At 36.0% G+C, this 57671-nt stretch carries 43 protein-coding genes and 1 tRNA gene (1 of these 44 only partly in view); 15 read left to right on the plus strand and 29 right to left on the minus strand.

Annotation, left to right across the window (positions count from 1 at the left end):
- The first annotated feature begins 303 nt into the window (after positions 1 to 303).
- The 5 genes from GXM16_RS08985 to GXM16_RS09005 all read left to right on the plus strand — a co-directional run bounded on the left by GXM16_RS08985 (position 304) and on the right by GXM16_RS09005 (position 4687).
- Positions 304 to 1362 (plus strand): 3-oxoacyl-ACP synthase III family protein, encoded by a 1059-nt coding sequence (locus GXM16_RS08985; RefSeq protein ID WP_163394033.1) that lies wholly within the window; start codon positions 304 to 306, stop codon positions 1360 to 1362.
- 237 nt (positions 1363 to 1599) lie between these two features.
- Complete coding sequence (locus tag GXM16_RS08990; protein ID WP_163394034.1) at positions 1600 to 2121, plus strand: class I SAM-dependent methyltransferase; 522 nt, start codon at positions 1600 to 1602, stop codon at positions 2119 to 2121.
- Positions 2122 to 2250: 129 nt separating this feature from the next.
- Entirely contained in the window at positions 2251 to 3099 is an 849-nt protein-coding gene (locus tag GXM16_RS08995) for a glycosyltransferase family 2 protein (protein WP_163394035.1), read from the plus strand.
- Positions 3100 to 3179: 80 nt separating this feature from the next.
- Complete coding sequence (locus GXM16_RS09000) at positions 3180 to 3926, plus strand: MlaE family ABC transporter permease (RefSeq protein WP_163394036.1); 747 nt, start codon at positions 3180 to 3182, stop codon at positions 3924 to 3926.
- Complete coding sequence (locus GXM16_RS09005; RefSeq protein ID WP_163394037.1) at positions 3926 to 4687, plus strand: ABC transporter ATP-binding protein; 762 nt, start codon at positions 3926 to 3928, stop codon at positions 4685 to 4687. Before GXM16_RS09000 ends, GXM16_RS09005 begins: the two co-directional genes overlap by 1 nt.
- A 67-nt stretch (positions 4688 to 4754) precedes the next feature.
- Here the strand turns inward: GXM16_RS09005 and GXM16_RS09010 are convergent, their stop codons facing one another.
- The 4 genes from GXM16_RS09010 to GXM16_RS09025 all read right to left on the minus strand — a co-directional run bounded on the left by GXM16_RS09010 (position 4755) and on the right by GXM16_RS09025 (position 8382).
- Positions 4755 to 5357, minus strand: coding sequence for a SprT-like domain-containing protein (locus GXM16_RS09010; RefSeq protein WP_163394038.1), 603 nt, complete (start codon positions 5355 to 5357; stop codon positions 4755 to 4757).
- A gap of 53 nt (positions 5358 to 5410) precedes the next feature.
- Positions 5411 to 6088 (minus strand): SDR family NAD(P)-dependent oxidoreductase, encoded by a 678-nt coding sequence (locus tag GXM16_RS09015; RefSeq protein ID WP_163394039.1) that lies wholly within the window; start codon positions 6086 to 6088, stop codon positions 5411 to 5413.
- A gap of 35 nt (positions 6089 to 6123) precedes the next feature.
- Complete coding sequence (locus GXM16_RS09020) at positions 6124 to 7095, minus strand: M20/M25/M40 family metallo-hydrolase (RefSeq protein ID WP_163394040.1); 972 nt, start codon at positions 7093 to 7095, stop codon at positions 6124 to 6126.
- 144 nt (positions 7096 to 7239) lie between these two features.
- A complete protein-coding gene (locus GXM16_RS09025; protein ID WP_163394041.1) occupies positions 7240 to 8382 on the minus strand; it encodes an acyl-CoA dehydrogenase in 1143 nt (380 codons plus the stop codon).
- Between the two features lie 440 nt (positions 8383 to 8822).
- Between GXM16_RS09025 and GXM16_RS09030 the strand changes: the two genes are divergently transcribed.
- The 3 genes from GXM16_RS09030 to GXM16_RS09040 all read left to right on the plus strand — a co-directional run bounded on the left by GXM16_RS09030 (position 8823) and on the right by GXM16_RS09040 (position 11943).
- The gene (locus GXM16_RS09030; RefSeq protein ID WP_163394042.1) at positions 8823 to 9395 is read left to right on the plus strand and encodes a chalcone isomerase family protein; all 573 of its coding nucleotides are present in this window, start codon (positions 8823 to 8825) and stop codon (positions 9393 to 9395) included.
- Positions 9396 to 9535: 140 nt separating this feature from the next.
- Positions 9536 to 10762, plus strand: a complete 1227-nt coding sequence (locus GXM16_RS09035) for a Glu/Leu/Phe/Val dehydrogenase dimerization domain-containing protein (protein ID WP_163394043.1) — start codon at positions 9536 to 9538, stop codon at positions 10760 to 10762.
- A 242-nt stretch (positions 10763 to 11004) separates the two neighbouring features.
- Positions 11005 to 11943: an energy transducer TonB gene (locus GXM16_RS09040; protein ID WP_229684273.1), complete on the plus strand. Its 939-nt coding sequence runs from the start codon at positions 11005 to 11007 to the stop codon at positions 11941 to 11943.
- Positions 11944 to 12324: 381 nt separating this feature from the next.
- Here the strand turns inward: GXM16_RS09040 and GXM16_RS09045 are convergent, their stop codons facing one another.
- Positions 12325 to 12720: an ExbD/TolR family protein gene (locus GXM16_RS09045; RefSeq protein ID WP_163394044.1), complete on the minus strand. Its 396-nt coding sequence runs from the start codon at positions 12718 to 12720 to the stop codon at positions 12325 to 12327.
- A 3-nt stretch (positions 12721 to 12723) separates the two neighbouring features.
- Complete coding sequence (locus GXM16_RS09050; protein WP_163394045.1) at positions 12724 to 13419, minus strand: MotA/TolQ/ExbB proton channel family protein; 696 nt, start codon at positions 13417 to 13419, stop codon at positions 12724 to 12726.
- Positions 13420 to 13547: 128 nt separating this feature from the next.
- Here GXM16_RS09050 and GXM16_RS09055 point away from each other — a divergent pair, with 128 nt between their 5' ends.
- Together GXM16_RS09055 and GXM16_RS09060 are read left to right on the plus strand one after the other, a co-directional pair.
- Positions 13548 to 14774, plus strand: a complete 1227-nt coding sequence (locus tag GXM16_RS09055) for a bifunctional folylpolyglutamate synthase/dihydrofolate synthase (protein ID WP_163394046.1) — start codon at positions 13548 to 13550, stop codon at positions 14772 to 14774.
- 180 nt (positions 14775 to 14954) lie between these two features.
- Positions 14955 to 15032, plus strand: a tRNA-Val gene (locus GXM16_RS09060).
- A gap of 429 nt (positions 15033 to 15461) precedes the next feature.
- Here the strand turns inward: GXM16_RS09060 and GXM16_RS09065 are convergent.
- The 7 genes from GXM16_RS09065 to GXM16_RS09095 all read right to left on the minus strand — a co-directional run bounded on the left by GXM16_RS09065 (position 15462) and on the right by GXM16_RS09095 (position 24785).
- Entirely contained in the window at positions 15462 to 16757 is a 1296-nt protein-coding gene (locus GXM16_RS09065) for an HlyD family secretion protein (protein WP_163394134.1), read from the minus strand.
- Positions 16758 to 16759: 2 nt separating this feature from the next.
- Positions 16760 to 18952 (minus strand): peptidase domain-containing ABC transporter, encoded by a 2193-nt coding sequence (locus GXM16_RS09070; protein ID WP_163394135.1) that lies wholly within the window; start codon positions 18950 to 18952, stop codon positions 16760 to 16762.
- A gap of 2 nt (positions 18953 to 18954) precedes the next feature.
- Positions 18955 to 19980 carry an alpha/beta hydrolase family protein gene (locus tag GXM16_RS09075; RefSeq protein WP_163394047.1) on the minus strand — a complete coding sequence of 342 codons (1026 nt, stop codon included), beginning with the start codon at positions 19978 to 19980 and terminating at the stop codon, positions 18955 to 18957.
- Entirely contained in the window at positions 19970 to 21157 is a 1188-nt protein-coding gene (locus tag GXM16_RS09080; RefSeq protein WP_163394048.1) for a radical SAM protein, read from the minus strand. The genes GXM16_RS09075 and GXM16_RS09080 overlap by 11 nt, the downstream gene beginning before the upstream one ends.
- Positions 21158 to 21214: 57 nt before the next feature.
- Positions 21215 to 21427, minus strand: a complete 213-nt coding sequence (locus tag GXM16_RS09085; protein ID WP_163394049.1) for a hypothetical protein — start codon at positions 21425 to 21427, stop codon at positions 21215 to 21217.
- 777 nt (positions 21428 to 22204) lie between these two features.
- Positions 22205 to 23569 carry a glycine-rich domain-containing protein gene (locus GXM16_RS09090; protein WP_163394050.1) on the minus strand — a complete coding sequence of 455 codons (1365 nt, stop codon included), beginning with the start codon at positions 23567 to 23569 and terminating at the stop codon, positions 22205 to 22207.
- A 139-nt stretch (positions 23570 to 23708) separates the two neighbouring features.
- Positions 23709 to 24785, minus strand: a complete 1077-nt coding sequence (locus tag GXM16_RS09095) for a calcium:cation antiporter (protein WP_163394051.1) — start codon at positions 24783 to 24785, stop codon at positions 23709 to 23711.
- A 142-nt stretch (positions 24786 to 24927) separates the two neighbouring features.
- Here GXM16_RS09095 and GXM16_RS09100 point away from each other — a divergent pair, with 142 nt between their 5' ends.
- Complete coding sequence (locus tag GXM16_RS09100) at positions 24928 to 25329, plus strand: DoxX family protein (RefSeq protein WP_163394052.1); 402 nt, start codon at positions 24928 to 24930, stop codon at positions 25327 to 25329.
- Between the two features lie 156 nt (positions 25330 to 25485).
- Here GXM16_RS09100 and GXM16_RS09105 read toward each other — a convergent pair whose 3' ends face one another.
- The 9 genes from GXM16_RS09105 to GXM16_RS09145 form a co-directional block, all read right to left on the minus strand.
- A complete protein-coding gene (locus tag GXM16_RS09105) occupies positions 25486 to 26346 on the minus strand; it encodes a response regulator transcription factor (RefSeq protein WP_163394053.1) in 861 nt (286 codons plus the stop codon).
- Between the two features lie 222 nt (positions 26347 to 26568).
- On the minus strand, positions 26569 to 26934 hold the full coding sequence (locus GXM16_RS09110; protein WP_163394054.1) for a hypothetical protein: 366 nt from the start codon (positions 26932 to 26934) through the stop codon (positions 26569 to 26571).
- A 103-nt stretch (positions 26935 to 27037) separates the two neighbouring features.
- On the minus strand, positions 27038 to 27421 hold the full coding sequence (locus GXM16_RS09115) for a hypothetical protein (RefSeq protein ID WP_163394055.1): 384 nt from the start codon (positions 27419 to 27421) through the stop codon (positions 27038 to 27040).
- A gap of 130 nt (positions 27422 to 27551) precedes the next feature.
- Positions 27552 to 29804 (minus strand): ATP-binding cassette domain-containing protein, encoded by a 2253-nt coding sequence (locus GXM16_RS09120; RefSeq protein WP_163394056.1) that lies wholly within the window; start codon positions 29802 to 29804, stop codon positions 27552 to 27554.
- A gap of 162 nt (positions 29805 to 29966) precedes the next feature.
- Entirely contained in the window at positions 29967 to 30440 is a 474-nt protein-coding gene (locus GXM16_RS09125) for a hypothetical protein (protein ID WP_163394057.1), read from the minus strand.
- A gap of 402 nt (positions 30441 to 30842) precedes the next feature.
- A complete protein-coding gene (locus GXM16_RS09130; protein ID WP_229684271.1) occupies positions 30843 to 32126 on the minus strand; it encodes a bile acid:sodium symporter family protein in 1284 nt (427 codons plus the stop codon).
- Positions 32127 to 32247: 121 nt separating this feature from the next.
- Positions 32248 to 32910 (minus strand): aspartate/glutamate racemase family protein, encoded by a 663-nt coding sequence (locus tag GXM16_RS09135; RefSeq protein ID WP_163394058.1) that lies wholly within the window; start codon positions 32908 to 32910, stop codon positions 32248 to 32250.
- Positions 32907 to 34289: a four-carbon acid sugar kinase family protein gene (locus tag GXM16_RS09140; RefSeq protein WP_163394059.1), complete on the minus strand. Its 1383-nt coding sequence runs from the start codon at positions 34287 to 34289 to the stop codon at positions 32907 to 32909. The genes GXM16_RS09135 and GXM16_RS09140 overlap by 4 nt, the downstream gene beginning before the upstream one ends.
- Complete coding sequence (locus GXM16_RS09145) at positions 34289 to 35530, minus strand: ribulose-bisphosphate carboxylase large subunit family protein (RefSeq protein WP_163394060.1); 1242 nt, start codon at positions 35528 to 35530, stop codon at positions 34289 to 34291. The genes GXM16_RS09140 and GXM16_RS09145 overlap by 1 nt, the downstream gene beginning before the upstream one ends.
- Positions 35531 to 35711: 181 nt before the next feature.
- Between GXM16_RS09145 and GXM16_RS09150 the strand changes: the two genes are divergently transcribed.
- Both GXM16_RS09150 and GXM16_RS09155 read left to right on the plus strand, forming a co-directional pair.
- Entirely contained in the window at positions 35712 to 36977 is a 1266-nt protein-coding gene (locus GXM16_RS09150; protein ID WP_163394061.1) for an MFS transporter, read from the plus strand.
- 359 nt (positions 36978 to 37336) lie between these two features.
- A complete protein-coding gene (locus GXM16_RS09155) occupies positions 37337 to 38086 on the plus strand; it encodes a hypothetical protein (RefSeq protein WP_163394062.1) in 750 nt (249 codons plus the stop codon).
- A 93-nt stretch (positions 38087 to 38179) separates the two neighbouring features.
- Here GXM16_RS09155 and GXM16_RS09160 read toward each other — a convergent pair whose 3' ends face one another.
- From GXM16_RS09160 to GXM16_RS09180, 5 genes are all read right to left on the minus strand, one after another.
- On the minus strand, positions 38180 to 40615 hold the full coding sequence (locus GXM16_RS09160; protein WP_163394063.1) for a glycoside hydrolase family 2 TIM barrel-domain containing protein: 2436 nt from the start codon (positions 40613 to 40615) through the stop codon (positions 38180 to 38182).
- A gap of 76 nt (positions 40616 to 40691) precedes the next feature.
- Positions 40692 to 44189 (minus strand): malectin domain-containing carbohydrate-binding protein, encoded by a 3498-nt coding sequence (locus GXM16_RS09165; protein WP_163394064.1) that lies wholly within the window; start codon positions 44187 to 44189, stop codon positions 40692 to 40694.
- A gap of 329 nt (positions 44190 to 44518) precedes the next feature.
- Entirely contained in the window at positions 44519 to 47248 is a 2730-nt protein-coding gene (locus tag GXM16_RS09170) for an alpha-d-galacturonidase (protein WP_163394065.1), read from the minus strand.
- Between the two features lie 123 nt (positions 47249 to 47371).
- On the minus strand, positions 47372 to 48265 hold the full coding sequence (locus GXM16_RS09175) for a sugar phosphate isomerase/epimerase family protein (RefSeq protein ID WP_163394066.1): 894 nt from the start codon (positions 48263 to 48265) through the stop codon (positions 47372 to 47374).
- A gap of 124 nt (positions 48266 to 48389) precedes the next feature.
- Positions 48390 to 49538: a sialidase family protein gene (locus GXM16_RS09180; protein WP_163394067.1), complete on the minus strand. Its 1149-nt coding sequence runs from the start codon at positions 49536 to 49538 to the stop codon at positions 48390 to 48392.
- A gap of 242 nt (positions 49539 to 49780) precedes the next feature.
- Here GXM16_RS09180 and GXM16_RS09185 point away from each other — a divergent pair, with 242 nt between their 5' ends.
- Complete coding sequence (locus tag GXM16_RS09185; protein WP_163394068.1) at positions 49781 to 52126, plus strand: TonB-dependent siderophore receptor; 2346 nt, start codon at positions 49781 to 49783, stop codon at positions 52124 to 52126.
- Positions 52127 to 52143: 17 nt separating this feature from the next.
- The gene (locus GXM16_RS09190; protein ID WP_163394069.1) at positions 52144 to 53292 is read left to right on the plus strand and encodes a PepSY-associated TM helix domain-containing protein; all 1149 of its coding nucleotides are present in this window, start codon (positions 52144 to 52146) and stop codon (positions 53290 to 53292) included.
- A 56-nt stretch (positions 53293 to 53348) separates the two neighbouring features.
- On the opposite strand, the gene GXM16_RS09195 is transcribed toward GXM16_RS09190, so the two are convergent.
- Both GXM16_RS09195 and GXM16_RS09200 read right to left on the minus strand, forming a co-directional pair.
- Positions 53349 to 56105, minus strand: a complete 2757-nt coding sequence (locus GXM16_RS09195; protein ID WP_163394070.1) for a glycoside hydrolase family 78 protein — start codon at positions 56103 to 56105, stop codon at positions 53349 to 53351.
- Positions 56106 to 56224: 119 nt separating this feature from the next.
- Positions 56225 to 57671, minus strand: partial view of an MGH1-like glycoside hydrolase domain-containing protein gene (locus GXM16_RS09200; protein WP_163394071.1) — the 3' portion only. Its footprint extends 119 nt past the window's final position; 1447 of the gene's 1566 nt are visible here — the last part of the coding sequence; the start codon falls outside the window, past its right edge; the stop codon is at positions 56225 to 56227.

Genomic DNA, 57671 nt, shown 5'->3' on the forward strand with positions numbered 1-57671 from the left:
GATGATTCATTACAACTAAATATATGTCTTGTTTTAATCCTAAATCGCATTCAGCAACATAACTTTATGATGCTGTTTTGTAAAATCATTCCTTTAAAACAAAATTACAAGTAAAAAAAAATATCCAAAATTTCATTTCAATCGTTTGAAATATTGGAAATATTAAAAAATCATTATAAAAAAGACAATATATCTATTTAAAAATCGTTATTTCATAATTATATGCATGCATAATAATTTTTCTACTCTTAATAATATATTTATTTATAAATTAGCCTACAATTTACCAGGAAAAAGAAACCAATGAAAATAAAAATTATAGGTATCGGAAGTTACATTCCGAAAAAAGAAGTTAAAAATACCGATTTTGACAAACATGTTTTTTTAAATGAAGACGGAACTCCTTTTGGTTATCCTAACGAAACAGTAATAAAAAAATTCAAAGGCATTACCGGAATCCAAAATCGCCGTTATGCCGAAGACCAGCATATCACTTCAGATTTAGCTTTTTTTGCAGCCGAAAAAGCCATTGCAAATGCTAACATCGACAAAGAATCTTTAGATTATATCATTTTTGCGCATAATTTTGGTGATGTAAAATCCGGAACTGTTCAGTCAGACATGATTCCTAGTTTAGCCACCCGTGTCAAAAACAAACTCGATATCAAAAATCCTAAATGTGTGGCTTATGACATTCTTTTTGGATGCCCGGGCTGGATTGAAGGCGTATTGCAGGCTAATGCTTTCATCAAATCCGGAATGGCAAAAAGAGTTTTGGTAATTGGAGCTGAAACCCTTTCAAGAGTGGTTGACGATCACGACCGGGATTCGATGATTTATTCTGATGGTGCCGGAGCTTCAATTTTAGAAGCCTCTACCGATGAAGCCGGATTATTATCTTATGAAAGTGCCACTTATGCAAACGACGAAGCTAATTTCCTTTTTTTCGGAAAATCTTACAATCCCAATTTGGATCCCGACATCAAATACATCAAAATGTACGGCCGTAAGATTTACGAATTTGCATTAAGCAACGTTCCAAACGCCATGAAAGAGTGCTTGGATAAAAGCGGAATCGCTATTGATGAGGTTAAAAAAATCCTGATTCATCAGGCAAACGAAAAAATGGACGAAGCCATAATTGATCGTTTTTATAAATTATACGACAGAACCGCTCCCAAAGATATCATGCCAATGAGTATCCATGATTTAGGAAACAGCAGCGTAGCAACCGTACCAACATTATACGACCTGTTAATTCAGGGCAAGATTGAAAATCACGAAATCAATAAAGGCGATGTAGTTATTTTTGCTTCGGTTGGAGCAGGAATGAATATTAATGCATTTGTTTACCGATATTAAATTTTAGTAGCTATTCAGGCTATCCATTACAAGTCCACACTTAAAAAATGTGTTTTTTTATGCCTTAAAAAAGCTTCTTCCAGTCGCTTCTTTAAGCCTGCAAAAACTACACTTTTTAAGTCGTGGGCTTTTCATTTCTATCCGGGCTAAAAAACACCAAAAAGAGAAGATATCTTTGTATATTTGCGACCTAATCATAAAATCAAGAACTGGCCCTGCTTCGTTCACATTTATACTATGTACGAAAAAACGTTTCCAAATAAAAGATTTAAACTTACTCTGGAATTTTTACAAAAACACATCAAAACCTCCGAAACAATCCTTGATTTAGGTGTTGAAAATCCGTTTTCAAAAATAATGAAAGAAGCGGGATATGCCGTAAACAATACAACCGGAGAAGATTTAGATTTGAATCAGGATGCTTTAAAAAATGCCAATTCTGATGTAGTAACGGCGTTCGAAATTTTCGAACATTTATTAAATCCGTTTACAATCTTAAACGAAATCAAATCAGACAAATTATTGATTTCGATTCCGATGCGTTTGTGGTTTTCTCCAGCTTATCGTTCTAAAACAGATATGTGGGACAGACATTACCACGAGTTTGAAGACTGGCAGCTGGACTGGCTTTTAGAAAAAACCGGCTGGAAAATTATCGACAGACAAAAATGGACAAATCCGGTTAAAAAATTTGGATTAAGACCATTTTTACGCAGTTTCACAAACAGATACTACATTATCTATGCTGAAAAAGCATAAATATTGTAAATCCCAAAAATAAAATTCCAAATTCCAACTTTGGAAATCATAAAAAACAAATTCCAATTTGAAAATCGGTTCGAGTTGGAATTTGGAATTTAAGAGATTGGAATTTTAAATTGAAAATTTATGAAATATTACATCGTCATACCCGCACACAACGAACAGGATTTAATTGGTCTGACCTTGCAATCTTTGGTTTCGCAAACAGTTTTACCGGCAAAGGTTGTCGTTGTCAATGACAATTCTACAGATAAAACAGAAGAAGTGGTGCTGGGTTTTGCAAAAGAGAATCCGTATGTTTCTGTTATCAATAAAACTTCAGATGCAATTCATATGCCGGGAAGCAAGGTAATCCAGGCTTTTCAGAAAGGGTTTGAAACTTTAGATTCAGAATATGATATCATTGTAAAGATTGATGGTGATTTAATTTTTCCGCACAACTATTTCGAAACCATCATCAAACATTTCGAATCAGATCCAAAAGTCGGAATGGCTGGCGGATTTTGTTATATTGATAAAAATGGAGAATGGGTTTTAGAAAACCTAACCGATAAAGATCATATTCGCGGAGCTTTAAAAGCATACCGAAAAGAAACATTTCAACAAATTGGCGGATTACGGCCTGCCATGGGCTGGGACACAGTTGATGAATTATTGTGCAAGTATTACGACTGGAAAATTATCACAGACCAGTCTTTACACGTAAAACATCTGAAACCAACAGGTGCCAATTACAACAAAACAGCCCGCTATAAACAAGGTGAGGCTTTTTACACCTTAGGATATGGCTTTTGGATTACGGCAATTGCTTCTGCAAAACTCGCCATGATGAAGAAAAAACCATTTCTGTTTTTAGATTATATAAGAGGATTTTGGAAAGCAAAAAGCGCCAAAACCCCTTTGTTAGTTACTTCCGAACAAGCTAAATTTATAAGAAAGTATCGTTTACAAAAAATGAAAGAAAAGTTAATTTGATTGCCAAAACAGTCGAAAACCCTGAACTCATAACCCAAAACTCATAACTTCTTTTTACCTTAGCCAATATTTGTAAAACTATGATGTTAATTCGTTATTTATCCCAGGTCGGGAAATATTTTTTAATGCTGAAAGAAATTTTTAATAAACAGACCAAATGGTCTGTAATGAAAAGATTAATTTTCAAAGAAATCGACGATTTAATAATTGACTCTCTCGGAATCGTTTGTTTTATCTCTTTCTTTATTGGTGGGGTTGTAGCTATTCAGACTGCGTTAAACTTAACAAATCCTTTAATCCCAAAATATTTAATTGGTTTTGCTACCCGCCAGTCTGTAATTCTGGAGTTTGCCCCTACTTTTATCTCAGTAATTATGGCTGGAAAAATGGGTTCTTACATTACTTCAAGTATTGGAACCATGCGTGTGACAGAGCAAATTGATGCTTTGGAAGTTATGGGTGTAAATTCATTAAACTACCTTGTTTTTCCAAAAATAGTAGCCTTATTGATGTATCCTTTTGTAATTGGAATCAGTATGTTTTTGGGTATTTTTGGCGGATGGATGGCTTGTGCGTATGGAGGATTTTCAACCGGCGAAGATTTTATTGCAGGAGCGCAAATGGAATTTATCCCTTTTCATATTACGTATGCTTTCATCAAAACTTTGATTTTTGCTATGTTATTAGCCACAATCCCTTCTTTTCATGGCTATTATATGAAAGGCGGAGCGTTAGAAGTTGGTAAAGCTAGTACGGTATCATTTGTATGGACATCTGTTTGCATCATTCTTCTGAATTATATATTAACCCAATTATTATTAGGATAATGATAGAAGTAAAAAACATAGAAAAATCATTTGGTGACAGCAAAGTTTTAAAAGGTGTTTCCACAGTTTTTGAAACTGGTAAAACAAACTTAATTATTGGGCAAAGTGGATCCGGAAAAACAGTTTTATTAAAAACGCTGCTAGGAATCCACACTCCCGATTCCGGAACAATTGAATTTGACGGAAGAGTTTATTCTGATTTAGACAAAGATGAAAAACGTGAATTGAGAACAGAAATCGGAATGGTTTTTCAGGGAAGCGCTTTATTCGATTCGATGACAGTGGAGGAAAACGTTGCATTTCCGTTAAGAATGTTCACGAATAATAATAAAGCCCAAATCAAAGAACGCGTTGATTTTGTTTTAGAAAGGGTAAATTTAGTTGAGGCACACAAAAAACTGCCATCTGAAATTTCGGGAGGTATGCAAAAACGTGTAGCGATTGCGCGTGCTATTGTAAACAATCCGAAATATTTGTTTTGTGATGAGCCAAACTCTGGTCTGGATCCTAATACATCTACACTAATTGATAACCTAATTCAGGAAATCACGAAGGAATACAATATTACAACTGTGATCAATACACACGATATGAACTCAGTTATGGAGATTGGCGAAAATATCGTTTTCTTAAAAAAAGGCCTGAAAGCCTGGCAGGGAACCAAAGAGGAAATCTTTACAACCGAAAATGAGGCAGTTGTTAAATTTGTTTATTCTTCGAATTTATTCAAAAAGGTAAGAGAAGCTTATTTGAAAGGGTAAACTTTTAAATCCATATATCTTAAATCCCAAATTCCAAACTTGAAAAAAAATTGGAATTTGGGATTTTTTATTGAATGTTGATTAACTCTACTTCAGCATTTGGATTAAACAAATACAATTTCCCGGAACTGATTTCAAGACATTCAAAACGTTTTGTCCTGACAGCAATCTTCTTGAAAATTTTTCCATTTTTGATTCTGAAAACACTGCCATACGGAATTTCAAAAACATAATTTTTATCGTTTTCTTTATCATATTGCTTCAAAGCCAAAGACAAAGTGGTATCTGTATCACTGCTTGCCGAAGGATTCTTGAAATGCCTTGCCAGCAGTGGCAAAATATGATTAGGAAATATTTCCGGACGAATAAAAGGTATCATCAAACGCTGAAAAGTCAATTTCCATTCATTTCCATGGGGTTTTATATTCCGTCCAAATTTTTCAAAAGCGACCAAATGTGCAATTTCATGAATCAGTGTAATCAAAAAACGGTATTTATTTAAACTTGCATTTACCGTAATTTCATGTTTACCCGTATGTCCTCTCCTGTAATCACCATGACGTGTCTGACGCTCATTGACGATTTTAAGATGCACCTGATTGGCCACTATCAAATCGAAAACGGGCTTTACAGCATGTTCGGGGATATATTTGGCTAATGTTTCGCTCAATTTAGGTTAGATGTTATTTGTAAAAAGTTAGATGCATTCTGTTTGAAATTTAACTATGGATTTGTAGACGAAACTTCTAACACCTTCCCATTAAAGTATTTATTCCCATTAAGTGTAAAATCATAAATATAAGTCGCCATTCCTTCTGCGGAAATTGGAGCCTGATAACCCGGAAAAGCTTCATTCAGCATTTCTGTCTGAACGGAGCCCAATGCAAGAACGTTAAATGAAATCCCTTTTTCTTTATATTCTTCAGCCAATAATTCGGTTAATGTACCAACAGCACCTTTACTTGAACTGTAAGCCGCCAAACCTGCAAATTTAAGACTCCCACGCACACCGCCAATCGAACTGATGGTAACCACATGGCTTCCTTTTTCAAGATAAGGCAAACAAATTCGGGTAAGATTGGCTACGGCAAAAACATTCACTTTATAAATGCTTTCAAAATCAGCCTGAGTCGTTTCTCCAAAAGGTTTCAATAATAAAGCACCGGCATTATGTACCACAGCATCTACTTTTTTCCAGGCTGAAGAAAGGAAGTCGCTTACTGTATCGAGTTGGGATTCGTCTGCCAGATCAACTGAAAGGCAGGTAACATTGTGGTGTTCGAAAAGAGTCTGCGGAGTTTTTCTCGAAATGGCCAAAACCTGATGCCCTGCATTTGCAAACTGTAATGCCAGTTCATAACCAATTCCTCTTGAAGTTCCTGTAATTATAATATTTTTCATGAAGCAAAAATAATCAAATCTTAGAAAAGGAATCCTTATTTGGTCATTGTAATTTCCTGTACAGGCGATGTCGTAATTTTGGTAACAGCCGGCAAAAATTCCTGCGTAAATTTAGTTATATGCGGAATATCCATTAGCTGAAATTCATCTGACGGATGATGGTAAAATTCGAAATTCTCAAAATCAAAAGTACTTATGGACTGGCACGGCTTTTTGAATGCTTCATAAAAAGAATAATTATCAGAACGATAAAAAAGCTCGTATTCAGCTTCTTTTGGCAGAAAGCCAATTGTATTCTTTCCGGTATAATGATTAATTCTCTCTGCCATATTTGACTTATCAAAACCTGTTATATAGGCCAGATAATCACGTTTCATGGGTACACCGACCATCTCAATGTTGAGCTGGGCATATAAATTAAAATCTTTCTTTCTAAGTTTTTGTACTAAACTTTTCGATCCTAATAATCCTTTTTCTTCTCCTGCAAAAAATACAAAAAGAACGCTTCTTTTATTCGATTTTGTCTTCGCGAAATACTTCGCCATTTCTGCTACTACGGTTACTCCCGAAGCATCATCATTTGCACCATTATTAATTACATCTTCCTGCTTGTTTTTTAGCAGACCGATATGATCGTAATGCGCACTCAAAACCACAAACTCTTTTTTGAGTTCGGGATCACTTCCTTCTAAGTATCCTACAATATTATAAGCCGGTGACTTAAAATTCGTAAGCGTATCACGATACGTCGCAAAATAAGACTTTATATTGTTCTTCCTAAAAAAATCTTCCAGAAAAACAGCCGCTTTTTCAATTCCTCGTGTCCCTGTTTCCCTTCCTTCCAATTCATCTGAAGAAAGATATTTCAAAAACTCAGCAACGTCACTTTGTTCGACTTTATAATTGATTTCTACTGGTTCGGATACTGATGTCTTTTCACTAATTGTTGAAACAACTGATTTACAGCTCAATATAGCGAATGCCAGAAGGAAGTATATTTTCTTCATAAAAATGATATTGAATTGCTACTGCGTATAACTAACAGTATCGTTAAAGAATAAACTTCTGAAAAGTAAAAAAAATAATCGTAAAAAAACCCTTTCAAAGCTAAAAAAGCCGATAGGGTTTAGAGTATTAAAACAAAGAGTAAATTATTCTGAAATAACCGCTCTTGAAATTACAATTTTCTGAATTTCGGATGTTCCTTCATAAATCTGGGTAATTTTGGCATCACGCATCATACGTTCCACATGATATTCTTTTACATAACCGTTTCCTCCGTGAATCTGAACAGCTTCTACAGCCGTATCCATAGCCGTCTGCGAAGCAAATAATTTAGCCATCGCGCCGCTTACATCATAATTTTTATGCTGGTCTTTATCCCAGGCGGCTTTTATACACAAATGGCGTGCTGCTTCAATATTTACCGCCATGTCTGCCAATTTAAAAGCAATCGCCTGATGATTACAGATTTCAGTACCAAAAGCTTTACGTTCTTTTGAATATTTTAAAGCCAGTTCATAAGCTCCCGAAGCAATTCCCAAAGCCTGAGAAGCAATACCGATGCGGCCGCCGGCAAGTGTTTTCATGGCAAATTTAAATCCGAAACCGTCTTCTCCTATTCTGTTTTCCTTTGGAACCTTCACATCACTGAACATCAAAGAATGTGTATCAGATCCGCGGATCCCCATTTTTTGTTCTTTTGGCCCAATCGAAAATCCGGGCATATCTTTTGTCATAATCAGGACATTTATTCCTTTATGTTTCAGTTCGGGATGCGTTTGTGCAATAACCAGATAAACAGAAGCTGTATTTCCATTCGTAATCCAGTTTTTTGTACCGTTTACCAAATAATGGTCCCCCATATCGATAGCGGTTGTTTTTTGCGAAGTGGCATCACTGCCCGCTTCTGGCTCGCTTAAGCAAAATGCTCCGTGAATTTCACCTGAAGCCAGACCTGGCAAATATTTTTGTTTTTGTTCTTCTGTACCAAATTCCTGAAGTCCCCAGCAAACTAAAGAATTATTCACAGACATTACTACCGAAGCCGAAGCGTCAACTTTTGAAATCTCTTCCATTGCAATTACATATGAAATCGTATCCAGTCCACTACCACCGTATTTAGGATCTACCATCATTCCCATAAACCCTAGCTCTCCCATCTTTTTTACCTGCTCAGTTGGGAAAATTTGCTTTTCGTCTCTCTCAATTACCCCAGGCAACAATTCGTTCTGAGCAAAATCTCTCGCAGCCTGCTGAATCATTAAATGTTCTTCTGTTAGATTAAAATCCATAATAGTGGTTCTTTAGTTGTTAAAATGCTTTGCGTATTTTCATTAAAAAAGCTTTTCAAAGATAAATTTTAAATACCAAATAACAATGCACGCATAGTATTTTGGGTTTTAATATAAAAAAACTATAACGTTTTCGTTTTAACTTTAAAATAAAATCAGCAAAACCCGAATATAGCAACATATTACTCAAAATTTAAGAATAAAATTACACAGAAGTAAAAATTAATACCGAACACTTTAGAGATTTCGCAACTAACTGTTGCAGCGTTTGAAAAATCAGGATAAAATTACTCCTACTAATTTGATTTTTAATTCAATAGATTTAGAAATCAACAGACAATATCACAAAAAACTTAGCGTTTAAAAGACTACATTTTGAAGATTAACAGTATTTTTGCAAAAAAACAAAAAACACTAAAAACAATTTATTAAGAATGACTATGAAAAAGATTTTACTATTACTCACACTAATTTTAAGCATACAATTCTCTGTATCCGGACAATCTCATATTGATGTAAATGGCGTTACTGTTCCAAGAAAAATTGAGGTTTTAAACAAAACCCTGCAACTTAACGGAGCGGGAGGAAGATCAAAAATGTGGATGGAAGTGTATGTTCAGGCTTTGTACTTATCACAATTAACTCAGGATGCCCAGTTCATTATTGACAGCGACACTGAAATGGCTATCCGAATTGAAATTACTTCTGCGATGGTTTCAGCCAATAAATTGGGTAAAGCCATGGATACAGGCTTTGAAAAATCAGCAGGAGACAATCTTCAGACGTTACGCCCAAGAATTGATGAGTTAAAAAAGCTTTTGAGTGACAAAATAACCGAAAAGGATGTGTTTATATTAGCTTACAATCCTTTGGATCAAACTATGAACGTTTTCAAAAATGAAGCGCTTAAAGGAAAAATTCCGGGGTTTGATTTCAAAAAAGCATTATTCGGAATCTGGCTTTCTGACAAACCGGTAGACGAAACCTTAAAGAAAAACTTATTGGGCCAATAAAACATCTGATTTTATAAATTTTAAAGCCGAAAACGATTTGTTTTCGGCTTTCTTTTTTTCAATAACAAAATTGATTCAAAATACATTATTCGCATTATTCTATTTTATATATTTACAAAAACTAAATATACTTTAACAAAATGAAAGATTTATTGTCACAATTTGAAAACAAGGAGCCTGAAATTGTTTTTAACTGGAAAGATTCTGAGACAGAAGCCGAAGGATGGACTGTAATCAATTCGCTTCGTGGAGGAGCAGCGGGAGGCGGAACCAGAATGAGAAAAGGTCTTGACATGAATGAGGTTTTGTCATTGGCAAAAACGATGGAAGTAAAATTCTCAGTTTCAGGTCCTGCAATTGGAGGCGCTAAATCCGGAATTAATTTTGACCCCAATGATCCACGAAAAAAAGGGGTATTGCAGCGCTGGTACAAAGCCGTTTCGCCTTTATTAAAAAGTTATTATGGAACCGGGGGCGATTTGAATGTAGATGAAATTCATGAAGTTATACCAATGACCGAAGAGTGTGGTGTGTGGCATCCGCAGGAAGGTGTTTTTAACGGACACTTTAAACCAACGGAAGCTGATAAAATTAACCGAATTGGCCAATTACGCCAGGGAGTTATAAAGGTTATCGAAAACCCTAAATTTTCTCCGGATGTAACCCGAAAATATACCGTTGCCGATATGATTACAGGCTTTGGTGTCGCAGAAGCTGTACGTCATTTTTATGCAATTTATGGCGGAGAGATAAAAGGGAAGAAAGCAATTATTCAGGGATTTGGTAATGTGGGTTCGGCTGCTGCTTTTTATCTGGCAGAAATGGGCGCGAAAGTTATCGGCATCATTGACCGTGACGGAGGATTAATCAAAGAAGAGGGGTTTTCTTTTGAAGAAATCAGAACTTTGTTTTTAAATAAAGACGGAAACAAATTAGTAGCCAATAATATGATTCCGTTTGAGGAAATCAACTCAAAAATCTGGACGATTGGTGCTGAAATCTTCACTCCTTGTGCAGCTTCCAGACTGGTAACTCAGGCACAAATAGAAAATTTAATTGCAAACGGTTTAGAAGTCATTTCTTGCGGAGCGAATGTTCCTTTTGCAGATAAGGAAATTTTCTTCGGATCGATTATGGAAGAAGTAGACCGTAAAGTAAGTTTGATCCCTGATTTTATTTCGAATTGCGGAATGGCAAGGGTTTTTGCTTATTTTATGGAGAAAAAAGTTCAGATGACGGATGAAGCGATCTTTAATGATACTTCAGAAATTATAAAAAATGCGATTATAAAAGCTCATGCTTTGAATTCCTCAAAAACAAATATTAGTGCAACTGCTTTTGAAATTGCTTTGAAACAGTTGGTATAAAAAACATATTACATTATTACCAAAGGATCAAATAGTAAAATTTGATCCTTTTTTTGTTTCCAGCAGATCTGGCTGATTTAATTTTGGGTTTATGACGAAAAAAAACCTCCCTAATCTGCCAGATCTGCGAGCAAAACATTCTGTACAAAATCCCTCCGTTACTTTCATTCTAAACAATTTTTACTACTTTTAAACGTTTTTATTTAATAATAGCATACAAATTCAGAATCGAAAAAAGTTCAATGAAAATGAACCCTTATAAAATTAATCCCAACAGAGCAGACGCTGCAATTTCTTCTGACAAAAAGAAATCATTATTAATCTCCGCAGCGATATATGCAGTATTACTGCTATTACTGTTTTTTATACGTTTCTGGCCCCCTTATAATCCTGAAAATAATGTAGCACTTGCCGAAGGTGGCGGTGGCGGTGGTGTAACCGTAAATTTTGGAGACAGCGATTTAGGCTCGGGTGCCAATTATAAAAGCGAAGTTCTGGATGTAAAAAACAACGTAAAACAAGCTCCTGCAAAAGCAACTCCTGAAGAAGAGGCAATCATTACTCAGGAAAACACAACCGCAGATAGCGATGTTGTTATTCCAACAAAAGAAAAGCCTAAAAAACCTACTCCCGTGGAAAAACCGGTTACAAAACCTGTTCCTGAAAAACCTAAAGTTTCGAATTCTACCAATGATGCGTTATCCAGCATTTTAAAAGGTTCGAACAAAGGTGGAGATGGTGATGATAAAGTGGCAGGAAACAAAGGAAAAGCAAACGGAAGCCTAAGTTCTGGCGGTTATTACGGAAGCGGGGGGTCAGGTGGAGGAACCGGTGGCGGTAATGGAACCGGAAATGGTATTGGAACCGGAAGCGGTTACGGAGCAGGAAGCGGCGGTGGATCAGGCGGCGGATCAGGGTATTCTTTAGGAAACCGCAGAGCATTGTCTAAACCGGCACCAAAATACACCTGCAACGAAGAAGGAAAAGTCGTGGTTGAAGTTTCGGTTGATCAAAACGGAAAAACAATCAGTGCTACTCCCGGAATTAAAGGAACAACAAACACAGCAAAATGTTTATTAGATCAGGCCCGAATTGCTGCCATGAATACCAAATGGGAATCGGACAATGACGCTCCTGTAAAGCAGGTTGGGAAAATTATTTATAATTTTAGTTTAAATTAAAAACACGGATTTCACGGATTTATACAAATAGAAAAAAGGGCTTTCTGAAGATTTCAGAAAGCCCTTTTTTCTATTTGTCATTTCGACCTAAGGGAGAAATCACACTATAAACTCTGCAAACTTAGTCACCAATCTTTGTCGAATCCCGCGTGTGATTCCTCGTTCCTCGGAATGACAAGATTGTGGTTCTACAAAGATTTTCGATATTTCTTTGCGGAGTTTTTTAGTAGGATTGCTTCGTTCCTCGCAATGACCCGATTTTACTCCTTTATGTTCGCGTGAGGGATTACTTCACTTAATCTTTATTTTAATTGGAGTTCAGTGAACTTCGTTTGCAGCAAACTACCGAAATAGTGCGAATAGCCCGACCAAATGATTCTTTTATTTCGGACTCGTGGCAATTACAAATTTCAGATTATTCTTCACTCCGATCTGTAGTACATCTACCAGATCCTGAACCTGAAGATTAAACGGGATACGAACTACAACGGTTTGCTCCTTGTTGTCTCCAATTTTAGACATCAGGCTGGTTTCTAATTCTTCAAAAGTGACCGGCTGTTTGTCGATATAGAATTTTTTATCTTCAGTAACCGATAAACTGATGAGCTGTTTATTGGTTTTTTCATTTGATTTTGCTTTTGGCAACGTCATTTTGATGACATTCGGATTTGCAAGTGTTGATATAATTAAGAAAAACAACAGCAGGAAAAACATAATATCACTTAAGGACGATGTCGCCACCTCAGCATGAAATCTTCTTTTTCTCTTGATAGACATGGCTTATGCTCTTTGAATTATATTGACAAATTCTAATATCTGTTTCTGGATTTTTAATGCAAAATCATCAATTTTGCCGTTCAGGATATGGTAAGCGCTGTAGGCAATAATCCCTACAATAAGTCCTGCCCCACTACTGATCATTTTTTCGTACAATCCGCCGGAAATGTTTCCGATACTAATATTTTCTGTTACCGAAATGCTGTAAAAAATCTTAATTACTCCCGAAATAGTTCCAACAAACCCAAGGGTTGGTGCGATACCGGCAATAAGTCCCAAGTGTCCTAAGCGGCTTTCCATTTCGCCAATTTCAATATCGGCAGCACGATCCATATTCGATTCGATTTCAGCAATTGGACGCCCAATCACCAAAACACCTTCTTTTAAAATATTTCCGGCAGATGTATTGCTCCTTTCGACAATTGATCTTGCCAGTTCGATATTTCCGGAATTCAGTTTATCTCCCACATCCTGCATTAAACGATTGTCTATTTTTGATGCTCTTGTGATATATAAATAGCGTTCAATGATAACATAAATGGTATAAAATAATAAGATTGCGATTGGAATAAGAAATACACCTCCTTTTAAAATAAATCCTAAAACTGAAATTTCGGTATTGGGTGCAACTTGTTCGATAACTACGTTAGATGCGGCGTTTGCAATAGTATCTGTCTGTAATTGAATGAAGCTAAACATATATTAATTCTGGTTTATAATAATTAATTCTAAAAAATATTTGAAATTTGCAATAAAGATAATTTTCACTCTATTATTAAACTAATAAAATCGAAAATTATTTCAATTAATCGCTATTTTATTCGAAAATGAACTATCAGGAAACTACGAATTGGATGTTTAATCAATTGCCCATGTATCAGCTTCAGGGGGCTTCGGCATACAAAGAAGATTTGACCAATATCAGACTATTGGCGGCGCATTTGGGCAATCCACACAACAGTTTAAAATGCATTCATGTTGCGGGAACGAACGGAAAAGGCTCTACTTCGCACATGCTCGCTTCGGTTTTGCAGGAAGCCGGATATAACGTTGGTTTGTACACTTCGCCACATTTGAAAGATTTCAGGGAAAGAATCAAAATAAACGGAAAGGAAATTTCGGAAGAGTTTGTTATTGAATTTATTGCAAAACACAAAAATTTCTTTGAAGCAAACGATATGAGTTTTTTCGAAATGACGGTTGGTCTTGCTTTTGATTATTTTGCTTCGGAAAAAGTAGATATTGCCGTTATTGAAGTTGGTTTGGGCGGAAGACTGGACGCTACGAATATCATTACACCTCTGGTTTCGGTAATTACGAATATTGGTTTAGATCATATCCAGTTTTTAGGAAACACGCTGGAAGCTATTGCAGGGGAAAAAGCCGGAATTATCAAACCGAATGTCCCGGTAGTTATTGGCGAATATACCGATGAAACCAAGCCGGTGTTTTTGGCTAAAGCCGAAGAAAACAATGCGCCGGTTTCTTTTGCGTCCGATTTGATTGATCAGATTTATTTGTCAGACTTAATTGGTGATTATCAGTTTCACAATAAAAAAACGGTTCAGCAGACGATTTCAATTCTGAACAATCTAACCGATTTTAAAATTTCGACCGAACAGTTAAAACAGGGTTTATTGCATGTTGTAAAAAATACCGGTTTGCAGGGAAGATGGCAGCAACTAAGCGAAAAACCAAAAATCATTTGCGACACGGCGCATAACAAACATGGGCTGACAGTTGTTATGAACCAGCTTCAAAATGAAAAGTTTGAGAAACTGCATATTGTTTTGGGTGTTGTCAACGATAAGGACTTAGATGCTATTCTGCCTTTATTTCCAAAAGAGGCGCAGTATTATTTCTGCAGCCCGGATTCTTCAAGAGGACTACCCGCCGAAACCTTAAAAAATGAAGCAGAAAAATATGATTTAAAAGGCAAAAAATACGATTCGGTTGCAATCGCATTCGCGGAAGCAAAGGAAAATGCCACCGAAAATGATTTTATCTACGCTGGCGGAAGCACTTTTGTAGTTGCCGAACTGCCTTTAAATTAAAAACAGTTCTTTTTTTATCTAAAAAGTTTAGAAAAACACTTTTAATAACAAATTCATAAACAAGGAGATAAAATTTATTTTAAAAAAAGTTTTATTTTTTAATTGATTTTCTTTGGAGAACTCAAAAACTACCGTATATTTGCACTCGCAATCACGAAATGATAGCAGCCTAGTAAAATAGGGCGATTAGCTCAGCTGGTTCAGAGCACCTCGTTTACACCGAGGGGGTCGGGGGTTCGAACCCCTCATCGCCCACCATAAGAGACAAGTTAGAAATATTCTGATTTGTCTCTTTTTATTTTTATCTAATTACTTGTTAATTAAGTACATTAGTTACACTTCTTCATTGACTCTTGCGGTTCGAAATCCTATTCCGTCAAAGATTAGATTTTCTGGAAATATTGAACCGATTAAATCCCTGCACTCCACAAACTGCGAATTATCATAGATTTTTTTGAATTGAATACTCTTTTAATTTTATCTAAATTGATTTTTTTTATTCGTTCAGAAAATTATTTAAAAAAACAACTAACAATCAATGCAATATCTAATAAAATGTGTTCGCAAATCTTTTTCCGATTGGATATTTCAATAAAAGAGGTTATTACACAGTTTGATGTTCTGGCGATTGGCCAGGATGGTGTTAAAAAGTCAGTAAGGAATTCGAATCTAAATACAAACTTTTATCTAAACTTGTTTAAAAATACTTTTAAACTGATATAAAATTCTTTCGAGCAAGCGTAAATCTTCAGTTACAATCTCAGCACTTCCTTTCATTTCCTGCTGAAAAGCGATTTGTTTCTTATATGAAGTTTGCAATCCGTTTGGAAGAGCTACATCCAAAAGTAAATTCCCATCTTTATCAGGAACCAGAGAAATATTCTGGATCTTTCCTTTTAGCACACCAAATTCCCTATCTGGAAAATTTGCTAATCTAATGTTTACAGTTTGTCCAACCTTTATCTTTCCGGAATTTAAAGCCGTCGCTTTAACTTTTCCAACAAAACCATTTTTAGTATCCGGAATAATAGAGAAAACATTATCACCAGTATTTATGGTTTGATTTTCTGTCCAGACCTGTAAAAAAGTAATTACTCCGCTAATTGATGATTTTAAAGCATAAGCTAACTCCCAATCTTTTATTACTTTTTTAAGCTGATAAAAAGATTGCGCCATATTTCTGCCCAAGGTAACTTCTTCCTTAGTGCCGCTAATTTGCGAATTGTGACTTAATTTTGAATTATCAATCAAAGAGGATCTCAATTGTGAAATAGACGTTAAAAGACTCTTATAACTCTTTTGCGCCTGAAGATAACCTAACTTTTTAGCCTCCATTTCCTGAGCCGAAATTATTCCTTTATTGAATAGCGTTTCAAAACGTGTGATTTCATTTTTCTGAAGCTGCAATTCACTTTCATTAATTACCTTTTGCTGTTGCAGAATTTCTAATCTTTCTTTAATCTGAACTTTCTCTGAAACCTGCGCTCTGCTTTCGACCTGAAAAGGCTGTAAATCTTTATTTAATTCTTCTGCTTGATAATCTTTTTGAAAGACTGCAAAAGCGCTTTCAATTTCACCTAACTGCGCATTTTTTAGCAAAGCAAAAGGAAAATCTATTTTTGGATTGTTTATATTAAACTCATCAACAATTTTTTTTAATAAAAAGACATCTTTATAATTCGCTGTATTTTCAATAATAGCCAATGTACTGTTTTTTGAAACTATAGATTTATCTTTTACCAAAATTGCTTCGATACGGCCTGAAGATTTTGAAACAACCTTCTCCGGTGGAATATTTGTTGTAATTACAATTTCAGAATTTACAACATCTGGATATTTGATAAACCATGAGACAAAAAACAACATTAATATAATTAAAAATATTACAACTGTTCCCCAGCGTATCATCCAATGTGGCACTTTGGTAAGGATATCCTGAACTTCTTCGCTTCGTAATTCAAATGTATTATTATCTGTAGTCATCATTAATTTCCTAATTGTAATTGATTCCGAACAAGTTCAAAATAATTTCCTTTTTGTTCTACTAAAGCTGAATGTGATCCAATTTCAATAATTTTACCCTTATCCAAAACCACAATTTGGTCTGCATTAATGACTGTGCTTAAGCGGTGTGCAATAATAACAACTGTTTTATTTTTAAAGAAAACATCCAGTTTGCGCATAATTTCCTTTTCATTATTTGCATCTAAAGCCGATGTAGCTTCGTCAAAAAACAATATTTCAGGGTTTTTATAAACTGCTCTCGCAATTAGTAAACGTTGTTTTTGTCCTGTACTCATCCCTATTCCCTCAGCACCAATTTTAGTATTGTAGCCAAGAGGTAAACTATTAACGTATTCCTTTATGTTTGCGACGTCTGCTGCGTATATCAATCGATCTTTATTAACTCTATCAACTCCTATCGCAATATTATTAGCGATTGTATCACTAAAGATAAATCCTTCCTGCATAACAGCTCCAATATGTGTTCGCCACGCTTTTTGTGAAATATTTTTAAGTTGTGCATTTCCAATTTTAACATCACCTTTTTCTGGCTCATAAAACTTAAGGAGTAATTTCATTAATGTGGTTTTTCCACTTCCGCTAACGCCAACGATTGCAGTAACTTTATTAGCCATAATATTCAGAGTTAGATTATCTAGAACCGGTATCTCTGAGCCAGGATAGCGATAAGAAAGATTCTCAAGGATAATATCTGAATTAAATGGAACGTCACTGTTTTGATGAAGTTCTTGCTCTGTTTCATCTTCTTTTTCATGAATTTCAGACAATCTAGACAAGGAAATTTTAGCATCCTGAAACTCCCGTATAAATTCAATAAGGAGAATGACAGGTCCGTTTAAGCTTCCAACAATCGAGCTTATAGCAAGCATCATTCCCAGAGTAATGGAGCCATCAATCACTAACCTGGCTGAAAGAAAAATAATAAAAATATTTTTTAATTCATTAATAACAGATGACCCAATTGATTGAGTTTGTTCTAACGCAAGTCCCTTGATTGAGACCCTGAACAGTCTTGCCTGAAGGTACTCCCATCCCCAACGTTTTTGTTTTTCTGCGTTGTGAAGTTTAATCTCCTGCATCCCGTTGATTAGTTCGATTACTCTGCTCTGCTCTTGTGAGACCTCTGCAAAGCGCTTATAATCTAATACTTCTCTTCTTTTTAAGAATAAGGTAATCCATCCGAAATAAAGCAAACTTCCCGAAAAAAAAACGAGAAAGATTTGAAGATTGAAATAAGCTAAAATACCGCCCATTATTACCATATTTATAATAGAAAACAATACGTTTATTGATGAGGTAGTAAGAATTTTTTCTATTCGGTGGTGATCGCTAATACGCTGCATAATATCTCCTGTGATGCGTACATCAAAGAACGAAATTGGCAGATTCATTAATTTTATAAAAAAATCTGAAATCAATGAGATGTTTATCCGCGCAGATAGATGAAGTAATATCCAACTCCTTATAAACTCCAGTCCAATTCTTCCAACAAAAAGAAATAGTTGGGCAAAAAGAATTAAATAAATAAAGCTGACATTCTGGTTCTGAATTCCTATATCAACAATACTCTGTGTTAAAAAAGGAAAAATAAGCTGTATTAAGCTACTTGCCGCTAAACCGATGCTCAATTGAGTGAGAAATGATTTGTATCGCAATGCGTATTGTGATAGATGTCTAAAACCCAGTCTTTTGTTTTTCTCTACATTAAATTCGGTTTCAAAAAATTTTGGAGTTAAATGCATTAATAATACAACGCCTTCATTTGTAGCGTCATTTGCATTGTTTCCAATCCAAAATTTCAGAAAATCTTGTTTGTTATATTCAATCAAGCCAATAGCCGGATCAGAAATGTAGTATTGTCCCTTTTTTATCTTATAAAGTACAACATAATGCTTTTTGTTCCAATGCAAAATGCACGGAAGTGGTATTTCCTCAAGTTGCTTAATACTTAGTTTTGCACCTAAAGTTCTAAAGCCAATTTTTTCTGCAGCATCACTTAGAAAAAGAAAATTGCTTCCTTCTCGTGTTGTTTCGCAAATGTCTCGTAAATCTTGAATTTTGATTGTTTTACCATAATGTTTAGCTATTATCTTTAAACATGTTGGACCACAATCCTTATGTTCAGTTTGTATATATGAAGTAAATGATTTAATCATTATTTTTTTACGCTGTTCTTTACCAACCAGTTTTGTACATCATTAAAAACAGTATCCCAACAATAATTCCCTTCAAGTTCATTCCCATCCTTATCAAATTGTTTTTTAACATAGTTGTGATCTAGGTCAGGATATACAAACATAGTAAGATTCTTTTCTCTTAGTAAAAAAGGAAGCAAATCATTATTTAATGCTCCCAAGTCTTCAGTGCCGTAAGTAACAAGTATTGGATTAGGAAATTTTAATAAGCTTTCATAAGACAATACACTATTGTAACTCAAACTATTATATTTCTCGGGGTCATTTTTATACTTTTTGATAGTGCCAATATTTTTAAAACTATCAATATCTTTTTCAATTTCCTTTTGAAGTAAGCTGTCTGACGGTGTAAATAGTGTTTCTATTCTGGATTTAAGTACATATTCAGCAATTCTGTTGAATGGATTTGCCGACATACATACTAGTTTTGCTATTTTTTTGTTGTTCTCAGATAGTTTGGCTGCAACCCTGTATCCCTCTGAATGTCCTATCACAAATATAGAGTCTTTTTGAACCCATTTTTGTTTGTAAAGAAAATCTATAACAGTTTTCGCCTGAAATGTTCTATATTCCAAATTGTCATTTTTTATATAGTTAGACGGAACTTCTCCATCTTTATTCCGAAAACCATTAATATCCTTTTCATAAGAGCCTGTCAGGGGAATTCCATATCTTGGTATAATGATAAAATTAAATTTTTTCAAGTAAGGTTCAATTTCAAAAGGAAAAGCTGTTACACTTGCTCCGGTTGAATCATGAAAAATAACTGGTTTCGGAAGTGATCCCTGTAAAAACAAGATCGTAGGTTTAGCGATTTTTTTTTCTATATTGGTAGTTAGAAAACAAACCGTATCTTTTTTAGAAATAAAATTTATTTTAGAAAGACCATTTTGTTTTAGGTATTTGACCTCATCAGTTTGTGAAAATAAATTTAACTGAGTAAAGAAGGCGCAGATAAATATTATGTTTTTTCTTTTAAGTAGCATATTGATCTAATTCAGTTATGATTTCATTATAGTTTAAAGCTTCAACTTGTAAATTCTGGATAGTTTCTAATGGTAATTCGCTTAAAAGTTGATTCTGAATATGACAGATTATTTCAATAATTTCTTTACAATATATTGAAGGATTGTCAAATTGGTTTTTTGGTGAATATCTGTGCCCTAGATAACCTCCTCCACAAATACTTTCTAGTGCGCAATTTTTGCATTTCTCACAGAGATTATCATGTCCATAATAGAATTTTTGAGCCAATTCTGAACCTTCGTAAATAGAGTTTAATTCATCTTTGTCAACATTAAATTCTGTTTTTGTAAAACCGTTGCCGCAAATTCTTAAAGTGTCCACTGTTTCAATACTGCCATTTGTTTCTATTACCAATGTATCATTGACGCCTTTTCCAAAATTTTCTGAATTTTTATCCAGCCCCAGTATTAATCCAATTAAATCATTTAAAGGTCTTATTTCAGGTTTGTTTTTATCTTCATCGTTATACCAAAGATCAAACATTTCGACTAACCAAATCCCAATTTTTGGTACAGAGTTTTGATCCGATAAAATATAATTAAAGTCCTGAAATAAAAAGTGTATTGAATTTGCGCCTAATTTTTTGAAGTGGTTATATACATCTTTTGGTTTTTCATTTGTATCGATAACACACAAAAAATCACTGTATTCGTCACCATAAACATCTTTTACTAGCGCTGCGCCCCTGATTATTTCATCATAAGACCCTTTACCATTATGATAAATTCTGTTTTTATTATTTGAACTTGGTGTTCCGTCCAGACTGATTCCAATACCAATTCCTAATTCACATAGTTCTTGACATATTTTTTCATCTAATAATACTGCATTGGACTGCATTGTATAGGACATTTCAATACTTGAAGGAATGATCTCGTTTACAAATTTAATAAAGTCCTTAAAAAAAGTTATTCCTGCTAGTAAAGGTTCTCCACCGTGGAAAATGATTAAGAAATCTGTAAGATTATTTTCATTACAATGATTCTTTATACGGGTTAACATCGATTTCACAGTCTGCTGTGACATGAATTTAGGTTGTGACTTATAGCTGTCATCTCCCATGTTATACATATAACAATATGTACAATTGAGATTACATCGGCTTGCAACTTTAACGACTAGGTGCGTTGTTCTCATTTTATTTTAAATTATTAAAGCACGAAAATAAATTCGTGCTTTTTGATGAAATTAATATTATTTAATTTCAAATGATTCCTCTGGAAATGCTTCTTGGGAAGTTGCGGTTTTCAATACTGGTGGTTTTGGTTTTTTTACACCTGTACTTTCTGCATAAGTTCTTTCGCTGTAAGAACCAACAATTTTGCTCATTTGATTTCTGTCTAACTTTCCAAATAACTCAAGGGCATTTTCTTCTTTACTAAAGAAGAATTTTTTTTCATTTTTCATTTTCTAAATGTTAAAAAATTAATATTATTTATATAATTGTTTTTTATTATTTACCCACGTGCACTTGAATTAATAACTAAAAACAAGAATTTAGCTTCAAATATATACCAATATATTACAAAGTGTAGAAAAAATCTCTCAAAAAAATCGAATTATTTTCCAATTGCCTCAATTTTAATTAAGTAAGATTATTCTTTAAAAAATAAATATTATGATCAAGCTAGTTAGAGGTTACTAGAATTTAAGAACTATTTTTAATATTAATAGTAAAGATCAGTTTGAGACAGTTCCTTCCAAAGGTTTTTTATTGCTTCTCAAAACACTTAGTTTTTATAGATATATGGTTGTATGGTATTTACTCTGTAGCAGGTGTATCTCCCTCCTTTGGACATTACAAAAGCAGATGTTCATGATATTAATTTTTAAAGAATATTAAAAATCAAGCAATTAATTTTCCCCAAACGGGTTATTGTTACTACAAATTATTAAATATTTCTAAATAGAGATAAAATGATTTTCAGAATTATATCATTGAAATTTTCTTCAAATCTTGTAGAAAAAGTTCCTAAACAGGTTCGTAAGGTTCACCAAGAAACTCCTGAGGAAATTAAGGAGTTCTTTTATTTTCATTTAGCACCAAAATCTTTTAGCTATCCTAAAAAACTTCAATTTATGCAAAGCTACTATTGTAAAAACTTGTGCTTTCTTATTTGTATACAATTAATGATTTCACGACAAAATAACTAAAACAGTTGTAGTCACCGATAAATATCCAAATTAATCCCCACCACAACCTCCGCACGAACTGCCACAAGAACTGCCACAGGAGCTACCGCAGGAAGTTCCACAGGATGATCCTCCATCTGAACCTGAATTTCTGTTTACATAGGCTGTCAATGGGATGAAAGAACTTGCTAATATTATATTGCCATACAGAAAATAATTCCATTGCCAGTCTTTTTCAGCTTTTGCATTTATTTTATCTTCTTTGAAAGATTGAGGTATTGTATTGCTAAACAGGTAATTTACTATTTTATCTAAATAACGATAGGATATAAATACTAAAGCAAAAAGTACAAAAAACAGAAAAGTTATTGGTTTATCCCTTGAAATTCCCAAGATAAGTCTGCTAAAACCGATGCTTAAAACGAATCCTAAAATGATCATGGCAATTTTTATGATCTGTATAAATTGTTTAGAATTAGTAATTTTTTGTCTAATTCTGACTACTGCTTTTTCAGTCTGTTCAAATATTGGTTTTTGTACAATTATTTTAAACAATTGAGGATAGTACATCGGTTCATATTCTTTCATGATTTCCACAACACAGTTTTCGTATTTATTATCGGTTAAATTTTCATCAATCAGATTTAATCTGTTATTGCCTAAAACCTCAATTTTCTTATTACTGATTAAATTATTTACAACCCCATGAATAACTAATTGCAGCTTATTATTTTGAAGAAAAATAAGTTCAAAAGCACTAAGGTTTGCTAAAATTGGATTTGATTTTATATCGTCATAAAATGAATTGAAGGCTGTTTTAACAAAACGCATTAACAAACCAATTGAAACCACAAACAATAAAATATAGAAGATCAAAAAATTAGGATTCCCGATTTGTATTAAAACAGGTTTAACAAAGTAATAAACCGGAAAAACAAGAATTACGAATAATCCTAAAAACACTTTTTTAATTGTGCCAATTTCAATTCTGGCTTTGTCCAGATTAAAAGAGTCGAGTTCATTTGAATATCCCCAGATTTCTTTTGGCTGCTTTCCGAAATTCCCTTCATACAATTCCTTTGTTCTTTCTTTAGCCTTATGGAATTTTTCTGCCTCTGATCGGTTATGAGTTGACGGAATATGTTCAATTCTTTTAGCCAAAAGAGAACAGAAATCAGAATAGGAAGTGGTAAAAATTAAGTGCTGGTGCCAGACAATATCTACAATTTCTGATGGCGAAACCATTTCATTGTCAACAGCGGCGAGATACATGAACTTTTTATATTCGATAATGGCTGTTTTCGCAAAATAGATTGTCCATTTATTTTCAAATGCCAGCCTTGTCAAAAATCCATATTCGTCATTCGGATTATCTAATTCAAACTTTAAAACTTCTTCCCAAAGTATTGCATCCATCAATATTATGTGTTTTTCTGTATGCTAATATATAATTAATTTCACTACAAAAACACATTACTTATTACATAGAAATTCAAATGAAAATTCATTAAATTATACTTTCAGAAAAAGAGTTTCTAATTTTACAACTGCATCATCACGGATATATCATCAAAAATATAAAAGCAAATAAATTTACCAGAAGTACTACTCCATAAACAATATTCGACTTTCCTTTACTCAATGACAACATTACAGTAAATACCGACAATGCCAGCAAGACAATAGACTTGATATCAAGACCGAGAATAATTGGCATATCCATCATAATACAAACTGCTGCTACACTCGGAATTGTTAATCCTATACTGGCTAAAGCAGAGCCTAAAGCGAGATTTAAACTCGTTTGCAGCCTGTTTTTTCTTGCTGCTATAATTGCTGCAATTGCCTCGGGAAGCAAAATTATGGCGGCAATAACAACTCCTACCAATGCTTTTGGCAGACTATAGCTCACAATAATACTTTCAATTGTAGGGGATAATGTTTTTGCTAATAACACCACGATCCCTAAGCTTACTAAAAGAAAAACAAGACTTGTGTAAAACGTCTTGTCATTAATTACAACAGGCTCAGCTATGGTTTCATTTTCATCATCTCCAATAGTCAGGAAATAATGCCTGTATCTTGTCGTTTGCGCAAATAAAAAAGAACCATAAATAACCAGGCAGGCCCCCGATGCAAAAACAAGCTGTGGCACGGAATAATAAGACCCATGAACACTTTCTGTAAACGTTGGAAAAACTAATGTAAATACAATAATAGACACCAGCGAAACCAAACCAATGGTTACAGAAGAGGTTGAAAAATTTTGTTCGTAATGCTTAAGACCGCCAATAAAAAGGCATAATCCAATGATCCCGTTAAGAATGAGCATTGTTGCAGCATATACAGTATCTCTTGCGAGAGAAGCTGCTTCAGGTCCTTCAGACAACATCAAAGAAACAATAATGGATACTTCAATAACTGTTATCGAAATAGCCAAGATAATAGTTCCATAAGGTTCTCCCACCCTTTCCGCTATTATTTCAGAATGGTGTACAGCAGACATAACACTAAGAATAAGCAGGATACTTGCTGCAATTTGAAAAAAGCTGCTCCCATCAACAAGTCCGCTAAAAAAAAGAATCCACGCCAATATTGGAATAATGATTGTCCACTGAAGCAATTGTTTCATTTCGTATATTTTTAATATTCAATTGTATTCTAATTCGTTTTTTATATTTCCCAAGATAAAACTTTTATTTTTAAATCATGCTGTCATCATAAAGACAAATTCGATATATTTGAGTCTATTAACTTCTAATGATTAATAAATTATGCGAAAAAACAACGATTTAGGCTTATTGATACTGCGTATCGCAGTTGGCTTTTTAATGCTCCTGCATGGTGTTGCCAAATTTAGCGGAGGTTTAGATTTCATCAAAACGATGCTTGCTGAAAAAGGCATTCCAGAATTTATTGCATATGGTGTACTGGTAGGAGAAATACTTGCTCCTATTGCTATTTTAGTTGGTTTCAGAACCCGAATAGCTGCTGCTATATTTGCTTTCAATTGTTTGGTTGCCGTTTTAATGGCTCACAGTTCTGAAATATTTTCTATGGGAGAACACGGAGGATGGGCTTTAGAACTCATTGGTCTGTATTTCTTTGGCGCTCTGGCTTTATTCTTTACAGGAGCAGGAAATATTGCAGTTTCAAAAAGCAATCAATGGGATTAAGTTTCCTGTTTTGATATAAATTTACAAACCTCCAAAGCCAGATGGCTTTGGAGGTTTTTTAAGTATGCTGTTTTTTATTCTTTTAAAAGTTATTCAGGATAAAAAATAAATTGAACTAAGTTATTCCCAATTGATTTTTTTCACAAAAACAAATGGCTAACTGATTAAAATCGCAGTAAAACCAGCCCTGCTTTTTACTCCAAATTTTCGATAAATATTGCTGGTATGTGTTTTTACGGTTGGTAAAGAAATATATAACGCTTCAGAAATTTCATTGTACGTTTTGCCTTTTACCAAAAGCATGGCTATTTCTTTTTCTCTTTCCGACAAGGAGTAATTTTTAAAATTCTGCTCTTTGGGTTCAATTTGCGGATTCAGGAGAGAAAGACGCTGCAAATCATCTAATAATTTACTTCCTGCCAAAAGGATAAATACCAGCGGAATGGTAAAACCAATTTTCAATTCGACGTTGCTTACCGTATAATAATAGTTGAGTATGAGTGAAAGCGGCACAAGTATCATAAAGGCAACAGCAAATATTCTTTCTGTTTTCTCCCTGTGCATTATTCTTTTATGAGGCTTAGTCGTCCGGATTAAGATCATAGACAACACGACCGAAAATCCTAAGAATAAAGTAACCACATATTGCATGTAAGAGAGTAAATCAAAAAACCAGGCAGCAATTATTGTAATGAACAACACAACTGAAAGGCTGATAAATATTTTTTTCCAGACTGTTTTTATCGAAAATTGCCTTTCTTTAACGACATTCAAAGGAGTTGTTAGTCCTACTAAAACCATTGTTAATAATATAAAGGCATCTGTAGTTTTAATATGGCTGATTTTATCCAGAAAAGAAGAAACCGTTAAAGCAATAATCAGTAACAATAATGAAAATGTAAAAGCAATAGTTTCAAAGGCTTCAAGATTTCTTTTATAACAAACTAATTGCAGGAAAATAGTAACGATTATTAAGGTGTAAGCTATAATCATTAAGACAATTTCTAGTAGCGTCATTTTTCTTTGTCGAATTGTATTTAAATAAATTTGATACTATTTTGAGATAAGCTTGCGGTAAAACTTTGAGAATATAATCACTTTTGCCGAAGTTATAAAAATAGTATAATAAATTGAGATTTTTCTGCTATATCGCTTCAATTTTGTCAGGTTAAATTTGTTGTCAAACAAAAAACTCCATTAAAGATGGAGTTTTACTTAAAATTTTTTTCGTTTTGCTGCTTATATTTTATCAAGTGTAATTTTCATTTCTTTACTATCTAATATCAGTTTATCATCTGTTATTGTGCTTTCACATGGATAAGGCGTCCCCGTTTCATCTTTGATGACCAGGCTCTTCCCTCCTTTTGTTAAAGCATAAGTACCATCTGTTATTTCTCTCTGCAGGAAACCTGTAACGTGACCATCTTTTGTAAAAGTCAGCATTCCGTTAGTCAGAATTGCAGTTTTTGCAGAATCTGAAAGTGGAATCTTTGCTTCTACTGCGGTGATTTTCCAGGAATTCACCAATTTATTTCGCCCACTACATGAAACCATTAGTATGGCTAAAAATATAATCCCATAGATAAATAAGTTAGATTTTTTCATGATTTTTAGATTTTAGGTTAAACATAAAAACAAGTTACAAAAAAAACAAATCCAAAACACTTAAAATCAATTATTTATACCAAAAACAAAAAATAATTAAGCTTCAATTAAATTTAAAAATATCTTCATATTTCAGATAGTTTTTTCTACTAATTACATATAATGCAGTTCCGTTTTCATCTTTGATTAACCCCATGCTTTCATCATCGGATTTAGGGAAATTAATTTGGTAACCTCTTCCGTCTGCCAATTGAATTCCGTAAGTCGAAACAGAGTTTTCAATGTGTACAGAATTCTGACTATACTCAAACTTTTCTTTTTTTCCCTTGCTGTTTCTGACAGTGAAATCTTTTGCATTAAAGAATAATTCAAATTTTTCACCTTTGGCATCTGTGGCTTTCCAGGAACCACGATAGGTATCTGATCCGCTGCAGCCAACTAAAATTACTGCTAAAACTCCCAAAAGGGCAATACTGATTTTTTTCATTTTTATTTAATTATTTAGGTTATTGAAAGTAATTTTAAATCTTGGGTATTCCTGCAAGATAAAATATTCTTTACAACGATTCTAATCTAAATCATGAAAAATCAATAATGTAGAAGTAATATAAAACACACTAAACCCCGAGATGTTTTCTTAAATATTCACCTGTTACAGATACAGTGTTTTCTAACAACTCAGGTACAGATCCCTTAAAAAGTAATTCTCCTCCAAATTTTCCTGCTCCGGGACCAATATCAATTATCCAATCTGCCTGTGCAATGATATCAAGGTTATGTTCAATCACTATCAATGTGTTGCCTTTATCGACTAATTTGTTAAGGATACTCATTAGTTTTTCTGTATCTGATGGATGCAAACCTGTACTAGGCTCATCGAGTACTATGATGCTGTTTATATTATTCAATTCTTTAGTCAATTTCAGCCGTTGTCTTTCCCCGCCAGAAAAGCTGTCTAGTCGTTGCCCAAGGGTTAAATAATCCAACCCTAAGGCTGTTAATGAATCAAAATGCTTCAAAAAAGAATGCTGTTTAAAAAATCGTTGTGCTCCTTCGACTGTCAGGTTTAGTACTTCTGCTATATTCTTATCCTGATATTTATATTTTAATACCTCAGGATTGAAGCCACTTCCATCACATACCTCACAGGGCGTTTGAACCTCTTCCATAAATGCAAGATCGATTTTTTCAAAACCCAATCCTTTGCAGTTGGGACAAGCACCATCACTATTACGGCTGAATAGTCTATTGCTTACGTTGTTCGCTTTTGCAAACAGATTTCTAATATCATCAGAAATGCCAAGATTAGTAAGAAGATTGCCTCTTGAACTCGCGATAATAGCTGACTGGTCAATAATTTTTACATCAGGAATCTGCATTGGAAGTACCTTGCTGATTAAGGTACTTTTACCCGAACCTGCCACACCCGTAACGACGGTAAAGATATTTTTGGGAATAGCAACGCTAATATTTTTTAGGTTAAATAGATTGGCATTTTTTATCTCTATGAAATGATTTGCAATTCGTGACTTCAATTTATGAGTTCGCTTAAGCGAAAAATAAGTACCTGTTTTATGTTTCGATTTTTTTAATCCTGCAAATGAACCTTCATACACAACTTCTCCTCCCTTCGATCCCGATAAAGGCCCCATGTCTACAATATAATCACCAATTTTTATAAGGTCAGGATCGTGTTCAACAATCAAAACAGTATTTCCTTTTTCTTTAATCTCTCTGATGATTAGAGAGATATTATCAAGGTCTTTAGGATGCAGACCGATACTTGGTTCATCAAAGATATACAAAAGATCTTCCAGACTGTTTCCTAAATGTTTTACCATTTTTATGCGTTGCGATTCACCGCCGGACAGCGTAATTGTGGCTCTGTCGAGCGTTAAGTACTGGAGTCCGATCGTAATGATATTTTCAAGTTTATTACGCAGTTCGTATAGAATCGTTTCGTACTTTTTTGCTGAGAGAGATTGTACAAAAGACAACAGTTCATCAATAGAGAGTGCCGAACAATCTGCAATGTCTTTTCCTTTGATTTTACAGCTAAGCACTTTTTCATTTAGTCTTTTGCCTTGACATGAAGGGCAGAGGCTGGAAACGATAATTTTCTGAAGATTTTTTTTTCTTAACTTATTCTCTTTGGAATCTTTTTTTAAAAGATCCTTTTCTATACGAGGAAGGACTCCAATATATTGCATTGTTTTTCCCCAATTTTTGGCCGGATTTTTTGGCTTGTGTTCTTCGGCATGCAATAATAATTCCCATTCTTCTTCAGAGAAATCCTTGAGCTTTTTATCATTGTCAAAATATCCTGAATTAGCATACCTCAGCCATCTGTAACCTCCTGGCTGAAATGTTGGAAACAGAATTGCACCTTCGTTTAATGATTTGCTTTTGTCAAACAAGGTTTGAATGTCAATAGTGTTTGTATATCCCAAACCTTCACAAACAGCACACATTCCCTGCGGGTTATTAAACGAAAAAACATTAGAATACCCCACAAAAGGCTCCCCCATTCTTGAGAACAATAGCCGCAAAGAAGCAGAAACATCTGTAGCAGTTCCAACAGTAGAGCGGACATTCCCGCCCAACCGTTTTTGATTTATAATAACGGGTACATTGAGATGTTCGATTTTATCTACATCTGCAATTCCTAAATGATTCAGGCGGTTTCGTACAAAACTGTTTTGTGTTTCATTAATCTGCCGCTGTGCCTCTGCTCCAATTGTTTCAAATACTAATGATGATTTGCCTGAACCGGATACGCCTGTGAAAACAGTGATTTTGTTTTTAGGAATTTTTAGTGATACATTTTTGAGGTTGTTTTGTCTGGCACCTGTAATTATTATTTTACGCATAATTATGACTTTTAGAAATATTTAAACAGGGAATAGAAAAAGTACAATTTCCTCACTTCCAAATTGTTACATCTAAAAAACAAAATATTCTATAATTATCTGGTATTGTACTGATTAAGAAAAAACTTTTCATATTTAGTTTTTTCAACAAAAAATTGTTCATTATAAAGTCGCTATACTTTTTATTCCGAAAAAACAATCGTCCATGCATCCTTTTGGCACATATCCGCAAGTAGAAATCAGTCCATCATTTTTTGATTCGAAATATACTGAAACATCTTTTCTTTTAACAAGCCATTCTTTTTCTGCCTTACTATAAATTTGATCTAATGTTAAAGCTGTTGCAGCAGGTGAATTTTCGTGACTGTTTATTTGATTTTCTTCCTCAGTCCATTCTAATGGTATGGTATCAGGGATATTTTCAGTATTTCCGGTATATTTAAAATACCGCTGGATGACTTTTCCATTTGATACTGTTATTGTTGTTTCCCAGCTATAGGCTAAAAAAAGGGTCCCTCCCGACACCACATACTTATAAGAGTTGTCTGAAGATCCTTTGAAATCCAGCCAGGCTTTCTGGCTTTTTTGAAAATCATTCTCATAATTTAATTCATCGTCTGACGAACAGGAAAACATTAAACAGCTGATTAGAACTAATGTAATAAAGTAAATTTTGGTTTCATAGTTTTTGAATTTATAGTTCACCTATATAGATAGAAATCAAAGGATTTGGTTGCGTTTTTTCAACAGATTTATCTTCCTAAAACTTACAAATCAGCAGTATCAGAAAAATTCAACAACATAGCATTATATTTTGTTTACGAATATGACTTTATTTTTATTACAATTGTAAACCTTAGATTTTCTCCTGAAACCAATTTTGCATAAGGAGAGAAATGGCATCCTTTTGTTTCCTTCTTTAGGAAACAAAAGATATAATGTACAGCCTTCCGATAACCATCGGAACAAGCTATATACCCAAATTACCAAACTGAATCCCACAAAAAAACTCCATCTGTAAAATGGAGTTTTGATTTTCTAATGTGTATCGTGAGTAGTTTCCTCTTCTGGATTTCCTATTTTTCGCCAGTAATTAGCAAGGAGAGAACCCGAAACATTCATCCAGGGACTGAAAACTGCCGAGGCTAATCCTAAAGTTGCCAGTTTTCCCATAGAGCCGGCGAGTCCGGATGCCATTCCACCGTTTTGAAGACCAACTTCGAAAGCGATTGTCTGACTGCTTTTTTTGTCAAGACCACTTAGTCTGCTGAGCCAATAGCCGAAAAAATAACCAGCTCCGTTATGTAATACTGAAGCCAGGAACAATAAAAAGCCTATCTGAATAAGGTTATCTCTTCCGGCAGCTGTGGTCACCAAAGTAAAATAGATAATTCCGAACATGGAGAAATAAGGCATAATCGCATCGATTTTTGGATAGGCTTTATACAGCCAGTGATACAGTACACCTACAACAAATGCACCACAGGTAAAATTGATAATTTCTAATACATGAAATGCTGTACTGTCTTCAGGAGCTGCAAAATAACTACCGAAGAAAACCACAATTCCCAGCCAAAATGCCGACAGAATCGTTAAAGCATAAATTCTCTTTTTGGCTCTTTCTCCATAGTTTTTTAAAATATCGTGGATCATAGCTGCTGCCAAAGGCACAAGAACTATTTTAATAATCTCCATCATCATGTTGAAAAAATGTACCTCAACTAGTGTTCCTGCAAATATTTTCATTAAAAAAGGAGTCATAATCGGTGCCGCCAAAGTAGACATTGCGGTAACGGTAACAGATAAAACCAGGTTTCCTTTGGCAATATAAGTCATTACGTTGGAAGCTAATCCACTGCTGCATGAACCTATAAGAATGATTCCGGCAGCGATTTCAGGTTCAAAACCAAAAGTTTTGGCAATAATAAAACCGGCAAGCGGCATTATCGTAAAATGCCCCAAAAGACCAATAAGAACTCCCCTGCCCGATTTTCTAATTCCGGTAAAATCCTCGATGCTCATTTGAGTCCCCATCCCGAACATTACCATCTGAATAATAATCAGAATGAGCCATTTATTACGCATATCAAAACCGCCCACATGCAGGAAAAAATCCGGATAGATTAACCCGGCGCAAACAGCTGTTATGATCCAAATGGTATATTGATAACCGCTTAATACTTTGATATGCCCTACTCCTATGGCAATGCTGGAAAAACCTAAAATCAATCCAATTTTCCATAATAAATCCATTTGCTGAAGCCAGCCTAAAGCGGCTGCAATAAAAAATACAGGAGCAAGCCAAAGAAAATATTTACGCATACTAATAATTGTTTATTCAAATTCTTAAACCATGTATGTTACGCAAAAGCCAATGATTTTTTTGCATTTCGCTAAAGGCATTACATAACTTAGCTGATAAAATTAATCTGTTTTTTGTGTTTTAAAAATAAAGTTCGGCCAATTTTTTCATTGCAATTCCCGGACTTGCTAAAATCGGCACTAATTTTTCTTCGGCACTCAATCCATCAACCACACGGGCCATTGAAGCTTGTGCCAAAACAATTACATCTACTTCTTTCATTAAATCTTTTAATGCTTTAGCAACCATTTCATCATGTTTTTCAGCATCACCGCTCATTAGGGCTTCAAAAGCACCTTCACATAATTTAGACGAAATCGTTACGTTTTTGCCTGCGAATTCAGCTCTTCTTCGTACTAAATCACTTGTTGGTTCTAAGGTAGTTGGCAAAGTTGCAATGACCCCAATTTTATTACTGATCTGCACTGCTTCATCCGCCATTGCCTGATCTACACGAATTACAGGAACACTACTCAATGTTGCAGCGGTTTCTATTGCTACACCAATAGAGGAGCAGGTTACCAAAATTACATCTGCACCTGCTGATTCTGCAAGTTTAACATGACTTACTACTCTGGCAGCCGTATTAGGCATTAATTTTCCTTTTTTGATTACGTCTTTAATCAAACTGTCATCAACTATATTGAAGGTTTCTGCCCCGTTTAAAAACTCATTGCTTAACTGCTGAAACAACGGAACCAATGTTGCCGATGTGTGTACAAAACCTAACGTTTTTGCGCTCATAATTTTTCTCCTTTTAATACTTTTATAAAATAATCTGCGGTACCTACCTGTCCGCCTTTAAAATTCATTTCTGTTCCATTAACCCATTCGCTGTCCGAAATTGCTTTGCAAAGCGGTGCTCCGGGTGCAATTGGTGCGATCATTTCCAGCGCCAGAATATCCAGTTCGGATGCTGCGTAACTTGAAGTGTCGCCTCCTGCGAAAAGAATTCTTTTTAGTGGAATTGTTTTTAAAACTTCTTTGGTGATTCTTCCCAAAACACTTCCGTAAAGGGCACTACATTGTTTCTGAATCTCATTTTCTGCGATTCCTTTCGACTTAAAATAAGATTCTGTTTCAGCAATACGCGGATCATCTGATCCGGTACTGGTATGCAGAATGGTACTTTTACCGTTATTGAAGTTGTTGACAATCTGCGAAACAGCCTTTTCTATAATTTGTTGCTGATGCTGGCTGTCGACGGCTTTACTTTCTAAAGGAATTTCTAAAAATCCATTTTCCAGAGCATATTCAATTTGTTTAGAAGTTACCGGAGAACAGCTTCCCGATAAAACCAATAAAGGCGAAACCTGACCTGCCGGTTCAAACTCAATTTCGTTTCCTATGACATTTTTATCTTTCCAGTCTAATCCCAAAGCCATCTCTATTCCGGATGAACCTACTGAAAACAATGTGTTTTGGTTTATCAACTGATTAAACACATTTCCAATTGTTTTGAGATGATCCTGATTGAAACCATCAAAAAATAATATTTCTGATTGATTATTGGCAACTTCTTCCAAAACTGCCGAAGGACCTTTTTCTATTGTCGTCAGATTAACCAGGCTTATTGATTTTTGGGTTTGCTTTGCCAAATGCAAAGTTAAATCCCCTTCCAAAGCAGGTGTAACAGGATGCTTGCTCATTGACGGATGACGGTCAATACGATAAATTTCTCCGCTACCAATTGTTCCCATTCGGGCAAAAAGATTTCCGAAAACACAAAATCTTCCCAAATGTGGTGCCGATGGCGAAACCAAAACCGTTTTTTGGTTAAAAACTCCGCTTCCGATTTCAATTGCTTTTCCGATATTACCTACATGTGGCGCAGAATCGAAAGTGGAACAGACTTTATAATGAAAATGATTTGGGGCAAAACTTTTCAGATTTTCAAAGGCATTACAAAGTTCTGTTTCCATTTCCGAAGGTGACATCGACCTGCTTTTTCCGGCCAGACCAATCGCCTGAATTCCCGGAAAACGATCTATGTCTTTTTGATTCGGTTTTTGAAGAAAGAGTATCGTTTTTACTCCGGCCAGCGTCAGAAATTCTAAGGCATCGGTCGAGCCTGTAAAATCATCGCCATAATAGGCCAATAGCAATTGATCTTTCTGGCTCATTATTTCGAAAATTTCTTTACCGATTCGGCAAATTCAGGATATTTCAATGCGGTTTCTGCCACAGACAAACCGTCTACAGCTCCTGTCCAGGCTTGCTGCAAAGCATTTACTCCGGCTTTTGGTCCCATTGGATGTGCCAGAATTCCTCCGCCTGCCATATACAGCAAATCAGTAGTTTGGGTTCTTCGATAGGTTTCTACAGCCTGACCGCCCCATTGTCCCGAAGATACTACAGGCAAAATTTCTTTCCCGCCCAAAAAGGGTTTTAAGCAGGATTTTATCGAAGTCACCACCGAATCATCCGATTCCCAAAATTTATTCTGGATTCCATTCACGTGTAATTGATCGACTCCTGCCAGACGCTGAATTTTTTGATATGCAGGAAATTCAATTCCCAGCATTGGATGTCTGTTCAGCATTCCCCAACCGTTTCTGTGACCGTGAATTACGAGTTCGCCCTGATCGCAGATTTTCTTAGTTCCCGAAAGACCTACACTGTTGATGCTGATCATTGCACAGCTTCCTTCTTCTTTCTTGATTAAATCATATTTTCGTTGCATTTCGTCAATTTCATCGCTGATATTGAAGGCATACATTACTTTTTTACCTGTTTTTTGTTCGTTGTCACGAATGACTTTCATAATCGCTTTTACCCTTTCCTCAAAAGGGGAATTGGCAGCAGATCCCATCAGCTCATCGTCTTTAATAAAATCGATTCCGGCTTCGATTAAGTTTTTTACCAAAGCAGCGGTTTCATCCACACTCATTCCGATACTTGGTTTTATAATCGTTCCAATCATAGGCCTGTCGGTAACACCACAGGATAATTTAGATCCTTTGATTCCGAATTTTGGTCCGCTGAAATGATTTGCGAAAGAATCCGGAACTTCGAAATCCATTAATTTCAATCCGGTAAACTGTGTTATTTCGTATAAATTTCCTTGTAAGGTACTAATCAGAACCGGCAGATTATACCCGAAGTTCTCAATCGACCAGCTTACTTTTACTTTTGCTTTCTGGTATTTTTTCCCCGGAATACTTCCTCCCGGTATGGATGGTTCGTCTGCCACATCCAATAACTGAATATCCTCAACCCTTGCAGCGAAACGTTTTTTCAATTCTTCTGTTTCACCCGGAACAGATACAAAAGTTCCTGATGACTGCTCACCTGCCAAAACTGCCGCCGCCTGTTCTACTTCATAAGGCGTTTCGATAAGATATTCTGCAAAAACTCTCTCCATTATCATTTATTTTTTTAAGATTCTAAATTAAATGAATTTATAAAGAGCAAGTGTCCTGCTGTGTACTGTATGAATAAAGATTATTTTAAATAAAACACATTACAAACAATTCAGATAAAAAACTAATTCTTTCCTATTGCATTTGAATTCGTATATTCGGCCCTTATTTTGAACAAGAAGAATGATTGCAAAATTGAATGAAAAAAAATCCTATCCATGGATTGTTGTGGGACTGTTGTGGTTTGTTGCTTTGTTGAATTATTTAGACCGGCAAATGCTTTCGACTATGAAATCAGCTATGATGGATGACATTCCTGAATTAGCCAAAGCCGAAAATTTCGGTCTCTTGATGGCTATTTTCCTTTGGATATATGCTCTTATGAGCCCTGTTTCCGGAATTATAGCCGATCGTTTTAACCGAAAAAGAATAATTATAGGAAGTCTTTTTATCTGGTCCGGGGTTACTATGGCGATGGGTTATGCCACAACTTTCAGTCAGATTTATATTTTGCGTGGTATTATGGGCTTTAGTGAAGCTTTTTATATTCCGGCTGCCTTATCCTTGATTGCCGATTACCATCAGGAAAAAACACGCTCTTTTGCTATTGCCATTCATACTACCGGAATTTATTTAGGACAGGCACTGGGGGGGTTTGGAGCCACTGTTTCTAAACATTTTTCCTGGCATTTCAGCTTTCACTCTGTAGGTTTACTCGGTGTACTTTATAGTATTGTATTGATCTTTTTTATACAGGAAAAGAAAACGTACTTTTTTGACACTACCAAAAAGTCATCTGCCAGCAATGAATTCAGGCAAATGTTTAAAGGATTAGGAATATTATTCGGTAATATCTCCTTTTGGGTTTTGCTCTTTTATTTCGCTGCACCAAGTTTACCGGGCTGGGCAGCCAAAAACTGGTTACCCACCTTATTTACTGAAACGTTACATTTAGACATGTCTCTGGCGGGTCCTATTGCAACTGTAACCATTTCGATGTCTTCTTTTTTTGGCGTTTTAATTGGCGGTGCTATTTCAGACAGATGGGTGATGAAACATCTTAAAGGACGAATTTACACCAGCGCTATTGGATTGTTCCTTACCATTCCGGCCTTATTTTTATTTGGCTACTGCTGCGACACAGCAGCTATTATTTTTGGCGCCATACTTTTTGGACTTGGATTTGGAATTTACGATACCAACAACATGCCTATCCTTTGTCAGTTTGTTGCGCCCCGATATCGTGCTACCGGATATGGAATTATGAATTTTGTCGGTATTTCGGCCGGAGCTGTTATTACCGAGTTTTTAGGAAAAGCCGCTGATAATGGCGGAATGAGACAGGTTTTTGTACTGCTGCTATTTGTTGTGGTTACTGCGATTGTTTTACAACTGGTTAGCCTTCGTCCAAAAACTATTGATATGACAGAGGGTAATAATGAAGTTTGAAGATAAACAACTTACGCTCAGCTATTAATTTCTTTCTGGAGTAAAAGATTAAGCAATTTCTGTGAACATTCTCCCACTCTTAATTGCAATCTTGGATATCGGATCCCACAAACAAGGAATTCAGCTGCTACTGGACCAAGAAAATATATCCTACTTTTTTGTAATGTTATAAAAAAATTATTAATTGACTCAGCTTAAAACAAACTAACTAATTCTGTACTTATACTTGTGTTAAATTTTATTTATACTAAATTTGATGCGTTAAGAATATTACCTTGTTAAAATTAATCTAAAACATTTTGAATTACCTCCTGTAGTTTGAAGTTTTTTGTTTATCTAATTTATTTAAAAAACAAATCATGAAAAAAATCATTTGCCTGCTTATTGTTGTTATTTTAGCGATTACCTCTTGTTCTTCTAATGATGAGCAATCAAATCCAGTTACAATTACTCCTCCTGCTTTAGTTAAACAAATTACATCTATAAAAGACGGAAAAGAATATGTTGAAAAAATCACATACAATGGGAATAAAATTGTTAGCCGTGTAGGTTCAGACAATTACACAATTAATTATACCTATACTGGAAATTATATTACTAAAATAGAATATATTAATGCAAATGGTGTACTTGAGAAAACTAATGAGTATGTCTACCTTGAGGGAAGACTAAGTTCTTTATTTGAAATCGAACCAGGATCTTCATATAAATACGAAACCACCTATGGCTATGTTGTAAATGGACCGGTTAGATATTTCCATTATTCAATAGATATAAATACAGGCCAAAAAAAATCGCTATACAGCGGTGAATATATTTTTACGAATGGCAACTTAGTAAAAAATGAGGCTTATGGAAACAAAACTATCGTTTATGAATATGATGGCAAATTCAATCCCTGGAGAAATGTCCTAGGATTAAACTTTTTGTTAGATGAGGACTATTCTGCAACTAATTTCACTAAAGTGACAACGACTAACAATTCTGGAAATACTTCTATTTCAACTTATACTCACAAATACAATACGAGTGCTTATCCTACAGAAACAGCCAGGACAATCTCGGATGGCATTTCAACTTCAACTGAGACAATAAAAATAGGTTATTAATAAAACATAATTATTTAAAAATAGAGAACCAAATACCTTGTTTTAATAAATAAGATATTTGGTTTTTTTGAATCCATGGAATTGATTTTAGTATTATTCCACTTTTACATCAATCGTTGACGGAGCAATGCCATTGTCTGTAGAAGCTTTTAACTGAATCTTTTCCTTCTTTCCATTCGACTGAATGATGGCAATGCATCTTCCGTTATAGACTTTACAAGAACCAGCTTTAAACGACTCCAAATTGGCTTGATAACCATTATCAACACCAACTAATTTTCCTCCGCCCGTAACTTCAAAATTAATCAGGTCATTGGCATTTGGCGAAAGGTTTCCATCTTTATCTGTAATGGAAACGGTTACGTAAACCAAATCATAAGTATCGTTTTTGATGGTAGCTTTATCCGCTTTCAAATCTATTTTAGACGCTGCGCCAGCGGTGTGGATTTCTTTTTCCAACACTACTTTTCCGTTCTTTCTGGAAATGGCTTTTAAGGTTCCCTGCTCAAATTTTACACGCCACGAAATATGCAGGTCATCGTTTTGTTTGGCTTTTTTGCCTAATGATTTTCCGTTGAGGAACAACTCGACTTCATCGGCATTGTTGTAGTACGCCCAAACGTCAACTTCCTGATCTTTTTGCCAGTTCCAGTGTGGGAAAATGTGTAAAACAGGTTTCTTCGACCATTCGCTTTGGTACATATAATAAACATCTTTTGGAAGTCCCGCCAAATCGATAATCCCGAAATACGAACTGCGAGCCGGAAACGGATATGGATCGGGTTCGCCTATATAATCAAAACCAGTCCATACAAAAGTACCCGCAATGAAATCGGAGTTTTTTATCGCTTTCCAGCTTTCTTCGTGCGTAGAACCCCAAAATGATTTTACATTATCGTAAGCCGAAACCGTCCAGTCTGCATTCCCATCAAATTTCTCTCCGTATTTCACAGGCCACGCTTTAACCACATCCGAAGGCTGGTCATAATGTCCGCGGGTTTCGAGAGCGGAAACAGTCTCGGAAGCAATTATTTTTTGTCCCTTAAAACGCGCTGGAAACGTTGCGTAATCTTCGTGTTTGTAATTGAATCCCAGCAAATCCAAAGCACCCGACTGATAAATAAAATTCTTCTCCGGAACATTTTCGGTCAGGGCAGAAGTTACAGGACGAGTGGTATCCAGATTTTTTACGATTTGCGCCAATTCCTTCGTAATCGCAATTCCGGTACTGTCGAATTGTTCACGAATTTCGTTTCCGATGCTCCACATCATTACCGATGGATAATTGCGGTCTCTCAAAATCAAATCTTCTAAATCTCTTTTGTACCAATTATCCCATTCTTTGTGAGCATCATTTTTTACTTTTGCTTTTTTCCAAACATCAAATGCTTCGTCCTGGACAATGAAACCCATTTCATCACACAATTGCATCATTTCTAAAGAATGCGGATTATGTGACATACGGATAGCATTGCAACCCATTTCTTTCAGCAAAGTCAGTTTTCTGCGAACGGCATGAATATTTTCCACTGCTCCCAAAGCGCCGTTGTCGTGATGCAAACAGACTCCATATATTTTGGCTGGTTTTCCGTTTAAAGAGAATCCTTTTTCAGCATCAAAAGAGAAAAATCGAATTCCTAATGGTGTTTCATAAGTATCAACCAATTTTTTATTCTCGTAAACTTTGGTAAGCACTTTATACAAATACGGATTTTCGGTATCCCATAAATTTGGGTTTTTCACTTCCAGATTATGTGTTTTTTTAGAATTGGTATTGGCACCTATTTTTTCTATTGACACTGCGTTAGCTACTTCTTTATTTTTAGCATTTACAATAGAGGTGACGAATTTGAATTCTTTTTCAGCATTTGCTTTATTTTCTATAGTAACTTCAAAATGTACCGATGCTTTTTCTTTGCTGATTTTGGGAGTGGTTACATAAGTTCCCCAATGTGCTACGTGCAGTTTTTCAAGAGCTACCAAACGTACATTTCTATAAATTCCGGAACCGGTATACCATCTGGAATTGGGCTGTGCATCGTTATCGACTTTTACGGCAATTATATTTTCTTGTTTCCCAAAATGCAGATAAGGTGTCATTTCATAAGCAAAAGAAATGTACCCACTAGGACGGACTCCCAGTGAATGGCCGTTAATAAACACTTCGCTGTTCTTGAAAACACCATCAAATTCTATCGAAATGGTTTTGTTTGCCCAATTTTCAGGTAATGTAAATGTTTTCCGGTACCAGCCTTTTCCTGCCGGCAAAAAACCTTGCTTAGTCCCTGTTGGAAGATCTTTATTGAATGCGCCTTCGATGCTCCAATCGTGGGGTAGTTGCAAAGCTCTCCAATCGGAAGTACTGAAATCAGCATTGACTGCCTGTGGATGATCACCTAATTTGAAGTTCCAGTTTTTGTTGAAATCTTCAACAATTCTTGCTTTTTTGGCTTGCGCAAAACCTGCTGTAGAAATCAGTATTGTTAAAGCGATTACAATTTTTTGTAAAGCATTTTTATGTTTGTTCATAAGCTTATTTTTTTACCGCAAATTCGCAAATTTTATTTTTCCCAATTTGGGTTAATAATTTGCGGTTATTATAATTTTATTGAAATTCAAAATTATCCAGGAGTAACCCTTTCAAATCATCAGATTCTATTGTGATTTTGTATGTTCCAGCATTGATGTAACCTCCGGAAGTCGTATTCAACACTTTCCATTTTTCTGTAGCAGACGGAAACTCGATGGTGTCATTTCGCATCATAATTCCGTAGGCGTCTTCCATTTTGAATTTCACTTTCAGCGGGGTTTCGTTTCGGTTCATAAAACGGAAACGCATCAGGTAAATCCCTGCCACGCCCGGTTTTACTTCAAACTGAATGCTGTTGTTTGTTTTGTCCTTAAATTCGATATAATCGGCTTTTTTGAAATTTCCTTTTTCTGTCCCGGTTCCGGTTGTTTTGGCTTTTTCGGCTTCGATAAGTACAACTGGTCTTGAATCGTCTTTTTCGCCCATATCGTATGTTGGAACAACGGCAATGGTGTTATTTTCAAAAAGCACTTTTTCGCCTTTCTTAACTTTTTTATGGAAAACTGAAAACTCGATTTTATTTGAATTTTTAGCGGTTTCAATTATTTTTTTATAACCCGAAATTGAATCTTTTGATGTACTGAATAAATATATTTCAGAATCTTCTTTGGTTACAAATGAACCTGAATTTTTGGATTTTTCTGAAACCTGTACATAATCAGCACCAAAAACTTCTGAAGGCAATTGTGTAAAAACAACATCCGAATCAGAATATTGTTTTGAATTGATATCCACCCACGAACCCATTTTAGTTCCTGAATTCCCCGCAAGATTCTGGATATTTCGTGGTGAAGCCGGAGCTCCTTTTACCGTTTTATCTTTAGTCGCAATAGCAATGGCGGAAATAATCGCCTGACTTGCTTTTACATTCGGGAACGAGATTTTGATTTTCCCGTTGACGCTTTTTACTGTGAAAGTTTTCTTTAATGCCGAATCATGTCCGACTTCACTCCAGATATCCAAATCTTTTAAAACCACATTGTCATTGATGGCTACGTCAAACAAACGCCATCCTTTGCAATCCAATCCTCCGCCAGTTCCGTACCACGGTTCTGTAAAATATAATTCTACTAAATATTCTCCGTCCGGAGCAGGGAATTCATAACTCAATTTGTCGATTCCGTATCTGAAACTCTGAAATAATTTCCAGTCTTTAGTCCCCGAAATCGGGTCGAAAGTACTTCTTTGGCTTGCATAAAAATCAGGCAATTGCTTGAAACTGTCCGTCCATGATAAAGAACCCCAGGTATTTTCTCCGCTTTTGTGAACATCCGCATTCCAGATATTTCCGTTAGCATCTTTGATTTCACTGCCACCGGAATTGACCCTGTAAATATAATTGTAGCCTTTTGCTGGTTTTACAATCGTTTCTTTTTTAGTTTCTAATGCACTAAAATCAGGTGCTTTTGGCAAACTATTCAAAACGATATAATCTTTGGCAACCGCTTTTCCGTTTACATAACCCACGGCATATAAAACATTGTACTGAATATTGATATTATTAAATTGGAAATGCTGTCCTAATCCCGGATTTTTAAGTTTACCTAAAGATGATTTATTGACATCATTAAACAATTCTACCTCATCACAATTCGAATAAATATCGATTCCGTTTTTGATTCCCGGTGCATCCCAGCGGTTTGGCCAGGTGTGCGAAACGATATACACCATCGGATTGGTTTTGTTCGAAACATAATTGGCGCGGTACATATAATACGCATCCAGAGGTTCGCCCCAAATGCTGAAAAGGCCTTTGTAATTGACTGGCCCCACTTTGTCGATGTCCCTGAATCCTTCTCCGTTTTGCGAACGTCCCGGATTTTCGTGCGAAGCAAACAGCCAGTTGAATTGTCCCGCGATTTTATCTTTTACCGATTCGGCTTCGCGGACTTTGATTTCCATTAATTGGGAGAAACGGTTTTCACTCAACGTTCCTTTTTGGTCGAATTCGCCTTCGGTGTGCAAGTCGTGTGAACGCCAGGCACCGTATTCACCATTCAGCAATTGCTTGCTCATCTCGACATCGTAATTAAACGGATTGCCACCATAGGTTCCTGACCAGTTTTGCACGACATTCCAATCGGTTCCTTCTCCTCCGTTACAGGTTGTGACGATGCGCTGTTGCGCCGACATCGGATCCATTTCGCGGATGATTTGAGTGCATTCTTCGGCAAATTCCTTTGGAATGGTGCTTTCGTTTTGCAGTCCCCACATTACCACCGAGGCATTGTTTCTACGTTCCTTAATCCATTCGCGCAGTAAAGTTTTGAAATTCTCTTTGAATTCGGGTGTGTCGTACCAGATATGTGCAGAAAACTGGCTCCAGAACAGGATTCCGTTTTGGTCCAGTTCTTCCTGATATTTTAAATTGTGAGGCTGGTGCGCTTCGCGAAAAGCATTGAAACCGCCTGCTTTGATTTGTTCAATTCTGGAATGAATCTGTTCTCCTGAAAATGAATGGCTGTTACCGATTAAATGTTCGTATTCGCAGGTTCCGTTGATGAATAAAGGCTCGTCGTTGATAAAAAAACGATTGTCTTTTCCGTCACGACTCACTGGCCAGCTTACCCAACGAATTCCATAAGGTGTTTTTAGCTCGTCTATTTTTTTTCCGTTTTCATAAATCGCAGTAACCAATTGATACAAATATGGATTTGATGGTGACCATAATTTAGGGTTTGCAATCTCCGGAAGTGTCTGTGCTATTTGTTTTATTTCTCCTGAAGCATTTTTGAGATCAGTTTTTACGCTAACAACTTTCTTTCTGCTTTTATCAAAAAGGATGTTTTCTACTGTTAGATTTCGTTCTGCACTGCCATAGTTTTTGATTTCGGTTGTAATGTTCAGAATGGCTTTTTGTTTGGAAGTTGTTTTGTCATTCCAAATGTGAATGCCGAAAGGTTCTATTCGAACATTATCGGTAACGACCAAAGTTACAGGTCTGAAAATCCCCATTGGTTGTGAGCCTTCTGAGAATCCCCATTCGCCGGAACAGCCTCCGCAAACCCATGGCAAGTCTGCTATGAAAGATGGATGTGAAGCTTTGACGATTATGTTATTTTCCTTTTCGAAAGAAACTGCTTTGGTAATATCTACTGTAAAAGTGGTTCTTCCGCCTTTGTGTTCCCCTACCTTTTTGCCGTTTACCCAAACTGTACCGTACGAACTTACCCCTTCAAAATAAAGGAAAAGCCTTTTAGAACTGTCTTTTTTGTCTAATCGTAAAGTTTTGTGATACCAGGCAGTTCCGTGTAAATTACCGTGTTTGGTTCTTCGGAATCCGTAATATTGGTCCCAGTTGTGGGGTACGTTTACTTTTTGCCATTGCGAATCTATTTTTGGATTTTGCACAAAAGTTTCTTCTGTGCTCGGAAGCTTATCCATTACAATAGTTTCCCAGGAGGAATTCAGCGAAACTTCTTTACGAAACTTCGCCTGCTCCTTGCTGCTTTGACTCCATACAAAGCAAGCACCTACAAAAAAACAAAAAATAAAAAAAACTATTTTCTTCATATCTTATTTAAACCTTTTTAACCATATAAGTTATATAAGGTCATTTAAGTTGGATTTTTTATGCTTCTTTTTTGTCATTTCGACGTAAGGAGAAATCACATTTGGAACTCGCCAAAGATAAACTAATTACTGTGTGGAATTCTAGTGTGATTTCTCCTTACGTCGAAATGACAAGATTGTGTTTATATCCTGAGACCTAACAGGTTTTGAAAACCTGTTAGGTCTTTGTTTGCGTGAGGGATGGCAGTGGAGCTCTCCCGATTTTTCATCGGGAAGCGGGAACGTACAGCCCGACCCGGAGTTTTTCACGGAGGGTCACGCCCAAATTCTTAATAAAACAACCAGTCTATCGCTCCTTTTTCACCTGCATCAATGTAACCTACATCACGAGGCGTAACGGTTTGATTGGCGTCGATGAATCCTAAAATCAATACTCGCCCTTTGCCTAAATCGAGTTTGTTTTCGCCCGGCTGGAAGGTATAAGTGTGAATATTTATCCTTGGCAATTCTTTTAAATTCATTGCGCTAGCCAGAATAACTTCGGCCTGACCGTGTGCATTTCCGGCTGCGTCTGTCTCTAAACTTGGCGGGAATAAAAATCTTTTCTGGTCACTGTTAAAATACCCTACAACCAATTTTACGGCTTTGGTATTTTTGAATTTCAGGTGTGTGCCGTTTTCGTTTTGACTTGTTTCCTCGAAAGCAATTCCTTTTAGATTCTGCAATTCTGGAGCGATTCTTGTCAGTTCCGAAATTGGCGTTCCGTATACTTTTGTTCCGTTTTTTACTGCGTAAGTTCCTTTGGTTTCGCTCAATAAAGTTACCTCAACAGGCTGCCACGGCTTACCTTCTTTGGTTACGATTTTACCGTCTTTGGATGATTTCAGCAAATCTAAATTTCGTTTGAAATTCGCTAATTCTCTTTCGTAATGCGGTAACAATTCTGCCCAGGTTTTATTGTTTCCATCGTCTCCTCCAATCGGGATTCGGCGTTGTGCCGTCTGCATACTGTTGGCATACAAATAATGATCTTTGGTCAGTTTTACCAACAATTCGTAATGTTTGATACTTTCTTCAAGATGTGGAAGTGCTTTATCCAAGTCCGCAATGTCATTAGAATAGCTGTAACGCAATACCAAAATGGCAGCTTTTACTTTCTCTGAAAAGAAATCGGCGAAAGCTTTGTACGCGTGCATATCGTTTTTCAGGCGAAGGAATTCTTCCTTATCTTTTGTAACTTTTGGCTCTGCTTTGTCTATGGCTTCAACAGCTAATTTTCCGTGCTGTGTGATTTCAGCAATGATTTGCGTTGGCAATTCTCCAACATGTGGTTCTTTGTTCCATTCTTTTTTGGCATATTCCAAAAGCAATTCGCCAACAGGTCCGCAAGATTCATGGAATCCCGGATATACTCGCCATTTTGCCGGATTCACCAACTGGCTTTCGAACATTCCCAACAATAAAGTCTGACGGTTTCCTTCGGTGATTCCGAAACGTCTCAATGTTTTTGGAGCGATTTCTCCAGACTCATCATAAGCCTTTTGGATATTATTTGCTGCTTCTAAATCGGTTCCGAATTTTGTTGCCAAATCGTTATTCCAAAATTTAATTTCTTCATTTCTGTCTCTCTTGCTATCCCACGCATATCTTGCCCAGGCTTTGTACCAGATCCAGTCACGATCCATTTCTAATAATCGTTCGCCTGTTTTGGTTTTGTCCGCCGTGTAAGGCCAATCCCAATAAGATGCCTGTGGATACAGATGCAGCGCATTTGCCCCGTGAGCTGTATGCATTGCCTGAACCGTTTTTTGGATAAAATCAGGAGATCCATAACGGAAAGGCTCCAGATTCGCCAGAATATGTACGTTTGAAATGTGAACCGAATTCAGCGAGCTTAACTTCTTGTGGATTTCACCCCAAGGTCCGCGTGGTGTGTAGGTTGTCAATGATTCACCGTTATATTTATGCATCGTGTATAAATTTTTATACAACGGAAGTGCTTTTTCCATAACCAAAGGTGCGTCAGTATCGTGAGCACGAACAATAATTGGCGGTTCAGTAGTGATGTTCAAATTTTTCATACCCTGTTGTACACCTGGAATAATGGTTTTATTAAACCATTCTACATCATCCTCAATCGTGTTAATCGCTTCTCCCAGACATACTAAAAGTCCCACATTAGGATATTTTTCGATAAAGGCTGTGATTGATTTTTTAGTATAATCAGCGATTTCCGGAGTTATTGGGCGTGAACGATCTTGCGTTTTGATGTTGTAATGCTCTGCAAATGGTTTGGAAACAATGATATTGTAGAACATCTGAATGACCCAGATTCCTCTTTTATTGGCTTCTACAGTTAGATAGTTATAAATTTCTTCGTTCTTTTTGAAATCCTCTTCGCTTACTTCGAGTGCAAACGGATAGTCTTTTAGTTTTACCAAAGAAGCAAATGGATGCCCGTTCCATAAATACAGGGAATTCATTCGGTTTTCGACCATCATATCTAAATACTTTGTCCATAACTTTTTGTCATAAAACCAAGGAAAAGTTGCCGGTGTATAAGGATATTCATAAACATCACGACCCGGAAGGTAAACCGGTTTCTGAACTCCGATACAGGCACCTCTCAGTACCATTTCAGGACTGTCTTCGATATTGATTTCGGATGGAATCTGACCTGAAGATTTGATTCGGTCAACCAGTTCCATTGCTCCATAAAGAGCTCCGGTCGCATCGGTTCCTTCTATGTAAATGATATTTTTTTGCGTACGAATTTGAAAACCTTCTTTCTTCGTTAATTTACTGTCATCGATTTTAGCGCTTTTGGCGTTTTGTTTCCAAAAAGCAGTTCCTTTTTCTCCAATAACGATTACTTTGTCTTTTGATTTTTTTAGTTTGTCTGAAGAAGTGACTTTTAGTCCTTTTGCTGATAAAGTTTCTGCTAGTTTTTCTGCTCCATATTTGGCTCTTGGGGCATTGGCATCACTGACAATGGTGATGTTTTGCGCTGTTGCGAAAGTGGTACATAATCCTAAAAAAAGTAAGCTTAGATATTTCATTGTATTGATATTTTTATTCTTGGCGAATATTAAAAAATCTGCCAAATCTGCTTAAATCCATTTAAATCTGCGTGCAATTTTTTTCACGCAGATCTTTGTAGATTTAAGCAGATTTTTTTGATGTTAATTCTGAAAAATGCGTTTTAAATATGCGATGTTAGCTCCGTAATTGGCTTTTACATTATGCACTTGCGTAACATCTCTGGAACGCTCTACAATCAGCCATCCACTCCATTTCATTTCATCGAGCGCTTTTTTGATTTTTGGCATATCAACATTTTTATCGTTTTCAAGCCAAACGTTATCTGTTACGGATGCGTGAATTTGTGCCAGATGTTTTTTTCCTAAAATCTCTAATTCCGAAGCAATATCTCTTCCATTGTCTACCGCATTGGCAAAATTGAAAGAGCTTTTGATGTGCTTACAGCCAATTTCTTCCAATAGTTTTTTCTCATCGGTAGCGTTTAGTGAAGTTTCGATTGCGATTACGCCTCCTATTTTACCGACTTGCTTTCCGGCCCATTTTAATCTTTCGATTACTATTGGACGCAGTTCCGGATTTTTTGTTAAATCGCTTTCTGTTCCTAATGGAAGATAGGCGACTTTTACTTTCATATTTTTCATTGTTGCCACACAATCGTTGATCATTCTTGCAATTGAATCTCTTTTGGCAAAGGACTGGGCGTAAAATCCGGACATTGCAATCGAACTGATTCCAACTCCTGTTTCTTTGGACTTATCCAGAAACTTTTGTCTTTCAATCGGGTCGCCTAATTTGCTGTCAAAGGTTGGTCTTTTTCCCAAACCGCCCATATCAAGTTCGATTCCGTCTGCTTTTATTTCGCTTGCCAGACCAAAGGCTCCGAGTTTTTGTCTTTTTAAAATCATCCAGTCGCAAACGGCCACTTTGTACTTTTGCTTTTTACCGGACTGTGCTGAAACTGCATTACTGAATGTTCCTGATAAAACAACCAGCATTGCAATAAATATGCTTCTTTTAAAATTTGTTGACTTCATAATTATTATTTTTATTAATGCAGATTAAAAACAATCTGCTAAATCTGCTGAATCTGCGGGAAAAAAAATTACTCTCGCAGATTTAGCAGATTATGGAGATTAAAATTCTTTCTGTGTGAATACCTTACTCTTCCTCGGCTTTAACAGCTTTTACTTCAACCCCTTCCTGTCCTGGCCAGATTCCGTTTTTGATTGGAAGTGCTACCAGTTTGCTCGGATCAACTTTTACGTATTTCAGTTTTTGTCTTCTCCATGTGTACACGATATGCACCATTCCATCTGAACTTTGAATTATTGATGGATAGGAATACTGACTGATTTTTGAATCTTCTAAAACTAATGTCGCTTTCCAGTTGATCCCGTCGTCTGAGATAGAAAGGTTTAAAGGCGTTCTTGGTCCTTTGGCTTCTTTTCCGGGAGGCAAAACGTGGTTGTAAACCAATAAATGTTTTCCGTTTTTCAATGTTACAGCATCGGTTCCTGAATTGTTATTTGGCAATCCTATTAATTCTAAAGGCGTCCATGTTTTTCCGTTGTCTTTAGAAAAAGTACTGAAAATTGCTCTGTTCTTCGTTCTTCCAATCGCCTGAATACTTCCGTCTTTATGAAACAAAATACTTGGCTGAATAGCATTGATTTTTTGTTTTCCTCTTGAAATGGTATCGCCTAACACCCAGGTTTTTCCGAAGTCGGGAGTAGATTCCATACGCAAATGCCAGCCGTTTCCTTCGGTGCTTGAAGGAAGCAATACTGTTCCGTTGCTCAATAAAACCGGTTTGTTTTTGATTGGTCCCAGAAAATCTTTACTTGGCATATCAATTTTATCAGACCAGGTTTTTCCTCCATCAGAAGAAGTTCTGTAAACGCCCCACCACTCAGATGGTTTTGGTCCGATTTTATAAAACAACATCAAATCGCCATTTGGAATTTGGTATAAAACCGGATTCCAGGTTGGAAATCTTGTTCCGTCTTTCATCACGCCATCAGCTACCTTAATTGGTTCGCCCCATTTATCGCTTCCTTTTGGTTTTATAGCCGAATAAATACAAACATCAGGATGTCTTTCGTGGCTTCCGCCAAACCATGCAGCCACTAAATCTCCGTTAGTCGCTTCCACAATTGTTACGGAATGACACGAAGGATAAGGTGCTTTTTCGTAAATGAATTCATCTACTAAAATTCCTTCTTTCCATGTCTTTTTTTCCAAAGCAGATTTACAGCTTCCTAAAAGAAGCAGTCCAAAAAAAGCAATAGTTAGGTGAGTGAATTTCATTATTTATTCTTTTAAAATATTATAAGGTTTATTTTCAACGTATTACACAAATATCCAAATGTAAAATTTTATTAAGTGTAAAAATAACACTAAAAAAATAGCGAAGTAACCTGTACCGTCCTGTATTTAACAAAAACTATACCCTAAAGTGCATCTAAAAAAATATCGATAAAAAATAACATTATTTAGAATAAATAAAAATAAGTGATTTACATTTGCACCAAATTAACAATCCATAAATAATGAAAAACAAATTATTCTTAAGTACAATTTTTTGCTTACTAAGCGCTATTATGTTTTCTCAAACAGCAGGTATTAGTGGTAAAGTAAAAACAATACACGAAAATTCATCTGAATTTGTCAATATTAAAATAAAAGGAACTTCCCTTTCTACAAACACGGACAGTAATGGAGAATATACTATAAAAAATCTTCAAACCGGTAGTGCAACATTGGTCATATCCGCCATTGGTTGCCAAACTCAGGAAATTGCAGTTGAACTAAAAGAAAATGAAATTACGATTGTTCCTGATATTTTTCTGGTAGAAGCGACACATGAATTACAATCCGTTGAAGTTACCGGAAGGAAAAAATCTTCTTATAAAAACGACCATACCTTCTCTGCAACTAAACTGGAGATGAGGGTTATTGATGTCCCGCAAAGTATCTCATTCGTAACAAAAGAATTAATTCAGGACCAGCAGGCATTGCGTTTGAAAGATGTCGGTAAAAATGTTGCCGGTGTAAATGAATTCAGTACTTATGATGATATTACGATCAGAGGTTTTAGAAATAACGACAGCAACGGAAGATTGATTAATGGTTTACGTGGCGTTAACAGTTTTTGGACAAGTCCTTTATTGGTGAATATTGAAAGAGTTGAGTATATCAAAGGACCGGCCTCCGCTGTTTTTGCCAACTCAAGTCCCGGCGGAACTATTAATATGATTACCAAAAAACCATTGGATGAAACCAGACAGGCAATTCAGTTTACAACGGGTAGTTTTAATACTTTTAGAACGACCGCAGATTTTACAGGTGCTGTAAATGAAGACAAATCGTTGTTGTACAGATTGAATCTTGGTTATGAAAATGCTGATACTTTCAGAGATCAAATTAGTAATAAATCAATTGTAATTGCGCCTTCTATATCGTTTATTCCAAAAGAAGGAACCCGTTTTAATGCTGATTTGGTTTACACCAATCTGGATACTAAACTGGACAGAGGAAGAACTATTGTGCAGGGAACGACAGATCTTTTTGCAACACCTATTGGTTTTAACATCGCCCAGCCAAATGATTATTTAAAGAGTAAAACTTTGGCATTGACGTTATCTTTTAGTCAGGTAATCAATAAATATTTAACATTCAACGCATCATACTTAAAAGTAAGATATGATGAAGAATTAAACGAACACGGTTTTAACGGATACATAACACCTACATTGATTTCGATGTATTTTAATGATAGAAAAACAATTCAGCATGGAAATAACCTGTCTACTTATTTCTCATCTAAGTTTGAAACAGGAGTTTTGGAACATCAGTTAGTTGCAGGTTATGATTATATTAATGGTGAGATTAATCAATACCAAAGAGATGCAGAGAATGAAACAGGCAATGTAAAAAACTTTGATTTACTGAACCCGACTTATTTTATCAGGGATATTGATAAATATAACTATAATGAACCTACAAGTCAACTCACTAATTATTACACTAATGGAATCTATTTACAGGATTTAATTAAGTATAAAAGATTACAACTTTTATTAAGTTTAAGACAGGAATTTTATACTTTTCCGGAAAATGCTTCTGCCGGAATTACAAACGGAAAAAAATCAGAAAAAGCATTACTTCCAAAAGTGGGACTTACTTACAGCATCACCGATAACATCAATGCTTATGCTACTTTTGCTACAGGTTTCGAAGCTCAGAATGCATCTACTGTAGGCAATAGCAATGCAGGGGGACCTTTCGACCCAATGACCAGTAATTTATTTGAGGTAGGTTCAAAAGGAGAATTCTTTAACAGAAAACTTTTTATCGGAACAGCGATTTATCAGATAACAAAAAATAATATACTGGTAAGTGCCAATGATGCATCGAATCCGGATTTACTGGAACAAAGAGGCCAGGAACGTGCAAGAGGTTTTGAAGTTGAAGCTGTTGGTAAGATAAACAACAACTTAAGTATTAATTTGAGTTATGCTTATAACAATGCTATAATTACTGAGTCTGTAAAAGGTGATATCAATAACCAGGTAGGCCTTACTAAAGAAAATGCACCGAAACACATCAGCGGAAGCTGGATTAAGTACAGTTTTAATGAAGGAAAAATCAAAGGCTTAGGTTTAGCAATTGGGCACAGCCAGGTTTCAGAAAGAGAAACATTTGTGAGAACTTTACAGCTTCCTTCATATGTTGTTTTTAACACTGCAGCCTATTACAAAGTGGACCGTTTTACAATTGGAGTAAACTTCAACAACATTTTTGATAAAAAATATTTAGTAGGTGGTTACAATTATCAGCGAAATTTTACGGGAGCCCCAAGCAATTTCCTTGTAAATGTTGGATATACATTCTAAATATCTAATTTAGAACAATGAGAAAAATTCTAAATAAAATACATCTATGGCTCGGACTGATGTCCGGGCTTGTTGTATTTATAAGCATGCTTGCTGCCAGTATCTTTGTCTGGGATGAAGAATTGTCGCTATGGTATCATAATGAAAAATATATTGTCCCAGAAGTTAAAAATGTAGTTTTGCCATTAGATAGTCTTACCAGTATTATAAAACAAAAACATCCTTTGGCTGATTATGCAGAGATTAGCAGCGATCCCAAAAGAAGTTACGTATTTACCTCTTATAAAGAAAACACCAAACCTCACTGGACAGCTGCTTCTGATTATGAGAATTACAGCCACATTTACATTGACCAATATACAGGCAGGGAATTAGGCAAAGTAGATTTGAGATATGACTGGATATTTAATACCAGATTATTACATCAGAACTTACTTTTAACTTATGATGTAGGACATTATATTGTTGGTATAGCCACACTCATCATTTTTATAATGATTCTGACCGGAATCTATTTATGGTGGCCCAAAAACAAAGCGGCACTAAAACAGAGAATTTGGTTTCGATGGAAAGATACTACCAGATGGAAACGCAAAAACTATGATCTTCACAATATCGGCGGAATCTATACCTTTTTATTTGTTTTGATTTTTGCAATTACGGGACTTGTCTGGACTTTTGACTGGTGGACCAATGGAATTTACCGAATCTTAGGCAATGATCCGGAGAAAGTCTGGAGCAAACCGCCCGAGATAAATAAAGACAATCAGAAAAGAACAATGAACCCATTAGAAACGATTGTTGCTTTCACAAAGAAAAAGATTCCTGACTACACCACTATTGGATTGTCAATTCCTGAAGATTATGATAAGGCTTCTGTCCCAGTAGCAGCTTTTATCAGACATAAAGGCAATTCTGGGTGGGATGAATCAGACAGTTATACTTTTAAAAGTCTGACCGGCGAAAATTATTTTGTCGTTACCCACGATGATAAAACCCTGGGAGCGAAATGGAGAAACAGCAATTACGCTATACACACAGGCAATATTTATGGCTTACCGACCAAAATTTTAGCCTCATTAATTGCACTATTTTGTGCCTTTTTACCTGTCAGCGGTTTTTTAATCTGGTGGGGGCGTAACAAGAAAAACAAATCAAAAAAATAACAAAAAGGGATAATTGTTTTTCAATTATCCCTTTGATTTGTAAATTAGTTTTAGAGTTACTTCACATTCAAAACATAAGAACCCGATTCTAAAGTCAGGACAATATTATTGTTTTCCGTTTTATAAGACACTGAAGATTTCTCCAGTTTCTGATTGTTTACCGTTACCGATGGAGCATTATCTGTTGGTAGATAAACAACTGCCGATGAATTGGCCGGAATGGTAATTTTCCACTGCAAACTGTTTTTGCTTTTCTTCCAGTCACTTTTGATTAAACCGTAAATCGATTCGTAAGACGCATTTACAAAAGTCAGTCCGGCATTGAAATCCGGTTTCATGATGATTTGTTTGAAGCCCGGGGTTTCAGGATTGCTTTTGATTCCCGCCATATTTTCGTAATACCAAATCATTAAATCACCCAGAAGCATTACGTGGTTTTGAGAGTTCATTGACGGATCTGCGGTGTTTCCGTTCCATAATTCCCAAATGGTTGTTGCACCGTTTTCAACCATAAAACCCCAGCTTGGGTAGGTTTTGTTGGAAGCCAGTTTGTAAGCCAAATCCCCTCTTCCAAAATTAGTCAGCGTACGCATCAAAAACTGCGTTCCGATAACACCTGTGCTGATATGCCCTTGTTTGGTTACCTGAACTTCGTGCGCCATATTCTGGAAAACTTTCTCTTTTAGATTTTTGGGAACCAGCCCAAAAGCTAATGGTAATACATTTGCCGTTACCGTATTATTGGCGTAATAGTTTTTTTCGGTGTTTAAAAATTTCGCGTTGAAAGCTTTTTTAATTCGGGTTGCCAAATCATCATAATATGTAATATCTGCAGCATCAGCATTTGAGATTTTAGCGAACTTTTTCATTGTGTTCAAAAGCTGATAATAGAAAGCACTCGACAACAATTGTCCGTCCGTCATACGAGACGGATCTTTGGAACGAATCAATTCCAACGATTCCGGCGGAACGCACCAGTCACCGTATTTGTCCTTGTCCATTAAATCATTTTGAAGATAATTTTCTTCCATATACAACATCCATTTTTTCATAGATGGATACTGTTTTTTAATCACTTCAGCATCTGCAAATTGCTGGTACAGCATATCTGCAACCGTGATGTAGGTACCCGGCCAGGTTACATTATCTCCGTAATAACGCCAGAATGCAGGCGCTACATCAGGCAATCCCCCGTCCTGCGTTTGCGAATATTTAATATCGTCGAGCCATTTCGCATATAAAGTCTGGTTGTTGAATAGAAAACTTTCGCCATAAGCGCCTGTTGTACGGTCTCCCAACCAAGGCTGACGCTCGTTTCGCTGTGGACAGTCAATTGGCATTCCTTTATAATTCCCGCTGATTCCCCACCAGGCGTTTTTGAAAATCTGGTTCATTGTCGCATCCGAAGATTCGAAAGTTCCGGTGGTTTTGATATCGTCATAAACCACTTTTCCAACGAAATTATCTAGTGTTGGTTTGGTCGGAAAACCTGAAATTTCCACAAATCGGAAACCGTGAAATATAAAACGCGGTTCCCAGATTTCTTCACCTTCGCCTTTCAAAGTATACACATCGGTAGTTTTTGCATCACGCAAATTGGCAATGTACAACGAACCATCGGACTGCAAAGACTCGGCAAATTTCATTGTAACTGCGTCGCCACTTTTTCCTTTGACTTTCAGTTGCAACCAGCCCACCATATTCTGACCCATATCCAAAATATACGTTCCTTTGGCAGTCGCTTTGATAGAAATTGGTTTTACTTCGCCTTTGATTTTCATATTCGGTGTCATCTGCGCTTCATAAAAACCGCCCGGTTCCTGAACGTATCTCGCATTTAACCAGTTTTTATCATCAAAATTTGTCGTTGCCCAGCCTTTCATTTCCTTGCGGGCATCGTATTCTTCGCCGTCGTATTCGTTGTTAGATAAAATTGGTCCGTCAGTGGTTAACTTCCATGTGTCGTCTGTTCTAATGATGTCTTTGGTTCCGTCGGTATATTCTACAAACAACTGCAAAGCCATTTTCGGGAAACCAAAAGATTTGATTTTATACGGTTTGTAATCCTGACGCATCGCAAAAAATCGTCCGTTTCCTAAAATCGTTCCGAGCATATTTTTGCCTTCTTTCAACTGCGAAGTCACATCAAAAACATTGTATTTTACGTTTTTGGTATAATCCGTCGGAACTGGTGCCAAAACCTGATCGCCAATTTTATTTCCGTTAATGTAAAGCTCGTACAAGCCCATTCCCATCAGGTACACTTTGGCACTTTTGACTTGTTTTTTTACATTGATTTCTTTTCGTAGATAACGTGCCGATAATCTCGAATACTGGGAAACACTATCGTCTTTCGATAATTTTTCATAACCAATCCAGCGTGTCGATTTCCAGTCGGCGTAGGTTAAAATCCCAATGCTGAAATGGGCGTTTTCTGCGGATTTTATTTCGCCTTTATTTGTAGAAACGATTACTTTCCAAAACGCATTATCTCTGTCTTTTAACTTTTTCCCGTTGTAAATAATATTAACAGATTCATCGCTTGTTACTTTTCCGCTGTCCCATAAATCGGCTTTATTGGCATTCAGATTTTCTAAAGTTGAAGCCACCAAAATTTGATAAGCGGTTTGTTTTACAGCATTCACATCCGATTGGATCTGCCAGCTCAAACGCGGTTTCAAAACATCGATTCCTTCCGGATTGTTCAGCATTTCGCATTGCAGATTGGTTACGCTGATTTTATTTTGGGCTTTTGCCAAAGAAAAACAGAATGTCGCAATTAAGATGAAGCTATGTAGAACTAATTTTTTCATAAGTTGTATTTTTTCTTTCACGCAGATTTTGCAGATTTAGGCAGATTTTATTTGAATTAGATTGAGCAAAAAATCTGCGTTTATCTGCTTAAATCCGTTCAAATCTGCGTGCCATTTTTTTACTCCGCCACTAATTTCTCCAATTTTTCCGAAACCGCAATTTCCTTTCCATTCTTAAAAATCCTAAACCCTTTTCCTTTACCGTATTTCTCTCCGGTTTTGTCCCAAAGAATCGTAATAATATTCCCGTGATACAACACATTATCCAGACAAAACCAATCCCATTTTTCCTGTGGAATCAACGGATTCACTTCAATTTTTTCATCCGCTCTCGGACGTAAACCTACCAATCCCGTAATCATCAAATCGTTAAAAGTCGAATGGTTGTAATAACGGCTTCTTTCCCTGTCGCCCATCAACCAATAGCCGGTGGTTTCGTCCAGATATTCTCCTATGTACGGTTTTCCACGGTAATATTGCGACTGCACATACAAATCCATTTGTTTGAAATAATCGGTTTTGGCAACAAACTTCTGGTCGTAATTGTTCAAAACGTTCGCTAAAGCCGTCAACGTCTGCGCACTTGCAAAAGGCCAAATCGCTCCGTCCCATTCGCAGGTTCCGGTTCCGTGAGTCCTGAAACGCGGACTTCTTCTCTCGGCAGTCGTCAATCCAAACGGTGCTGAAAACCCTTTTTCATCCTTAATCTGTTCCCACGCTTTTTCAAAACCTTTGTCTTTTTGTGGCAGGTTAAAATACCACGGAATAAACCCAATCGCCTCTCTCACCTGCGCCAGCGTATCTTTTTCTGTAAACGTTTCAAAAAATTCACTTTTCTTATTCCATAATTTGGTTTCTACCAATTGTTGCAAAACATCCGCTTTAGCTTTAAATTTTGCTTCCGTTTCCTTATCGCCTTTCATTTCGGCCATTTTAGAAATCGCCATCGCATTGCCATACATATAACTGTTAATCGTTGGGCGAGCATTTTGTACTTTACGCCCGCCACTCAGCGATTCTTCCATTCCGTCCTTTACATCATGTTGCCAAAACAAACCATCCTTTCGCTGACGGTCTTTTTCCCAAACCGCATAATCCGTAACCATGTCCGGGTACATATCCAATAAAAATTGCTCGTCCTTATTTACCAAATACCGATTGTACAAAGCATCGGCCGTCCAACTGCTGAATTTATACAATTTGTTCATCGGTTTTCCGTCATTGCCACGGTACCAGATTTTCACATCCTGCTCAATGTATTTTGGATCGTGAACCCAGCGAAATTCATTGATATGATGCCCAACAGCACAAGCAATCAAATTGTATTTATCGGCATACGAACGATCTACCAAAAACTCGGTAATTCCATAACCAAGCGGTGTTTTTTTAATGTGTTTTCGAGCCGTCCACCAACGATAATAATAGATTTCCTCAAAATTCTGCTGTGGACATTCAAACAGTGGAATATTCTTTTCCATCCACGCCCACGCACTGTCGTTGGGAATCGCAAACTTCAGGTTTTCATCTTCCATCGTGTTGAAATAATCAACATAATGTTTGAAGTCC

Origin of the sequence: Flavobacterium limi, assembly GCF_010645075.1 — a bacterium.
GTDB classification, from domain to species: domain Bacteria; phylum Bacteroidota; class Bacteroidia; order Flavobacteriales; family Flavobacteriaceae; genus Flavobacterium; species Flavobacterium limi.

Coding starts and splice junctions, on each gene's coding strand:
- GXM16_RS09135 (WP_163394058.1), bottom strand. CDS start 32,910: ATGAGCGCAAAAACGTTAGGTTTTGTACACACATCGGCAACATTGGTT.
- GXM16_RS09055 (WP_163394046.1), top strand. CDS start 13,548: ATGAACTATCAGGAAACTACGAATTGGATGTTTAATCAATTGCCCATG.
- GXM16_RS09115 (WP_163394055.1), bottom strand. CDS start 27,421: ATGAAAAAAATCAGTATTGCCCTTTTGGGAGTTTTAGCAGTAATTTTA.
- GXM16_RS09080 (WP_163394048.1), bottom strand. CDS start 21,157: ATGAGAACAACGCACCTAGTCGTTAAAGTTGCAAGCCGATGTAATCTC.
- GXM16_RS09100 (WP_163394052.1), top strand. CDS start 24,928: ATGCGAAAAAACAACGATTTAGGCTTATTGATACTGCGTATCGCAGTT.
- GXM16_RS09175 (WP_163394066.1), bottom strand. CDS start 48,265: ATGAAGTCAACAAATTTTAAAAGAAGCATATTTATTGCAATGCTGGTT.
- GXM16_RS09110 (WP_163394054.1), bottom strand. CDS start 26,934: ATGAAAAAATCTAACTTATTTATCTATGGGATTATATTTTTAGCCATA.
- GXM16_RS09050 (WP_163394045.1), bottom strand. CDS start 13,419: ATGTTTAGCTTCATTCAATTACAGACAGATACTATTGCAAACGCCGCA.
- GXM16_RS09185 (WP_163394068.1), top strand. CDS start 49,781: ATGAAAAACAAATTATTCTTAAGTACAATTTTTTGCTTACTAAGCGCT.
- GXM16_RS09000 (WP_163394036.1), top strand. CDS start 3,180: ATGATGTTAATTCGTTATTTATCCCAGGTCGGGAAATATTTTTTAATG.
- GXM16_RS09145 (WP_163394060.1), bottom strand. CDS start 35,530: ATGGAGAGAGTTTTTGCAGAATATCTTATCGAAACGCCTTATGAAGTA.
- GXM16_RS09065 (WP_163394134.1), bottom strand. CDS start 16,757: ATGACTACAGATAATAATACATTTGAATTACGAAGCGAAGAAGTTCAG.
- GXM16_RS09125 (WP_163394057.1), bottom strand. CDS start 30,440: ATGTTTTCCTGTTCGTCAGACGATGAATTAAATTATGAGAATGATTTT.
- GXM16_RS09025 (WP_163394041.1), bottom strand. CDS start 8,382: ATGGATTTTAATCTAACAGAAGAACATTTAATGATTCAGCAGGCTGCG.
- GXM16_RS09045 (WP_163394044.1), bottom strand. CDS start 12,720: ATGTCTATCAAGAGAAAAAGAAGATTTCATGCTGAGGTGGCGACATCG.
- GXM16_RS09095 (WP_163394051.1), bottom strand. CDS start 24,785: ATGAAACAATTGCTTCAGTGGACAATCATTATTCCAATATTGGCGTGG.
- GXM16_RS09165 (WP_163394064.1), bottom strand. CDS start 44,189: ATGAAGAAAATAGTTTTTTTTATTTTTTGTTTTTTTGTAGGTGCTTGC.
- GXM16_RS09030 (WP_163394042.1), top strand. CDS start 8,823: ATGAAAAAGATTTTACTATTACTCACACTAATTTTAAGCATACAATTC.
- GXM16_RS09020 (WP_163394040.1), bottom strand. CDS start 7,095: ATGAAGAAAATATACTTCCTTCTGGCATTCGCTATATTGAGCTGTAAA.
- GXM16_RS09190 (WP_163394069.1), top strand. CDS start 52,144: ATGAGAAAAATTCTAAATAAAATACATCTATGGCTCGGACTGATGTCC.
- GXM16_RS08985 (WP_163394033.1), top strand. CDS start 304: ATGAAAATAAAAATTATAGGTATCGGAAGTTACATTCCGAAAAAAGAA.
- GXM16_RS09150 (WP_163394061.1), top strand. CDS start 35,712: ATGATTGCAAAATTGAATGAAAAAAAATCCTATCCATGGATTGTTGTG.
- GXM16_RS09130 (WP_229684271.1), bottom strand. CDS start 32,126: ATGCGTAAATATTTTCTTTGGCTTGCTCCTGTATTTTTTATTGCAGCC.
- GXM16_RS09170 (WP_163394065.1), bottom strand. CDS start 47,248: ATGAAATATCTAAGCTTACTTTTTTTAGGATTATGTACCACTTTCGCA.
- GXM16_RS09085 (WP_163394049.1), bottom strand. CDS start 21,427: ATGAAAAATGAAAAAAAATTCTTCTTTAGTAAAGAAGAAAATGCCCTT.
- GXM16_RS09155 (WP_163394062.1), top strand. CDS start 37,337: ATGAAAAAAATCATTTGCCTGCTTATTGTTGTTATTTTAGCGATTACC.
- GXM16_RS09120 (WP_163394056.1), bottom strand. CDS start 29,804: ATGCGTAAAATAATAATTACAGGTGCCAGACAAAACAACCTCAAAAAT.
- GXM16_RS09140 (WP_163394059.1), bottom strand. CDS start 34,289: ATGAGCCAGAAAGATCAATTGCTATTGGCCTATTATGGCGATGATTTT.
- GXM16_RS09105 (WP_163394053.1), bottom strand. CDS start 26,346: ATGACGCTACTAGAAATTGTCTTAATGATTATAGCTTACACCTTAATA.
- GXM16_RS09040 (WP_229684273.1), top strand. CDS start 11,005: ATGAAAATGAACCCTTATAAAATTAATCCCAACAGAGCAGACGCTGCA.
- GXM16_RS09035 (WP_163394043.1), top strand. CDS start 9,536: ATGAAAGATTTATTGTCACAATTTGAAAACAAGGAGCCTGAAATTGTT.
- GXM16_RS09195 (WP_163394070.1), bottom strand. CDS start 56,105: ATGAAAAAATTAGTTCTACATAGCTTCATCTTAATTGCGACATTCTGT.
- GXM16_RS09015 (WP_163394039.1), bottom strand. CDS start 6,088: ATGAAAAATATTATAATTACAGGAACTTCAAGAGGAATTGGTTATGAA.
- GXM16_RS08995 (WP_163394035.1), top strand. CDS start 2,251: ATGAAATATTACATCGTCATACCCGCACACAACGAACAGGATTTAATT.
- GXM16_RS09160 (WP_163394063.1), bottom strand. CDS start 40,615: ATGAACAAACATAAAAATGCTTTACAAAAAATTGTAATCGCTTTAACA.
- GXM16_RS09180 (WP_163394067.1), bottom strand. CDS start 49,538: ATGAAATTCACTCACCTAACTATTGCTTTTTTTGGACTGCTTCTTTTA.
- GXM16_RS08990 (WP_163394034.1), top strand. CDS start 1,600: ATGTACGAAAAAACGTTTCCAAATAAAAGATTTAAACTTACTCTGGAA.
- GXM16_RS09075 (WP_163394047.1), bottom strand. CDS start 19,980: ATGCTACTTAAAAGAAAAAACATAATATTTATCTGCGCCTTCTTTACT.
- GXM16_RS09005 (WP_163394037.1), top strand. CDS start 3,926: ATGATAGAAGTAAAAAACATAGAAAAATCATTTGGTGACAGCAAAGTT.
- GXM16_RS09090 (WP_163394050.1), bottom strand. CDS start 23,569: ATGGATGCAATACTTTGGGAAGAAGTTTTAAAGTTTGAATTAGATAAT.